This is a genomic window from Paraburkholderia largidicola (assembly GCF_013426895.1).
GTDB lineage: Bacteria > Pseudomonadota > Gammaproteobacteria > Burkholderiales > Burkholderiaceae > Paraburkholderia > Paraburkholderia largidicola.
The window spans coordinates 3446089-3503759 of the sequence record NZ_AP023174.1; the positions used below are offsets into that span (position 1 = coordinate 3446089).

At 63.3% G+C, this 57671-nt stretch carries 47 protein-coding genes and 1 pseudogene (2 of these 48 only partly in view); 23 read left to right on the plus strand and 25 right to left on the minus strand.

All coding sequences use genetic code 11. The annotated features are described in order from the left end of the window. A protein-coding gene (locus tag PPGU16_RS15385; RefSeq protein WP_180720803.1) for an MFS transporter crosses the window boundary here: on the minus strand, positions 1-814 show its 5' portion. It extends 419 nt beyond the left edge of the window; 814 of the gene's 1233 nt are visible here — the first part of the coding sequence; its start codon is at positions 812-814; the stop codon falls past the left edge of the window. Between the two features lie 332 nt (positions 815-1146). Here PPGU16_RS15385 and PPGU16_RS15390 point away from each other — a divergent pair, with 332 nt between their 5' ends. Continuing rightward, positions 1147-1833 carry an orotate phosphoribosyltransferase gene (locus PPGU16_RS15390; RefSeq protein WP_180720805.1) on the plus strand — a complete coding sequence of 229 codons (687 nt, stop codon included), beginning with the start codon at positions 1147-1149 and terminating at the stop codon, positions 1831-1833. A gap of 97 nt (positions 1834-1930) precedes the next feature. On the opposite strand, the gene PPGU16_RS15395 is transcribed toward PPGU16_RS15390, so the two are convergent. Continuing rightward, on the minus strand, positions 1931-2638 hold the full coding sequence (locus PPGU16_RS15395) for a response regulator (RefSeq protein ID WP_180720807.1): 708 nt from the start codon (positions 2636-2638) through the stop codon (positions 1931-1933). Positions 2639-2959: 321 nt separating this feature from the next. Here PPGU16_RS15395 and PPGU16_RS15400 point away from each other — a divergent pair, with 321 nt between their 5' ends. The 6 genes from PPGU16_RS15400 to PPGU16_RS15425 all read left to right on the plus strand — a co-directional run bounded on the left by PPGU16_RS15400 (position 2960) and on the right by PPGU16_RS15425 (position 9648). Further along, positions 2960-3520 (plus strand): YbhB/YbcL family Raf kinase inhibitor-like protein, encoded by a 561-nt coding sequence (locus PPGU16_RS15400; protein ID WP_243460597.1) that lies wholly within the window; start codon positions 2960-2962, stop codon positions 3518-3520. A 136-nt stretch (positions 3521-3656) separates the two neighbouring features. Next, on the plus strand, positions 3657-4232 hold the full coding sequence (locus PPGU16_RS15405) for a flavodoxin family protein (RefSeq protein ID WP_180720809.1): 576 nt from the start codon (positions 3657-3659) through the stop codon (positions 4230-4232). 168 nt (positions 4233-4400) lie between these two features. Then, complete coding sequence (gene argC, locus PPGU16_RS15410) at positions 4401-5348, plus strand: N-acetyl-gamma-glutamyl-phosphate reductase (RefSeq protein ID WP_180720811.1); 948 nt, start codon at positions 4401-4403, stop codon at positions 5346-5348. Positions 5349-5836: 488 nt separating this feature from the next. Next, positions 5837-7246 carry a DUF2957 domain-containing protein gene (locus PPGU16_RS15415; protein ID WP_180720813.1) on the plus strand — a complete coding sequence of 470 codons (1410 nt, stop codon included), beginning with the start codon at positions 5837-5839 and terminating at the stop codon, positions 7244-7246. A 137-nt stretch (positions 7247-7383) separates the two neighbouring features. Next, a complete protein-coding gene (locus tag PPGU16_RS15420) occupies positions 7384-8631 on the plus strand; it encodes a DUF2957 domain-containing protein (RefSeq protein ID WP_180720816.1) in 1248 nt (415 codons plus the stop codon). A gap of 156 nt (positions 8632-8787) precedes the next feature. After that, positions 8788-9648: an OmpW/AlkL family protein gene (locus PPGU16_RS15425; RefSeq protein ID WP_434064401.1), complete on the plus strand. Its 861-nt coding sequence runs from the start codon at positions 8788-8790 to the stop codon at positions 9646-9648. Between the two features lie 210 nt (positions 9649-9858). Here the strand turns inward: PPGU16_RS15425 and PPGU16_RS15430 are convergent, their stop codons facing one another. Next, positions 9859-10788: a LysR family transcriptional regulator gene (locus PPGU16_RS15430; RefSeq protein WP_180720819.1), complete on the minus strand. Its 930-nt coding sequence runs from the start codon at positions 10786-10788 to the stop codon at positions 9859-9861. A gap of 94 nt (positions 10789-10882) precedes the next feature. On the opposite strand from PPGU16_RS15430, the gene PPGU16_RS15435 reads away from it, so the two are divergent. Then, complete coding sequence (locus PPGU16_RS15435) at positions 10883-12172, plus strand: MFS transporter (RefSeq protein WP_180720821.1); 1290 nt, start codon at positions 10883-10885, stop codon at positions 12170-12172. Between the two features lie 52 nt (positions 12173-12224). On the opposite strand, the gene PPGU16_RS15440 is transcribed toward PPGU16_RS15435, so the two are convergent. Continuing rightward, entirely contained in the window at positions 12225-12872 is a 648-nt protein-coding gene (locus tag PPGU16_RS15440) for a LysE family translocator (protein ID WP_180720823.1), read from the minus strand. Positions 12873-12998: 126 nt separating this feature from the next. Then, the gene (locus PPGU16_RS15445) at positions 12999-13868 is read right to left on the minus strand and encodes an NAD(P)-dependent oxidoreductase (protein ID WP_180720825.1); all 870 of its coding nucleotides are present in this window, start codon (positions 13866-13868) and stop codon (positions 12999-13001) included. 101 nt (positions 13869-13969) lie between these two features. On the opposite strand from PPGU16_RS15445, the gene PPGU16_RS15450 reads away from it, so the two are divergent. Further along, positions 13970-14725 carry a Mut7-C RNAse domain-containing protein gene (locus PPGU16_RS15450; protein WP_180720827.1) on the plus strand — a complete coding sequence of 252 codons (756 nt, stop codon included), beginning with the start codon at positions 13970-13972 and terminating at the stop codon, positions 14723-14725. Positions 14726-14793: 68 nt separating this feature from the next. Beyond that, positions 14794-15078: a hypothetical protein gene (locus PPGU16_RS15455; RefSeq protein WP_180720829.1), complete on the plus strand. Its 285-nt coding sequence runs from the start codon at positions 14794-14796 to the stop codon at positions 15076-15078. A 136-nt stretch (positions 15079-15214) separates the two neighbouring features. Here PPGU16_RS15455 and PPGU16_RS15460 read toward each other — a convergent pair whose 3' ends face one another. After that, positions 15215-15424 (minus strand): hypothetical protein, encoded by a 210-nt coding sequence (locus PPGU16_RS15460; RefSeq protein WP_009769951.1) that lies wholly within the window; start codon positions 15422-15424, stop codon positions 15215-15217. A 305-nt stretch (positions 15425-15729) separates the two neighbouring features. On the opposite strand from PPGU16_RS15460, the gene PPGU16_RS15465 reads away from it, so the two are divergent. Next, complete coding sequence (locus PPGU16_RS15465; RefSeq protein ID WP_180720831.1) at positions 15730-16683, plus strand: DMT family transporter; 954 nt, start codon at positions 15730-15732, stop codon at positions 16681-16683. Between the two features lie 42 nt (positions 16684-16725). Here PPGU16_RS15465 and PPGU16_RS15470 read toward each other — a convergent pair whose 3' ends face one another. Both PPGU16_RS15470 and PPGU16_RS15475 read right to left on the minus strand, forming a co-directional pair. Continuing rightward, complete coding sequence (locus tag PPGU16_RS15470) at positions 16726-16992, minus strand: hypothetical protein (RefSeq protein ID WP_180720833.1); 267 nt, start codon at positions 16990-16992, stop codon at positions 16726-16728. 463 nt (positions 16993-17455) lie between these two features. Beyond that, positions 17456-18805 (minus strand): YbfB/YjiJ family MFS transporter, encoded by a 1350-nt coding sequence (locus tag PPGU16_RS15475; RefSeq protein WP_434064402.1) that lies wholly within the window; start codon positions 18803-18805, stop codon positions 17456-17458. A gap of 158 nt (positions 18806-18963) precedes the next feature. Between PPGU16_RS15475 and PPGU16_RS15480 the strand changes: the two genes are divergently transcribed. Both PPGU16_RS15480 and PPGU16_RS15485 read left to right on the plus strand, forming a co-directional pair. Next, a complete protein-coding gene (locus PPGU16_RS15480) occupies positions 18964-20550 on the plus strand; it encodes a sensor domain-containing diguanylate cyclase (protein ID WP_180720835.1) in 1587 nt (528 codons plus the stop codon). A 259-nt stretch (positions 20551-20809) separates the two neighbouring features. Then, positions 20810-21760, plus strand: a complete 951-nt coding sequence (locus tag PPGU16_RS15485; protein WP_180720837.1) for a GGDEF domain-containing protein — start codon at positions 20810-20812, stop codon at positions 21758-21760. 6 nt (positions 21761-21766) lie between these two features. Here PPGU16_RS15485 and PPGU16_RS15490 read toward each other — a convergent pair whose 3' ends face one another. From PPGU16_RS15490 to PPGU16_RS15515, 5 genes and pseudogenes are all read right to left on the minus strand, one after another. Beyond that, on the minus strand, positions 21767-23530 hold the full coding sequence (locus PPGU16_RS15490) for a methyltransferase domain-containing protein (RefSeq protein WP_180720839.1): 1764 nt from the start codon (positions 23528-23530) through the stop codon (positions 21767-21769). 7 nt (positions 23531-23537) lie between these two features. Beyond that, positions 23538-25430, minus strand: a complete 1893-nt coding sequence (locus tag PPGU16_RS15495; RefSeq protein WP_180722642.1) for a two-partner secretion domain-containing protein — start codon at positions 25428-25430, stop codon at positions 23538-23540. 561 nt (positions 25431-25991) lie between these two features. Then, positions 25992-30512, minus strand: coding sequence for a beta strand repeat-containing protein (locus PPGU16_RS15505; RefSeq protein ID WP_180719567.1), 4521 nt, complete (start codon positions 30510-30512; stop codon positions 25992-25994). Between the two features lie 33 nt (positions 30513-30545). After that, positions 30546-30692, minus strand: a pseudogene (locus PPGU16_RS43395) (ESPR-type extended signal peptide-containing protein); the annotation flags it as partial. A gap of 186 nt (positions 30693-30878) precedes the next feature. Then, complete coding sequence (locus PPGU16_RS15515) at positions 30879-31928, minus strand: LacI family DNA-binding transcriptional regulator (RefSeq protein ID WP_180720841.1); 1050 nt, start codon at positions 31926-31928, stop codon at positions 30879-30881. Positions 31929-32056: 128 nt separating this feature from the next. On the opposite strand from PPGU16_RS15515, the gene PPGU16_RS15520 reads away from it, so the two are divergent. Together PPGU16_RS15520 and PPGU16_RS15525 are read left to right on the plus strand one after the other, a co-directional pair. Continuing rightward, positions 32057-33247, plus strand: coding sequence for a phytanoyl-CoA dioxygenase family protein (locus PPGU16_RS15520; protein WP_180720843.1), 1191 nt, complete (start codon positions 32057-32059; stop codon positions 33245-33247). Positions 33248-33277: 30 nt separating this feature from the next. Then, positions 33278-34432 carry a Gfo/Idh/MocA family protein gene (locus tag PPGU16_RS15525; protein WP_180720845.1) on the plus strand — a complete coding sequence of 385 codons (1155 nt, stop codon included), beginning with the start codon at positions 33278-33280 and terminating at the stop codon, positions 34430-34432. A gap of 589 nt (positions 34433-35021) precedes the next feature. On the opposite strand, the gene PPGU16_RS15530 is transcribed toward PPGU16_RS15525, so the two are convergent. Next, positions 35022-35288: a hypothetical protein gene (locus tag PPGU16_RS15530; protein WP_180722643.1), complete on the minus strand. Its 267-nt coding sequence runs from the start codon at positions 35286-35288 to the stop codon at positions 35022-35024. A gap of 667 nt (positions 35289-35955) precedes the next feature. Here PPGU16_RS15530 and PPGU16_RS15535 point away from each other — a divergent pair. Next, entirely contained in the window at positions 35956-36768 is an 813-nt protein-coding gene (locus PPGU16_RS15535) for a class I SAM-dependent methyltransferase (protein ID WP_180720847.1), read from the plus strand. A gap of 135 nt (positions 36769-36903) precedes the next feature. Here the strand turns inward: PPGU16_RS15535 and glmS are convergent, their stop codons facing one another. From glmS to PPGU16_RS15560, 5 genes are all read right to left on the minus strand, one after another. Then, positions 36904-38721 (minus strand): glutamine--fructose-6-phosphate transaminase (isomerizing), encoded by a 1818-nt coding sequence (glmS, locus tag PPGU16_RS15540; protein ID WP_180720849.1) that lies wholly within the window; start codon positions 38719-38721, stop codon positions 36904-36906. Positions 38722-38779: 58 nt separating this feature from the next. Beyond that, positions 38780-40141, minus strand: coding sequence for a bifunctional UDP-N-acetylglucosamine diphosphorylase/glucosamine-1-phosphate N-acetyltransferase GlmU (gene glmU / locus PPGU16_RS15545; protein ID WP_180720851.1), 1362 nt, complete (start codon positions 40139-40141; stop codon positions 38780-38782). A gap of 130 nt (positions 40142-40271) precedes the next feature. Beyond that, a complete protein-coding gene (gene ttcA, locus PPGU16_RS15550) occupies positions 40272-41276 on the minus strand; it encodes a tRNA 2-thiocytidine(32) synthetase TtcA (protein ID WP_180720853.1) in 1005 nt (334 codons plus the stop codon). A gap of 3 nt (positions 41277-41279) precedes the next feature. Then, positions 41280-41675: a dihydroneopterin aldolase gene (locus PPGU16_RS15555; RefSeq protein ID WP_180720855.1), complete on the minus strand. Its 396-nt coding sequence runs from the start codon at positions 41673-41675 to the stop codon at positions 41280-41282. Positions 41676-41793: 118 nt separating this feature from the next. Next, a complete protein-coding gene (locus PPGU16_RS15560) occupies positions 41794-42624 on the minus strand; it encodes an SDR family oxidoreductase (RefSeq protein WP_180720857.1) in 831 nt (276 codons plus the stop codon). 13 nt (positions 42625-42637) lie between these two features. Between PPGU16_RS15560 and PPGU16_RS15565 the strand changes: the two genes are divergently transcribed. Together PPGU16_RS15565 and PPGU16_RS15570 are read left to right on the plus strand one after the other, a co-directional pair. Continuing rightward, positions 42638-43831, plus strand: coding sequence for a class I SAM-dependent methyltransferase (locus tag PPGU16_RS15565; RefSeq protein WP_180720859.1), 1194 nt, complete (start codon positions 42638-42640; stop codon positions 43829-43831). A gap of 24 nt (positions 43832-43855) precedes the next feature. Further along, on the plus strand, positions 43856-44050 hold the full coding sequence (locus PPGU16_RS15570) for a DUF2905 domain-containing protein (protein WP_180720861.1): 195 nt from the start codon (positions 43856-43858) through the stop codon (positions 44048-44050). 12 nt (positions 44051-44062) lie between these two features. On the opposite strand, the gene PPGU16_RS15575 is transcribed toward PPGU16_RS15570, so the two are convergent. The 5 genes from PPGU16_RS15575 to PPGU16_RS15595 all read right to left on the minus strand — a co-directional run bounded on the left by PPGU16_RS15575 (position 44063) and on the right by PPGU16_RS15595 (position 52425). Continuing rightward, entirely contained in the window at positions 44063-47407 is a 3345-nt protein-coding gene (locus PPGU16_RS15575; protein ID WP_180720863.1) for a DEAD/DEAH box helicase, read from the minus strand. 70 nt (positions 47408-47477) lie between these two features. After that, positions 47478-48725, minus strand: a complete 1248-nt coding sequence (locus tag PPGU16_RS15580; protein ID WP_180720865.1) for a multifunctional CCA addition/repair protein — start codon at positions 48723-48725, stop codon at positions 47478-47480. Beyond that, the gene (locus PPGU16_RS15585; RefSeq protein ID WP_180720867.1) at positions 48722-49369 is read right to left on the minus strand and encodes a glutathione S-transferase family protein; all 648 of its coding nucleotides are present in this window, start codon (positions 49367-49369) and stop codon (positions 48722-48724) included. Before PPGU16_RS15585 ends, PPGU16_RS15580 begins: the two co-directional genes overlap by 4 nt. A 34-nt stretch (positions 49370-49403) precedes the next feature. Further along, positions 49404-50360: a complex I NDUFA9 subunit family protein gene (locus PPGU16_RS15590; RefSeq protein WP_180720870.1), complete on the minus strand. Its 957-nt coding sequence runs from the start codon at positions 50358-50360 to the stop codon at positions 49404-49406. A gap of 91 nt (positions 50361-50451) precedes the next feature. After that, entirely contained in the window at positions 50452-52425 is a 1974-nt protein-coding gene (locus PPGU16_RS15595; protein ID WP_180720872.1) for a lytic transglycosylase domain-containing protein, read from the minus strand. Positions 52426-52456: 31 nt separating this feature from the next. On the opposite strand from PPGU16_RS15595, the gene PPGU16_RS15600 reads away from it, so the two are divergent. Then, positions 52457-53047, plus strand: a complete 591-nt coding sequence (locus tag PPGU16_RS15600; RefSeq protein WP_180722644.1) for a 5-formyltetrahydrofolate cyclo-ligase — start codon at positions 52457-52459, stop codon at positions 53045-53047. 788 nt (positions 53048-53835) lie between these two features. On the opposite strand, the gene PPGU16_RS15605 is transcribed toward PPGU16_RS15600, so the two are convergent. Further along, complete coding sequence (locus PPGU16_RS15605) at positions 53836-54348, minus strand: winged helix DNA-binding protein (RefSeq protein WP_180720874.1); 513 nt, start codon at positions 54346-54348, stop codon at positions 53836-53838. A 191-nt stretch (positions 54349-54539) separates the two neighbouring features. On the opposite strand from PPGU16_RS15605, the gene pxpB reads away from it, so the two are divergent. The 4 genes from pxpB to PPGU16_RS15625 form a co-directional block, all read left to right on the plus strand. After that, a complete protein-coding gene (pxpB, locus tag PPGU16_RS15610) occupies positions 54540-55193 on the plus strand; it encodes a 5-oxoprolinase subunit PxpB (RefSeq protein ID WP_180720876.1) in 654 nt (217 codons plus the stop codon). Continuing rightward, positions 55190-56242 carry a 5-oxoprolinase subunit C family protein gene (locus PPGU16_RS15615; RefSeq protein WP_180720878.1) on the plus strand — a complete coding sequence of 351 codons (1053 nt, stop codon included), beginning with the start codon at positions 55190-55192 and terminating at the stop codon, positions 56240-56242. Before pxpB ends, PPGU16_RS15615 begins: the two co-directional genes overlap by 4 nt. Positions 56243-56259: 17 nt before the next feature. Beyond that, positions 56260-57012: a 5-oxoprolinase subunit PxpA gene (gene pxpA, locus PPGU16_RS15620; protein WP_180720880.1), complete on the plus strand. Its 753-nt coding sequence runs from the start codon at positions 56260-56262 to the stop codon at positions 57010-57012. A 295-nt stretch (positions 57013-57307) separates the two neighbouring features. Continuing rightward, a protein-coding gene (locus PPGU16_RS15625; protein WP_180720882.1) for a DUF969 domain-containing protein crosses the window boundary here: on the plus strand, positions 57308-57671 show its 5' end (the start). 410 nt of this gene lie beyond the right edge of the window; the window shows 364 of its 774 coding nt (coding positions 1-364); the start codon lies at positions 57308-57310; its stop codon lies off the right edge, out of view.

Genomic DNA, 57671 nt, shown 5'->3' on the forward strand with positions numbered 1-57671 from the left:
GCACCGTGACCGCTGTCCACAGGCCGGAGCGCGTCAGCGAGTAGCCGAAAGTTTTCGACAGATAAGTGGGCAGCCAGATCATCAGGCCGTAATAGCCGAAGTTTTGCACCGAGCACAGAATCGCGACGCCCACGCTTGCGCGGGTCGTGCGGGCGTCGGCGACGAGCAGTTTCATCGGCGCCTTGCGCATGCCGCGCGCGACGCGTTCGGTGAACATCGCCGGTTCCTCGACGCGCCGGCGCACGAAAAAAGACACGACGGCGGGCAGCAGTCCGAGCGCGAACATCCCGCGCCAGCCGATTATGGGCAGCAGTAAAGGCGTCAGCAGCGCCGCCGCCAGCACGCCCAGTTGCCAGCCAAGCCCGACGTACGACGACACGCGCGCCCGCTGTGCCGCCGGCCAGGCCTCCGCGACGAGCGTCATGCCGATGCCGAACTCGCCGCCCAGCCCAATGCCCGCGATCGTCCGGTAGGCGAGCAGATCGCCGTAGCCTTGCGCGAGTGCGCACAGGCCAGTAAAGACGGCGAAGATCAGAATCGTCCACGTGAGCATCCGCACGCGTCCGAAGTAGTCGCTCAACACGCCGAAAATCACGCCGCCCGCGACCGCGCCGACTAGCGTCCATGTCACCAGCGACCCGGCTTGCGTCGATGAAAGGTGCAGGTCGGCAGCGATGACGGGCAGCATGAAGCCGAGAATCAGCAGATCGAAGCCGTCCATCGCGTAGCCGAGCACCGACGCGATCAGCGCGCGCGCCGCATAGCCGGGACGGGCGTCCTGCGCGGCTTGGGTCGAAGAAGGGGCGATGTTCATGGGGGCAACCTTGCAGCAGACGTGAGCAGAAGGCCCTCTGAAGGGCCGTCTGTGAAAATTTGCCGTGAGTGTAAAGGCGCCAGATTGGTGTCACAACCTGGCCAGAAGACATAGGCGAAACGCACATCCGGCCGCCGCGCCTACCCGCTTTCGCCGCCTCGCGCCCTGGGAACAGTCCGAATCGGGTAAAATATTCGGCTACGCGCGCAGCAAACCGGCCTGTTTCTCAACTCGTCCGGCATGTTTCGCCCACCAGGCGCGAAACGTTACGCCTGCTGCGCCACAGGGCCCCGCGCCCGCCCTCCAAGCTCACCACACCGAAGGATTCGCCCATGACAGGCTTCGATCGCCAGACGATCTCCGACACGACCGCCAAAATGCTGCTGGAAGTCCAGGCAGTGCATTTCAACGCGGAAAAACCGTACATCTTCACTTCCGGCTGGGCGAGCCCGGTATATATCGACTGCCGCAAGCTGATTTCGTATCCGCGCGTGCGCCGCGGCCTGATGGAAATGGCAGAAGCGACGATTCTGCGCGACGTCGGCTACGAGCAGATCGACGCCGTCGCCGGCGGGGAAACGGCGGGCATTCCGTTTGCCGCCTGGCTGTCGGACCGCCTGATGGTGCCGATGCAATATGTGCGCAAGAAGCCGAAGGGTTTCGGCCGCAATGCGCAGATCGAAGGTCTGTTGACGGAAGGTCAGCGCGTGCTGCTGGTTGAAGATCTGACCACCGACAGCCGCAGCAAGATCAACTTCATCAACGCGCTGCGCACGGCGGGCGCGCAGGTGAACCACTGCTTCGTGCTGTTCCACTACAACATCTTCAAGGAAAGCGTGTCGGTGCTGAAGGATATCGACGTCGATCTGCACGCGCTCGCCACGTGGTGGGACGTGCTGCGCGTCGCGAAGCAACAGGGCTACTTCGAAACGAAGACGCTCGACGAAGTCGAGAAATTCCTGCACGCGCCTGCCGAGTGGTCGGCGGCTCACGGTGGCGCGACGTCGGCACCGCAATAAGCGAGCAGCCTGCTTCAGCGTTCCATACGAAAACGCCGCCTGTCGTGAGACAGACGGCGTTTTTTGTTTGATCCGCTTTCCAGTTTCCGAGGCGCGCCTAAGAACTTCCCTGCGACGTGCTGCCCGTATCCGCCTCACCCGGCGCGTACGACGACAGATTCATCAAGCCATTACTCTGCGCGTACTGAAATAGTTCGGAATCCCTTTCGAGTCCGAGCTTGCGCATCGCTGTATTCTTTTGCGTGCTGATCGTCTTAATGCTGCGGTTCAGCTGCTCGGAAATTTCCTTGATCGTCATGCCCGACACGAAGAGCCGTACGACCTCCAGTTCGCGCTTCGACAGAATCACTTCGTCGCTCTTGCCACCCGCGTTCATGCGCAATGTATCGAGCGAGGCCTTCACCGACGGGCTCATGTATTCGATATGCCGGCTGACGTGCTGCACCGCAAGACCGATATGACTCAGGTCGTCTGATTTGTTGACGACCGAAATCACGCCGAGCTCGTTCAGGCGCTTCAACAGCGCAGCGTTTTCGAGCATCGTCAGGACGACTATAGGCAGGTCGGGAAAATTCCGACGCAGATAGCCGATCAATGGCAAGCCGTCGCCGTATTGCCCACCTGGCATTGCGAGATCCGTGACCAGCACATCGCACGGCGTCGTCTGCAATATCTTCACCAGCTCGGTGGACTGCTTTGCGCGCGCGACCACGCGAATGCCCTGAAACTTGAGCAACGCCTGTTCGGCACCAAAGAGAATTACTGGATGGTCATCGGCGACCACGACCCTGATGGGATCTTGCATGGCCCTTCCTTCAACTGACAATCCACGCTCCGAAACTTCAGTCATGCAACCGTTCTTAGTTCTAAATTTCTAGGACTTGTCTGCTTGCGTACAACCGCGGACGATTGCAGCGACTATAGCCGATTTCGCGCCGTACTGGCCCCTCATCGAGCACAAATGGCTTCATAAGATGTAATGTTAGACTCGATTTGTCCCTTGGGCATAAAAAAGGACAACAATCCCTCGTAAGGACATTTCTTTACGAGCCTGACAGGAGATTCGGCACATGCGCTTGCGTTGCCCGGTCGTTCCGCCCCTTCGTCTCGTTCGTTCCTGCCGTTTCTGTATCTCGCACGATCGCGCGTTGCTTCGCTCATCGTTTTTTCATTCGCATTTCATGCGAGCGCGGCCTCTGCCGACACCGCGTTCACCGTCACGAGCACCAACCTTCGCACGGGCGGCACGGTCGACAATGCGCAGGTGTTCAACCGCGACGAGTGCAAAGGCCTTAACCGCTCGCCGCAACTGAACTGGCACAACCCGCCCGACGGCACGCGCAGCTTCGCCGTCACCATGTTCGACCCCGATTCGCCCGGACGCGGCTGGTGGCATTGGGCCGTCGTCGGCATTCCTGCCAACGTCGACCGCTTGCCGGAAAACGCGAGTGCGTCCGGCTTTCTTAAGACGCTCGGCGCCGTCGAGGCGCGCAACGACTTCGACATCGACGGCTATGGCGGCCCCTGCCCGCCGCCCGGCAAACCGCATCGCTATGTGATCACCGTGTACGCGCTGAACACGTCGAACCTGAGGCTCGCGCAAGGCCGGCCGTCGTTGATGTTCGACCACGAGATCAGCACGGCAACGCTCGGCTACGCACGCATGACGGTCACGTACGGCCGCTAGTCTTTCGCGACAGCGATCCGCGCGACGCCGCGGCTATCTCGCCGCGTCTGAAACAACCCGGTCGTGGTGACAGAATGAATCACGCTCAGGTTCGCGCTTTGAGAGCGCATGATTATTCGCAACAAGGGAGCCGGATATGTCAAAAATCATCATCGTGTATCACAGCGGCTACGGCCATACGAAGAAGCTCGCGGAAGCCGTGCTGGCGGGCACGCTCGACGGCGGCGCCGATGCGAGAATGATCGCGGTCGGTGAACTGGACGACGCGGCCTGGGCCGAACTGGACGCGGCCGACGCCATCATCTTCGGCGCGCCGACCTACATGGGCGGCCCGTCCGCCGACTTCAAGAAGTTCGCCGACGCCAGCTCGAAGCCGTGGTTCGCGCAAAAGTGGAAGGACAAGATGGCGGCAGGCTTCACCAACTCCGGGTCGATGAACGGCGACAAGTTCTCGACGATCCAGTACTTCATCACCCTCGCGATGCAGCACGGCATGATCTGGGCAGGCATGGGCATGATGCCCGCCAACACGAAGGCGGCAACGCGCAACGACCTGAATTTCATCGGCGGTTTCGCGGGCCTCCTGTCGCAGTCGCCTGCCGACGCCACACCCGACGAAGCGCCCCCGCCCGGCGACCTCGACACGGCAAAAGTGTTCGGCGCGCGCATCGCCGCCGTGACGGCGCGCTGGAAGGCGGGACAGCCGGCGTGAACGCGCCTGGAGTGCGCGGGAACGTGGCTTGTCACGTTGCTGTCACTGTTGCGGCGCAACGTGTTTTTCGGCCAATTTCGCGCACGCGCCGCCTCACGGTCTTAAAATAACGTTCCGGCGCAAGCAGCGCCGCGTTTTCCGCCGTTTTTATCAGCCAGCGAGATCGAGATGAGCACGAAAGTTTTTGTCGACGGACAGGAAGGCACGACCGGCCTGAAGATTTTCGAATACCTGTCGCAGCGCGCAGACGTTGAAATCCTCCGCATCGAAGAAGCGAAGCGTAAGGATATCGACGAGCGCCGTCGTCTCATCAACGCTTCGGATGTCACCTTCCTGTGTCTGCCGGATGTGGCGTCGCGCGAATCGGCGTCGCTCGTCGAGAACGACCGCACGGTGCTGATCGACGCGAGCACCGCGTTTCGCACCAGCGCCGACTGGGCGTACGGCCTGCCCGAACTGGCCCGCGCGCAGCGCGAGCGCCTGCGCACGGCAAAACGCATCGCCGTGCCGGGCTGCCATGCATCGGCGTTCGTGCTGGCCATGCGTCCGCTCGTCGATGCGGGCGTCGTGTCGGCGGATTTTGCTGCGCACAGCTACTCGATCACCGGCTACAGCGGCGGCGGCAAAAAAATGATCGCGGACTACGAAGCGGGCGGCAACGCGAAGCTCGACAGCCCGCGTCCGTACGCGCTCGGCCTCGCCCACAAGCATCTGCCGGAAATGGCCGCGCACACGGGCCTGAAGAACGCGCCGATCTTCACGCCGATCGTCGGCAACTTCTACAAGGGCCTCGCCGTGACGACGTACTTCACGCCGGGCCAGTTGTCCAAGCCGACCACGCCGCAAGACGTGCAGGCGCTGTTCGCCGAGTACTACAGCGGCGAGCAGTTCGTGCGCGTCGCGCCGTTCAATGCCGACGACAACCTCGACAGCGGCTTCTTCGACGTCCAGGCGAACAACGACACGAATCGCGTCGACCTGTTCGTGTTCGGCAACGAAGAGCGCTTCGTCACGGTCGCGCGGCTCGACAACCTCGGCAAGGGGGCGTCGGGCGCGGCGATCCAGTGCATGAATCTCGCCATCGGCACGGACGAGGCGACGGGTCTCAAACGCTGACATTTCACTAGCGGACGGCGTCGCCGTCCTGCGTGTCACCAAGCCGGCATTCAAACGCCGGCTTTTTCTTTTTATGCTTGCCAATCCACGATTTAAAACGCCTCATTCAAACGCGAATTAACGCCTTTCGATTTTCTCACTATCTCCAGCAGTCCTCATAGCAGGTATTTACTGCTTCTCTTTTTATTCCATCGGGCATCTATTACCGCATAGGGATATTCCGGATTTTTTTACGAACGAACGTTCGAAGATGATAGATGCATTTTGCCGAACCGCCCGCGCATCAAGGCCCAGCGGCGACACGGAAAAATTCGTCCGATCCGGAAAAATGCTGTTTTGTTTAAAAAGGCGCGCTTCGAAGCGCCATGCGACTCTTCGCGAAAAATGCGCTGTTTGAATCGGGTTTTTTAGACGGTTCGTTCAATTGACAGCCCTAAATCGCGCAGCGAAATTAGCTCGCAAATTAGATAAGTCAGGGAGACAACAGCATGTACGCCAATTCAAAATGGCTGGCATGTGCCATTGCCAGCGTGCCGTTTTTGATCGCCTGCGGAGGTGGAAAAGCAGACGATCCCGGCCCGATCAACGCGAACCAGTGCTCAGGGTCGAGCTGCGGCGTGCAAGGGCCGCCTGGGTCGACGGCTACCGCGGGCACGCTTTGCCCCGCCGACGCCGCGATCGGCCAGAGCACCTATCTGGGCGGCGCAGGCAGCGGCGAAGTGGTGTCGTTGAATATCGACGCCGTGAAGATGACGTACACGCTGAAGTTTCTCGAGTCACCGATTCCGGTATCGGCGGGTCAGGTCGACAATACGCGGGCAGGCACGACCGTCACGGGCGCCGTCATGCATCCGCCGGCGGGGATGCTGCCGAACGCCGAGCAGACGCGCTGCGCGTTCATGCTGACGCCCGCGTCGGGCACCGCGCCTTCCACGGGCGCAACGTACACGACGCCCTTTTCGACCACCAATCCGCCCATCGTCTTCGTCGGCAAGGGCGTGGCAGGCGGCGGTATTCCGGGCGCCGACGTCGCGTACGCAGGCAAGACGATTCTCACCTTCCAGAACGTCGGCGCCGTCACGGCAAGACATTTCGACTTCTATCCGTTCCTCGGCTTTGCAAGCACGACGACGGACCTCTCGAAGCTCGCTGGCAACTATAACGGGCTGCTCTATCACATCGTTCCGTCGGGCAATTACGCGGCAGCGGCCGCCCAGACATCCGAAACCTTCGATGCAAACGGCGCCTGCTCGTCCGCGACGAACGCCCCGCCCGCGAATGGCAACGCGAGCCCGACGCGCTGTCTGTCGATGGGTGACACGCCGACGCTCAACACAAACGGCTATTTCGACAGCACCAACGCGCCGCGCATCGAAAGCCAGCTGGTGCTGCCGCTGCTCGGCGCACGGGGCACCTCGTCGGCCCACATGATCCTCGGTCAGCTGAACGGGGTGACTGTCCCGGTCGTCGTCAGAACGGGGCACGTATTCACGGGCACGGGCGCGCTTCCGCTCGATGCCCAGGTCGACGACGAATCCGGCATCGCTGTGCTGGAAAGCGCGACGTCGCTTGCATCGGGCGGCTTCGACGGTGGCTATGTCGGCGCGGACTCGAACTTCAAGTACACCGCGTCGCTGATCCAGGGCGGCCTCGGCACCTTCATCAATCCGACCACGCAGGCGGCCGAAAGCGGCTTCGGTCTGGGATACGGCGCTGGCAATCCGGGCCTCGTGAGCGTGATCGACAAGCAGGGCAGCACGGGCTACGCAATCGCGGGCGGCGGCCTTTACGCGATCTTCATCAACGGCACCGAAAACGGTGGCATCACGCCCAGTTCGGCCAATTCCGACACCGCCAGCGCGCCGTACTTCAGCGTCGGCGCGCAGATCAGCAAGTGAGTCTCACCCGAATCAACCGGGCTCAAGGGCCGCGCATGGCAGGAGGCAACACGAGCAGAAAGCAGCATCGGTAGATCAACAAGACCTAGAGGCGGCTGGACTGGGAGCTGGCCGCCCATAACAAGACTGGAGGCACGATGAACTGGAAGATCTTTTCGGTGCTGGCTTTTGCAGCGCCATTGCTCGGCGCATGCGGCGGCTCGGGCAGCGAAGGCGCGCCGCCGGTGGAAGCGCGCCTGTGCCCCGCGTCGCTCGACTACGGCACGACCTTCACGGGCGGCGGCGGCGACGGCGAACTCGTCAAGCTGCAGCTCGATACAACGAAGATGACCTGGCAGGTCGCCTACATCGAATCACCGATTCCCGCGACGACGGGCACGGTCGCACCGACCCGCAAAGGTCAGACGGCATCGGGCACGCTAACCCAGGAAACGCTGCTTCCCACCAATAAGCTCAACCAGTGCGCGTTCCGTCTGAACGGCGCGAGTCTCGACCCGAACCGTCCGGCGCGCATTTTCGTCGGCGAGGGCGTGGCGGGCGGCACGATTCCGGGCGCCGAAATTTCGTTTGGCGGCATTCTCGGGCAAGGCGCGGTACCCGATACGAAATTCCCGTACTACCCGTTCATCGGCTTTTCCACGATCGAGACGAATCTGGCGAATGTCGCCGGGACGTACAACCAGCTCGGCTATCACCAGATTCCGTCGCAGAACTTCGCGCCGACTGTCGTCGATACGAAGATCACGATCAACGCCGACGGCACCTGGACCGAGTGCGACAACGCTGGCGTCAACGCCGGCAAGTGCCAGCAGCCGGGCACGAACTGGGCGCAATCGTCGAATGGCAGCGGCGCATTCGAAACCGACAACTTCCAGGGCCAGGGCAAGCCGACGCTCGCGACGTCGCCCGTCGGCAAGGGCTTCATGATCGTCGGCAAGCTGCGCAACCAGAACGTGCCGATCCTCGTCCGCACGGGCGTCGCGAATTCGACGCTGACGCCGAACCCGCAAAACGGCATCAGCGGCCCCGTCGCCGACGACGAATCGGGCATCTCGATTCTCGCGCCGCAGTCGACCATCGCCGTCAACTCGCAGAACGGCGAGTACATCGGCGTCGACAGCGAGTTCAACTACCGCACCAACGCGCTCGTCGGCACGCAGGCGACGCTGCTCGATCCGTTCAATCCGTCCCAGGCGTCGCTGACCAAGGCGCTGAATCTCGACTTCACGCAGGCCGTGCCCGGCGTCGTGACGTCGACCTACGCGAGCGCGGCCGCAGGCAGCGCGCCGACCGGCAAGTTCATTTTCACGGGCGGCGTGTTCGGCTTCCTGGACTTGTCGAACGCGTCGTCGCCGTACTTCACGATCGGCGCCTTCGTCCAGTAACGGACGCGAGGTCCACCGCATAGAACGCAACGAGGCGACCGCCACCCCGGCCGCTTCCCAGCCTTCGCGCTGGGAAACGGGCAAGCGGGAAGCGCAGCAGACGGCACCGATAACGCCGTCGCGTGCGAGGCAGGCCGCCCGCTCAGGAGGAACAGAATGAGAAAGCTCTTGGACGCGGCAATGCCCAACGCATTTGCCGCTGTATGCGTGGCTGCCCTGGCCACGCTATCGATGCCAGATGCCTATGCGCAGAAGGCCGGCGACAACCTCGTCTCGCTAGGCTGGTTTCACGTGATGCCGCAGGACTCGAGCACGCCGCTCACGACGCACGTCGCGCCCGTGCCGATCAACACGCCACTGCGTCTGCCGAACTCGTTCACATCGCCGGGCACGAGCCTGTCGACGAACAGTGCCGATACGCTCGGCCTCGTGTTTTCGCACTTCGTAACGGACCATTTCGCGGTGACGTCGGTGGCGGGCGTGCCGCCGAAGTTCAAGCTCTACGGCCACGGCACGATCCAGCCGCCCGGCCCGGCGGGTGCGCTGGGCAAGCAGGACATCGGCGACCCGGCCGTCAATCCGATCGTCAAGAGCGTGCGTCAATGGAGCCCGGCGCTAATTTTTCAGTATTACTTTGGCGAGTCGACGTCGAAGTTCCGGCCGTTTGTCGGCATCGGCGTGTCGTACAACTGGTTCAGCGACATCCAGCTGAATGAGAATTTCGTCACACAGACCCAGAACAACCTCGGCGCGGTTCTGGCTGCGGGCGCGGGCAAGACGGGAAAGACTACCGTGGAGGCGAAGGCGTCGTCGTCCTGGCAGCCGGTCTTCAATGTGGGCGCGATGTACAACATCACCGACCGCTGGGGCGTCACGGCGTCGGTGACCTACATTCCGCTGAAGACGACGTCGTCGACGATCATCAAGGCAGCGGACGGCACGGAACTGGCAGTGTCGAAGGCCGAACTGAAGGCTGATCCGATCATCACGTACCTCGCGGTGTCGTACAAGTTCTGAGTGCGCGGGGATCGGCGAAATCCGGGCAAAAAAAAGCCCGCCATGTTGGCGGGCTGAATCCATATCAGAGGAGACATGGAGGAGACAAGACAGACTATAGCAAATCACTTGGTGCGTTGCAACATGATGCGTTAGAGGGCCGGTTCTACGTGATCAAAGGGTGACAAAACGTCGCACCCATTCTTTTCAGGTACGATTTTGTGCTCTGCATCATACGACCGGACCGGCCGACGCCACACAGGCCGCATCCGTGTCCAGCTTTTCGACCAGCGCGTCGCGCATCAATGCGACCGGCCGCACCAGGCGTCCGGGCAGCGCGCCATGCACGAGCCACACATTCAGGCCGTTCCGGAAGTCCTGCACGCCGATGACCTGCAGCGCCCCGCGATGCGGACTGCGCGCCAGCACTTCCGGCGTTGCGAGGCCCACGCCCAGCCCCCGTGTCACCAGCGACAGTTGCAGTTCCGAGCCAAATGCCTCGACGGCGACGTTGAACGGCAATCCCGCCGCCGCCATTGCGCGGCTTAGCGCCGAGCGCATCCCACAGCCGTCCTGATTCAACACCCACGGGTAGCCCGACAAGGTCGCGAGCGTCGCCGGCTCGTCGGCAATGCCAAACGAGCGCGGCGCGACGACCACGGTCGGCTTGTAGGCCAGCAGCGTCGATGTCAGGCCTTCCGGCAACGGCACGCTTTCCGGCAGCAGCACGACGGCGGCATCCACTTTCGCCTGTTCGACGATCTGCAGCAAACCCGGCGACCACCCCGCCGTCACGCGCAGCGTCAGTTTCGGGTAGGCGCTGCGCAAACGGTCGATGGGCTGCTCCAGCGCAAGCTCGGAAAGAAACGGCGGCACGCCGATCCTGAGCTCGCCCGTCGGTTCGCTGTCGGGCGACGCGACGGACATCAGATCGTCGACCGCGCGCAGTACCGTGCGCGCAAGGCCATACACCTCGTTGCCCGCCGCTGTCGGCTTCAGCGGCTTGCTCTGCCGGTCGAGCAGTTCGATGCCGAGCATCGTTTCGAGGTTCTGCACGCGGCGTGTGAGCCCCGGCTGCGTCAGGAACAGCTTTTCGGACGCTCGCACCATCGATCCGCTTTCGACCACCGCCACAAAAGCCTGCAAGTCACGCGTGTTCAAAACAACCTCGCATAAACATTATCGAGATAATTCAATTGTCGCATAACGTCGGCATGCCTAGGATACGCCGGATCGAATCTCGGGGAGCCGAACCATGAACCAGCCTGCCGACACCTGTCCGCGCAGCGTCGCCGCTACGGCACCGCCACAGCCGCATTCCGCCGCGCCGTCGGTCGCAACGTTGAGCACGCCATTGACGCTTTTTTTCGCCGCAGCCGTCGGCCTGATCGTCGTCAATCTGACGGCGGCGCAGCCGTTGACGGGACCGGTCAGCCGCGCGCTGGATCTGCCGCCCGAACTGGCCGGCCTGATCGCGATGCTCCCGCAACTCGGCTACGCGGCAGGTTTGCTGCTGCTGGTGCCTCTGTGCGATCTGCTCGAAAACCGCCGGCTCATTGTCCGCACACTTGCCTGCTGTGCCGCGTTTCTCGCGCTTTCGTCGCTCGCGCGCTCGGGCTGGATGTTTCTCGCGTCCGTGTTCATGGCGGGCGCGACGTCGAGCGTGATCCAGATGCTGGTGCCGATGGCGGCGTCGATGGCGCCCGAAAGCCGGCGCGGGCGCGCCGTCGGCAATGTGATGAGTGGACTGATGCTCGGCATTCTGCTGTCGCGTCCGCTTGCGAGCGTGATCGCCGGAACATTCGGCTGGCGGGCGTTCTACGGCATCGAAGCGTTTGCCGACGTGTTGCTGGCCGTCGTGCTCTACCTTCAGCTACCGAACCACACGCCGCACGCCATCGCGCGCTACCCGGAATTGCTGCGTTCGCTATGGACGCTGCTGCGCACCGAACCGGTGTTGCAACGGCGCGCGACGCTGGCCGCCCTCTCACTCGGCGCGTTCAGCGCGTTCTGGACCACCATCGCGCTGCGGCTCGCGCAGCCGCCGTTCTCGCTCGGCATGCATGGCATCGCCGGGTTCGCGCTGGCGGGCGCGACGGGCGCGATCGTCACGCCGCTCGCCGGTCACCTCGGCGATCGCGGCGCGGGCCGCGCAACGCAGATCGTCGCGCATCTGGTGATGATCGCGGCCGTCCTCGTTCTGGGCATCGCCGGTGCTGGCTGGGGCGGACTCTCGCCAGCGGCGCATCCTGTGGCAGCGCTCGCGCTGCTGGTTGTCGGGGCGGCGGCACTTGACGCCGGCGTCATCGCCGATCAGACGCTCGGACGACGCGCGATCAATCTCATCAACCCCGCCGCGCGCGGTCGGTTGAATGCGCTTTTCGTGGGAATTTTCTTTGTCGGCGGGGCAATCGGCGCCGCGCTATCGGGCGTTGCGTGGGCGAGAGCCGGGTGGAGCGGCGTCTGCGTAGTCGCGCTGGGATTCGCGGTTGCCGTGTTTCTGTTCGGTTTCGTCGATCGCGCCGCGCAAGCCGGCCGTCGTTGACGAAGAAGCGCCCGCCGCGCCATGAGACGCGGCGAGCGCTGAAAGGCAAGCGTCAGTGGCGCACCAGCGCCATCATCGCGCCAAAGCCGACGAACACGCCGCCCGTCAACCGGTTGAACGCCTTCGCGACGCTGCTGCTCTTCAGCTTCGCGCCGATCCGCGTGCCGCAGCCTGCGTAGACGGCGTACCAGCTGACTTCCATCACCGCCGTCGTGGCGACGAGCACCGCGAACTGCGGAAGCGTCGGGCGCGAGGCGTCGATGAATTGCGGCAACAGCGCGGCCGAAAACAGAATCGCCTTCGGGTTGCTGCTGCCGACCAGAAAGCCGATGCGCATCAGCGCGCCGCGCGACGGTGCGCGCTTGCCGCCCATGCCATCGGTGGAAGCGTCGGTTTTTGCCGCTGCGGCTTCGCTCACAGGCGCGCGCCATGCCTTCACGCCGAGCCAGATCAGATAGGCCGCGCCGAACAGACGCAGCGTGTCGAACGTCGCGGGCCATGCTTTCAGAAGCACGCCGAGTCCGGCGACGGAAACAGCCAGCATCAAGATGAGCGAGGTCAGGCAGCCGGCCATCGTGGCCGTCGTTTGACGCATGCCGTAACGGGCGCCGTGCGTCATCATCAACAGCATGTTCGGGCCGGGAATCGCGCAGACAACGAAGATCGTGGCCAGGTAGAGCCACCAGGTATGCAGACTCATGATGCGTATTGCTCGATGAAATGAAAAACGGGCGGAACAGGCATTATGCCCGCCCCGCCCGCTCTCACGCAGTTCGGAACGCTCGCCTGCGCGAACGCGCGTGCGGTAAAACGAACGCCCGCGCCCTCAGCGCCCCGCGCGGCGCGACGCCACCTGGCCCAGCACGGCGAAATCCTTCTCGCCGTCGCCGTGCGCGACCGCTTCGATCAGACTGTCGCGCACCACGCTCGCCACCGGCAGCGGCGTCGACACCGACTCGGCAGCCGCCAGCGCGAGACGCACGTCCTTCAGGCCGAGACGCGCCTTGAACAACGCCGGCTCGTAGCGCTGTTCGGCGATCATCTTGCCGTAGCCCTGATACACGGGACCGGGGAACACGCTGTTCGTGATCACGTCGAGAAAATCCTGCATGGCGACGCCGTGACCGCCGAGCAAGGCCGACGCCTCGCCAAGCGACTCCACCGCCGATGCCAGCATGAAGTTCGCCGCCAGCTTCACGACGTTTGCCTGCTGCGGCAACGAGCCGATGCGCCACGTCTTCTGGCCGATCGAATCGAACACGGGTTGCACACGGTCGATCGCTTCGGCGGGCCCGGCGGCGACGATGGTCAGCTTCGCGGCCGCCGCGACATCCGGCCGGCCCATCACGGGCGCCGCGACGTAGTTCAGGCCGCGCCCGGCGTGCGCCGTCGCCAGCTCTTCTGCCAGCGCGACGGAGATCGTCGCCATGTTCACGTGAATCAGTCCGCGCGGCGCATGCTCGAGCAGCGATGCGCTGATGACGTCGCGAAGCGCGGCATCGTCGGCGAGCATCGAGAAGACGGCGTCGCCGGTGAAAGCCTCAGCGGGCGAACCGACGATCTGCGCGCCCAGCTCGGCGAGCGGCTGCGCCTTGTCCGGCGAGCGGTTCCAGACGCGTACGCTGTGTCCAGCTTTCAGCATGTTTGCGACCATCGCGGCACCCATTTCGCCGAGACCGATAAAACCGATGTCCATCAATCACTCCTGTTCAAGAACCCGAAGTAGAGCATAGCCGCGCGCGTCGTGCAGGTAATTGCCCATCGGCGCTGCGTGCGGCGCGGTGCCATACTGACGTCATGGTTACGGCCACCTTCCGCTTCTATGAAGAATTGAACGACTTCCTGGCGCGGCCGCAGCGTCGGCAGTCGTTCAGTTGCGAGTGTGCGCGCGCCGCAACCGCGAAGCACATGATCGAGGCGCTCGGCGTGCCGCACACGGAAGTCGAACTGATCGTCGTGAACGGCGAATCGGTCGGCTTCGATCACCCGCTGCAGGGAGGCGACCGGGTTGCCGTCTACCCGAAATTCGAGGCGCTCGACATCCAGCCGATTCTTCGCGTGCGCGAGCGGCCGCTGCGCGTGGTGCGTTTCGTCGCCGACGCGCATCTCGGCGGACTGGCACAACTGCTGCGGCTCGCCGGCTTCGACACACTGTACGACAACCACTACGCCGATTCGCATATCGAGTCGATTGCATCCGACGAAGGCCGCATCGTCCTGACGCGCGACCGTGAACTGCTGAAACGCCGCACGATCACGCATGGCTGCTACGTCCGTACGCTGAAACCCGAGGCGCAACTGCGTGAGATTTTCGACCGGCTGGATCTGGCGCGCAGCGCGCGGCCGTTTCGTCTGTGTCTCACGTGCAACGCGCCGCTGCGGCGCATTCCGAAAGACGAAGCAGTCGGACGCGCGCCAGAAGGCGTGCTCGAACGTCATGCGCAGTTCGTGACCTGCGACGTGTGCCGGCGTGTTTTCTGGGAAGGCACGCACTGGCGGCGCATGCGCGCACTGATGGACAGCGTGACGAACGCGGAAGCGCCGGCGAAATAGCCTGAGGCATTCACGCGCCGCGCGATGCGTACAATGCTGGATTGCTTACCTGTTAGAGGCCTTTCCGCATGGCAATGAAGAAATTCGACCTTGAGAAAAACAAGGCGCTGAAGCTCGGCAACGAGTTGAAACAGTCGCTCGCCGCCGACCGCTTCGGCAAGGCATCGTCGCAGCCGCAGCTCGACCGGCGCGAGCAGCGCAAGCTCGATCAGGCCAAAGGCCTCGTGCCGTTCGCGTGCAAGCTTCCGGAATCGCTTGTCGATCAGTTGAAGGAGCGCGCTGCAACCCATCCCGAAGGCATGAACGGACTGATCGCCGAGCTGCTGGTCAACGGACTCGCAGCGAGCGCTTGAGCGGCGCGGCGGGCGTCGCGCGCCCATTGCGCGGCTGCGCGGATCGAATGCGCGGCGAGCGCGTCGATAACGCGCCACAAATGCAAAAGGCCGAAGCATTGCTTCGGCCTTTCTTTTTGCTGCGCGAACGGGCTGCTTAGTTCTGCGTGCCCTTGTCGTTCGTGCCTGCAGCCGATGCCGCCGACGACACACCAGCGCGCTTGCCGTGCGTCTTCAGTTGCTTGTGAGCATGCTTCGGCTTCGCGGCGCTAGCTGCTGCCGGCGCTGCGTCGGATGCCTGTGCGAAAGCTTGAACGGACACCAGCGCGAGCGAGGCGGTGACGAGCGAGGCGATGATCTTCTTCATGTGTGTTATCCCCAAACCTGACGACTGTAAGTCAAATGTTGAATTGGAACCGCATGATGGCGAAGCTTGCTGGGCCGCACAGCGCCCGGCCGCTCCCCGCGGGGAGTATCACGCAGCGTTGGCGGTTTGTCATCTCATAAGCTTCGATATGTATTTTCCGGGAGACAGCTTCCTTACCGATTGCTTTCAACATCTCGACGCTTCGCCGACGGCCACACGGGTATCATGTCGGCTGCCATTCAATGACCGTCGTTTCGTCTGAACAGAAGGGACGCGAAACGATCTGTCCAGTCAGGAATTTCCGCTTGAAAACCGCCACCCGCCAACACCTGCGCGCGAATCTGCTGATGCTCGTCGCCGCGATGATCTGGGGCAGCGCGTTCGTCGCGCAACGCCTGAGTCTCGATTCGATCGGTCCGTTTCTCTTCACGGGGCTGCGCTTTCTGCTGGGCGCGTTCGTTGTCCTGATCGTGTGGTCGGTTGCGCGCCGGCGTCGCAAGCAGGCAGGTGCGGATGACGCGCCCGCTTCCCTGGTGCCCTCTCGCGCGTCTACGCTATGGCGCGACGGCGCATTGCTCGGCCTGCTCGTCGCCGTGTCGATCTCCTGCCAGCAGATCGGCCTGCAATACACGAAGGTGGCCAACGCGGGCTTCATCAGTTCGCTGTATGTCGTGATCGTGCCGCTGATCGGCGTCGCGTTGCGTCATCAGACGGGCATCGGCATATGGCTCGGCGCGCTGCTGGCCGCAATCGGCATGTATTTTCTGAGCGTCGATGAACATTTTTCCATCCTGTACGGCGACTGGCTGCAACTTGCCGGATCGTTTGTCATTTCGGCGCAGGTCGTGCTCGTGAGCCGCTTTGCACGCCGTCACGAGCCGCTGGCGCTCGCGCTGGTGCAGTTCGTCGTGTGCGGCGTGATAAGCCTCGTGGTGGGACTCGTTGTCGATCCGCTGCGCATCGAGGACATCGTGCGCGCCGCGCCGACCATTCTTTATGGCGGGGCACTTTCGGTGGGGGTTGCTTACACGATCCAGGTCGTCGCGCAAAAGGATGCGGCTCCCGCGCACGCGGCCGTGATTTTCAGCATGGAAGGTGTGTTTGCCGCGCTCGCCGGCTGGCTCGTACTGGGCGAAACGCTGGCGACGCGCGCGTTGCTCGGCTGCGCGCTGATGCTGGCGGGATTGATCGTGTGTCAGGTGATGCCGATGTGGACCGCGCGCCGCGAAGTCTCGTCGGATTCGGCGGAACCGGCCTGAGGCACCGTCGGCGCGCGCGTGGGCCGGCCGGCGGCGGAGATCCTACGCGGCCGCCTGCGCCGCCACCTGGCGCCAGCTTTCGACGGAACGACGCCGCTTCGATGTCGGCGGGAAAACGCACCAGCATCCGTCGTCGTGACGAAAGAAGAACAGGGAGCGCACGCCATCCGGCGCGGACGTTTCGACACGCACGTAGCGCGTGTGATCCCATTTGGTGCGGCCGAACTGCGTGACATGCACCGGCGCGGAAACCGGCCCCAGCCATTTCTCGACGAGAAACCGCAGCGACTGCTCGGTGGCGCTTCTCATGACGTTCTCCACGTCGTCTTGCCGCGGGTGCTCTCGCGTGCCGTGTCCGGCTTCTCCTGCTCCTCTTCGGCCGCTTCTTCCGCAGCAAGCTCCATGGCCCGTTGCGTTGCCGCCGCGCGCAGCGCCCTGCAATCTGCCGCGTGCCGTATGTCTGAGAGCATCCGGACCAGTTGTCGCGCGTTCCTGCGTTTCATAAGCACCCCCGCACCGCACAAAAGACTTGAGAAAGCACTTTAACTTTAGGCGTTGATCTCGCGTCTCTCTAGTTGTTTTGACGAAATAGCAACAGTCAAATTCGAATTGGATGACTGAGTATTTCATCGGTTTTCATCCTGCTCCCGGCTGCGCGTTCGATCTGTGCGCTGGCGACCGCAACGCAGCAACTGTGTGGACCACATGGCGCCTGGATTGGCACTGAATATGCGGTCGCGCGTTGTGCAATGCTTTCGTCGAAACGCTCAGTTCACCGAATGGGTGTTTGCGACAAGCTTGTCTGCAATGCAGCAAGTACCGCGCCAGCAGCAAGCAGACATGCCGAATAGATGAGTCCACGCTCCAGACCGACGCCGTCGGAGACCCACCCGATCACAGTCGGCCCGACGATCTGCCCGAATGCGAACACGATCGTGAACGCGCTGATGCCGCGGCCCCAGTGCGCGGCGGGCAGATTGTGGCGGACGAAGGCCGTCGTCGACGCGACGGCCGACAGGAACGTCGCGCCGAACAACACACCCGACGCAAACGCGACGACAGGATGCGCGACGATCGCAGGCATCAGCGTCGCCAGCGCGAGCAGCGCATTCAGCAGCGCGAGCGCCTGCCCGCCACGCATGCGATCGAGCAGCTTCGACCAGATCCGCGCCGACACGATCGTCGCCACGCCGAGCAGCAGATAGAACCCCGTCACGACGCCTTCGCTCATGCCGCCGTTGCGCAGCAGCGCGATGATGAACGTCATGTAGCCGATATAACCGACCCCGAACAGCCCATAACCGGCGAGCGCGAACGCATAGCGCAGCATCGGCGCAGCCTGCTGCTCGGCCGCTGCGGCGTCGGACGTGCCCGTGCGTATCACGTGCTGCCGGTCGATGCGTCGCGCGGCGCGCCCCGCGATCAACGACAACGCGACGCACGCCACAGCGAGCGCGAACCACGCCAACTGCCAGTCATGCGCGCGATGCACCAGCGCGAAGGAAGCGAGCGAAGCGGGAACCAGCAGCGCCGACGCGACGATCCCCCATCCGGTGCCGCCGTAGTACAGGCCGAGCACGAGGCCCGCATCGCGCGGACGCGATGTGGCGAGGCGCGCCGCCAGCACGCCGCCGCTCACGAAAATGAATGCGCTCGCGATGCCTGTCGCGACGCGCTGAACGAGCAGCGCGCCGGTATCGGACAGCACGCCCGTGAGGGCCATCAGCAAGGCCGTCGCAACGCATCCGCCGACAAACAGCGCCCCCGCCGACCAGCGGCGCGACAAACGTGGAAACGCAAGCGCGCCGATCAGATAGCCGAGCGCGTTCGCGGTGTTCATCGCGCCGGCTTGCGCGAAGCTCCAGCCGAGATCGCTTTTCATCGGCGGCAACAGCAATGCATAGGAAAAGCGCGCAAGCCCGAGCGCAATCGCGCTGCCCATCGACAGGCTCACGGCCAGCCAGAGCGTCGGCCCGCGCGCTGGAAACTCAGTGGCATCGGCCGCATCGGCGTGTTCGCCCGCCGGGGGCGTCGCGCGTGATGCGTGTCGCGGGTTGCTTGCCGTGACGCCGCTCAGGACATAGGTCCAGGCGATCACGCGTTGGGCGAAACCAGTCGTCATGTCGTTGTTTGTATCGATCGATTGGGCTATCACTGTACATCGCGAACGTTCGTTCAGCGTGCACGTTGCATCGCCTGCGGCGGGACCGCGCGCGAGGCTTGCCGCGCGCTTCGCAACCCTGCTAGCGTAACGGCACAATCACGACGGAGACGACGCTCGTGTTCAATCCGCTTCTCGTCCTGCGCCAATGGTTTCGCCATCTCGCGCGCAAGCGCGGCGCGGCTGTGTCGCAAGCGGTCGGCAACCGCCCGTTCCTGACGGGCATCGCGGGCACGCTGATCGCCACCGCGATGGCGGGTCTGACGCTCGCCACGCTGTACTCGGGACGCACCGACGCGCTGAATCACGCGCGCGAAACCTCGGCCAATCTGGTTTCGCTGATTTCGAGCGATCTCGCGCGCAACGTCGAGATCTACGATCTGTCGCTGCAGGAAATCGTCCATCGGTCGCAGGAGCCGACCGTCTGGCATCTGCCCGACGACCTGCGCCGCACCGTACTGTTCGATCGTGCGACGCTTGCGGCTTACCTCGGCGGCGCCTACGTAGTCGACGAGCACGGCGTGCTGAAGGCCACGCAGGAAGGCCCCGTCAACAAGAATGTCCGGTTCGACGACCGCGACTACTTCGTCGTCCATCAACGCAACCCCAGCGCGGGTCTGTTCGTCTCGCATCCGTTCCGCTCGCGGCTGCGCGAGCGCGAGCTTTCGTTTGCGCTGTCACGGCGCATCGACGCGCGCGACGGCTCGTTTGCAGGCGTCGCGCTGCTCGCCGTGCGCATCGCCTATCTGCAGCGGCTGCTCGACAAGGTCAACACGGGCCGTGACGGCACCGCGTTCATCCTGCTCGAAGACGGCACGGTGCTCGCGCGCAAGCCTTATGCCGAAGCCATCATCGGCGTCGATGTGGACCGGTATCCGCAATATCAGGTCGTGCACTCGGGAACGGCGGGATCGTTCATCGACGACTCTCCCATCGATCATGTGCGGCGCATCTATTCGTACGCGCATGTGCCCGACACGCCGCTCGTCGTGATCGTCGCACCCGCTCTCGACGACGTGCTCGCCCCGTGGCGCAAGCGCAGCGCGGTCGCGGGCGCGCTGACGTTCACGCTGGGCGCCGTCGTCGTGCTGGTCTGCTGGATGCTCGCGTTTGCCTTGCGCGACAAGGTGCGCGCGCAGACGCGCCTCGCCGAGCTCGCCGCGACCGATCCCCTCACCCGGCTCAGCAACCGCCGCACGCTCGATCGTCACCTCGACGAGGAGTGGCGCCGCGCGCGGCGCAACGGCGCGGTGCTGTCGGTGCTGTTCATCGACATCGATCATTTCAAGCGCTTCAACGACACCTACGGGCACGCCGCCGGCGACGAAGTGCTGACGGCCGTGGCCGACTGCATTGCATCAGTGGCGCGGCGCTCGATCGACGTAGTTGCGCGCTACGGCGGCGAAGAGTTCGCGGTCGTGCTACCGGATCTCGGAGCGAGCGCTGCGGCGAACTCGGCCGAAAAAGTCCGTCGCGGCGTCGAGGCGTTGCGCATCAGGCAATTGCCGGCCGTGACGGTGAGCGTCGGTTGCGCGACGGGCCGGCCTGCCGACGGCCGCAACGCGCAGGAACTGCTGGCCGCCGCCGATGCGCAGCTCTACACGGCGAAGGCGGCCGGCCGCAACCAGGTGCAAGGGGTGGACTGGACGCAAGCGCCGCCGGACGGCCTGAGCGATCACACGGATCCTGAGAAGCGCCACGCGTGAGCGTCACCACGCCGCGAAACCTGCGCGACCCGCAGAATTGCGGGCAAAACTGCTCACTGTTCACACGATGGCCGCACCGCCCGCCGACGTAGACTAAATCCTGTCTCCACGTTCTCCGTGATTCTTTACGCAGTCGGAATCATTGGAACGCTTCGCGCCACGGCTTCGTCCGTGGCGCTTTTCTTGAACGACACGGCGAACCTGGGACCGGGGCCGCGCTTCGACGACGCGGCCGGCTCGGAGACCTATCTGCACCGATATGAAATCGATTCAGGATCTGCGTACCGACGACATCGCATGTGAAGCGTTGCTCGGCGCCCTCGACGGCAAAAACACACTGGTCGCGATCTACGATACGAGCGACCGGCTCGTGTTCGCGAGCAGCGCATTCAAGCACGCGTTCCGGCTCAACCGCGAGCGCGGCGAAATCACATACGCCGATCTCGTGATGCGCGGCATCCTCGGCCAATGCGGCCCGCGTATCGAGGGCGATAACGCCGCAGCCGTCATCGGCGACGCCATCGCCGTGCGCCGCGAACGGGCCGGACAGCGCAGCTTCGCGACGGAACTGATCGACGGGCGCTGGTTCTGGATGACGGAATCGCTGCTGGAGAACGACTGGATCGTGCTGATCGGCACCGACATCTCCGCGTTGCGTTCCAGCGAGCAGGCGTGGATCGGCGCGCACGAACGCGCCGTGCAGGAAGCGCGCACCGACGTGCTGACGGGCCTTTCGAACCGGCGTCATTCGATGTCGGCACTAGAACTCGCGATCACGGCCGCCGTGGGCACGGAAACGCCGCTCACGGTCGCGCTCGTCGACCTCGATCATTTCAAGCAGATCAACGACTCGCACGGCCACGCTGCCGGCGACGCGGTGCTGCGCGACTTCGGCGAAGTCTGCCGGCATGCGACGCGGCAAACGGATATCGCGGGCCGTATCGGTGGAGAGGAATTTCTGGTGGTGTTTCCGTCGACGTCCGTCGAGCACGGCGTGTCGGCGGTGGAACGGATGCGGCGCCAGGTGATGAGCCGCCGTGTGCAGGTCGCTGGCGACTGTGCGATCCGCTATTCGTTTTCGGCAGGTGTATGCAAGGTCGAAACGAGCGACGATCTGAACACGACGCTCGCGCGCGCCGACAGCGCGCTCTACTCGGCTAAACGGGAAGGGCGCAACCGCACTGTCGCGTGGTCGGCGCCCTTGCAATAGGCTACTTCAGGCGGCTACCGCGAGTTGCTTCTCGTTGCTCAATACAAGAAGATGGCCACGGATACGTGCAACCACTTCGGGCCAATCGCCGCCGAAGCGTCGGCGGAAGAGCCGGGCCGTCGGATACCATGGACTGTCTTCACGCCTGTAATGCCAGCGCCAGTCGCCGTAGCTGGGCAGCAGCACCCATGTCGGCTTGCCCATCGCGCCGGCAACATGCGACACGGAAGTATCGACGGTCAGTACGAGATCCAGTTCGGCAATCGCGCTTGCCGTCTCCTCCATGCTCGCGATGCAAGCCCCGAGATCGTGGAAGTTGGACAGCCGCTGCCCGTACTGCGCTGCCTCGTCGGCACCCGCACCCTTTTGCAAGCTGAAAAACTCGACGCCTTTCAGCTTGAACAATTCATCGAGCACCGACAGCGACGGCAGCGAGCGCGCGCGGTCATTTTCGTGCGTCGGCGCGCCTTTGAAGACCACCCCCACTTTCAACACGTCGCGCGGCGCCGACAGCAATACTGCCGGCGCCTTGACTGGTGACGCACGGAGAAAAGGCACGGCCGGCGGCAGCGCTTCGAGTTCCAGCGGCACATATGCGGGAATCGTGTGCGGGAATACCCAGTAATCGTGCGCGGGCAGTTGCGCGGCGTTCTTCACATCGATCACAGCATCGGCTTCGCGCGATTCCTCGAACAGCTTCACGAGCGGCGACTGGCACACCACCGTCACATATGCTGCGCCACATCGTTCGCGTAGCAACCGCGCGAAGCGCAGAAAGAAGATTTCGTCGCCGAGGCCAAACTCGCTCCAGATAACGATCGATTTGCCCGTCAGAGATTCACCTTTCCACTCGGGAAACGTCGCCGGAGGCTGAACCGTCGTGCGGCGCTGCCAGCCGAAGATCGACATCGTCGCTTCTCGCAACTGAAAACCTTCCTGGAGATTGCCCCGCGAAATCTCGTGCAACGCGCGATAAAGACGCGGCAGATGTTCGCCCGGGAGCCGGTCGACACACTGCGCCCACAGGCTATCGATTTCTTCTTCGCGCTCCCAACGCAGCCATTCCATCGCCGTGCGATGGTAGACATGGAAGGCATACGGATACGTACGAACCGCACGCTGCCCCATCTCGATGCTGGCGTCAGCGCTGCCCGCGTGCATCAGTGCGTCGAGCGTCGCGCCGACAGTCGGCACCGCGCGCTTGCGCAGCACGATCTCGATTGCGCACTCTGCCAGACCGTGTGCCGTCTGATCCACCGCATTGCGCGAATCATCATAGTGATCGCGCACCAGACTCACCCGTTCGACCGAGGCGACATACGACAAGGTTTGCACCAGATCGAGCACGTTGACCGACTGAGGCAACTGCTTGCGCGGCTTGCTGATCGTGAAGCTCGCCTGGTGCCGACCGTTGAAGCGGCTCGGCCACGCGCCCTTCTCGTACAGATCTTCGTCGGGCACCGTGACGACCGCATGGCCGCCCGGCTTCAGCAACTCCAGCCACCTGGCCAGTGCCTTGCCCGGATTGGTGACGTCTGCGAGGAGATGACTGGCGTGCACGAAATCGAACGACGCTTCCTGGGTGCCCGCCATCTGCGTCACATCGCCTTCGCGCCACGATTTGACGTTGCGCACACGCGGAAAGAGATGCGCATGCGCGCTCAGCGGATCATTGCCTGCGCAGATGTCCAGACCTTCGCCGGCAAAGTAGCACTGAACGAAGGCCGGATCGTGCGAACGACGCAGCGCCGATTTGCTCGTCTCGTTCATGGCCGTCTCACGCCGCCGCCGACGCCGCCGCGCCCGCCTGTTCTTGCCACAGCGCTTGCATGCGCTCACCCAGAATCTCCGGACGACCCTTGAAGATCAGCTTCTCGATAGCTTGCGGACCGGCCAGCTTCGCAGCGAGCGCGTGACGCTCTTCCGGATTCTCGATCAGGCGCAGCGCGGAGGCCTTGTACTCTTCGTTGGTCTTCGCGACCATCCACTCGGGGAAACCGAGACGGCGGAACATGCCTTCGTCGATGTGCTCGTGCACTTCGCGCCCGGTCTTGCACACGCCCACGAGGCCAGCCCACACCGTATCGACGATACCGTTGGTATTGCCGAACGGGAACGGATTCAGGAACAGGTCGCAGCCCGCGATCACCTTCATGTAGCTGCCGTAGTTCTGGTGCTTGTGAACAACCGCCTTGTCGCCCATCAGACGACGCACGAGGTTGCGCACTTGCGGGAAGATCAACCCGTTCGCCTGTCCCATCAGGAAGTGGAACTCGACAGGCACCTTAGATTCGTTGGCGATCTGCGCACAGGTATTCAGGAAGCCCGGGTTCTGCTTGATCGTCGTACCAGCGACCGCGATCTTCACGACGCCATTCGACGGTTGCTTCTCCGGCAGTTGCAGTTCGAGCAGCGCAGCGGGTGCGCGATACGGCATGCCGTCAGAGGGCAGCTTAAGCAGCTTTTCGCTGAAGCACGCTTCGTCGCCAACATAGTCCTCTTCGACCACCACGTAGTCCATTGCGTGACCGTGCGTCGTCGCCGGGTGGCCGAGCGCCATCATCTGCAGTGGCGCAACGCGCAGGCATGCCAGCACCATCGTGATCGGGAACATACCGACGCTCGGCATGTACATCATTTGCGCGTTGCGCGCTTCGCTCGTATCACGCACGTGCCGCGCGGTTTCCCACAAATTCGCGCCTTCGAGCGGAATGAACTCGTGAAAGACTTCCTTGCCCACATCGTCGACGCGACCGTTGTAACCCATCCCGATCAGATGGAACTTGTCGCGCATCGCGACCATCGTCTGCGAATGGGTGCGGTAGATCGAGTGGTTCTTCGAGAACCATTCGAGTACGACGAGAAGGACGGGTTTTTCGCCCTGCGCGGGCTGCACCGCGGGACGTTGCACGTCGTGAATGCCAAGGCTCGCCAGCTTGCGGCGGATCAGTGCGTTGATCGGCTTCTTGATGTCGTGCTTGCCCGGCAGGTCGGCGTAGCTGCAGTGCATGTACATGTCGTGCATCACGCCCATCGGCAGCGCGTCGATTTCCTCGATCTCGGCGAGCCGCTCCGGCAGCCAGCGCAGCAGCATTTCGCGCTTCTGGTGCGCGGACGGCGTGCCAAGGAAGCGCGACGACATGATCGTCGTCGCCATGCTCGCCAGCAGCGAGCCCACGTTGACCACCGCGCCCTTGCCGAACAGCACGCCGTTGGCGTTCTGGATCAGCACCTGGCCGTTGGCCAGCAGCGTGCCCTGGATGTTCGACGGCACGCCCGTCACCACGCGGTTCAGCGCTTGCGCCTGTGCGTTGGGCTGGTTGAACTGCACCGTGTTGCCCTGGCCGACGTTGAACGTATCCCAGTTGATGATCGCGCGCTGGCTGCCCTGGTTGATGTTCATCGTGTTCGCGTTCTGCGAGATCGCCGCCTGACCCGCGACCACCTGGCCGTTGGTCGGCAGTGCCTGCGCGTGAGCGAGCGACGGATCGAGCGTCAGCAGCGCGAGTGCCGCCGTTGCCGTCAGCGACGACACGACGCCGAGTTCACCGCGCGGGCTTTCGCCTGCGCTTTCACCCGGCGCCTTGCCCTGGCTGATGACGTTTTCTGCAACGGCAACCAGCATACCCAGACGTTTGCTGAATACCCGACGGAACCGATTCTTGTTCATGGATGGAGACTCTCTAGAGGTAAAAGATAAAAATCGTGACAACTGCGTCGCAGCGTTTCGATTTCCGGGCAAAGCAAAGCCATAGGCTCCGCACGATGCGGTGTCCTGATGGCCTCTCCCGGCCTGGATAAAAATGGGGAATCGATGAAGCGCCATGACTGGCAGTGCGGTTCAAGACGCCTCGATCAGAGCGATCTTTGGCAGAGACCTCGGCAGTACCGTATTTGGCTACCGAGGCTTTTTTGAGAATCCGAACCGCGCGTACGAATCCTTGTTGCGCATCCTAGAAGTCACTCCCCTCTGGATACATCGGCCTATTCCTAAATCGTTGCGATAAGACAAAATCAGATGCTGGGAATTGGAAAGCAGGCGAGACGACGCGGCGACTGCGTGAGCGGCTAAGGTGTATTGATATGGCGCTTGGCCAAGGGGAAACGCATCATTGAGTGAGCGCAACATAGCAGTCGATAGGAATACTCCTAGATTTATCGACGACTTTTCGGCGATTGGAGAGATCGCTGCTGCCGGCCGCTCGCGAGGCCGGCAGCGTAGGTGGCGCGATTAGCTCGTCAGATCGATACCATCGGATGCGCGCGACGGCTCGGCATGCATTGGATCGATCCCTCGTTGCAGCCAGCCGTGCGCTTTCACGACATACGGCTTCCCGTTCGACACACCGCTCTCCGTATAGAAGAACTCGTGCGTCTGCATGTTCACCGACAGATCGGCCTTCGTTTGTGACGTCGTATCTTCAAAATCGAAGTGTTTGATGCCGTCGGCGGCATCGCGCAAGGTCAGATGACGATTCAGAGCGCCGTTCCCCGTGAGCAATCGTGCATCCGCCACGTGGGTTGTCATGTCGATCGTGACGTGATCGAGCGATGCTTTGGCCCAGTACGACGATTCGCCGGCCTCGAGCGTCAACGGCTGCGCTTTCGCCAGATACCAGTGCTCCTCCGTGTGCGTAATGAAATAGGCTGCTGCGCCGCCGATGCCCATTGTGCCCACCACGCCCGCCGCCACCGCTGCGCCGCTGCTGGAACCGCCTCCCGATGCGCTGCCCTGAGTCTGGCTCGATGCTCCGTTCGTTCCACCGGCAGGAATGTCGCCCGATGTGCCGTTCGCGTCGTTGTTGATCGCGCCGTTGTCTGTGTTGGTATTGGCTCCGTTATTCCAGCCATTGTCGGAATGGCTGCCCGACTCGTTGCTGGAGTTGTTGTCGGTGCTGCCGCCGTCGTCGGGTGTTCCGTTCGATCCGCCGTCATCCGCGTTGCTCGCGCCGTTGCTGATGTTGATGATGAGCTTGCCGTTGTCGGTGATATCGATCGCGCCGCTCTGGTCGTAGCCGTATGCATGCGTCGAGTTGCCATCGATCACCAGCGTGCCGTTTCCGGAGACATCGATCGTGCCGTTCATGTCGACACCCGTCGCGTTCACCGAATCGCCACGGATCTCGCCGTTCGCGTTGTCGCCAATGTTGATGTTGCCGTTCAGATCTATGCCGTCGCCTTCGGACGATTGACCCGTCAGGTTCGACACGCCGCTGTCGGCGACTTCGATCGTGCCGTTTTGTGCGATGCCTGCGCCGTTTGTCGACAAGCCCCAGATATTGCTGGTGCCGTTGTCCGCGACATGAATCGTTCCCGTCTGGTCGACGCCTTCGCCATTGACGGACGTGCCCGTGATATTCGACACGCCGTTGTCCGCGACTTCGATCGTGCCGTTCTGGTCGACGCCCACTGCATTCGACGATACGCCCCAGATATTGCTGGCACCGTTGTCCGCGACATGAATCGATCCCGTCTGATCGACGCCGTCACCCTTGACGGACGTGCCCGTGATATTCGACACGCCGTTGTCCACAACTTCGATCGTGCCGTTCTGGTCGACGCCCGCTGCATCCGACGATACGCCCCAGATATTGCTGGCACCGTTGTCCGCGACATGAATCGCGCCTGTCTGATCGACGCCGATGCCCTCGTCCGAGCGTCCGCTGATATTCGACACGCCTGCGCCCGACACCGCGAGCGACCCGTTCTGCTCGACGCCCGCCGCATTCGCAGAGATGCCGCTGATGTCGCTCGTGCCTGTATCCGCAACGACAATCGCGCCGTGCAGATCGACGCCTTCTGCATCGATCGATCGGCCTGTAACGCTGGACGCACCAGTCTCCGATATCACGATTGCGCCGCCCAACGCGACGCCGTCACCGGCATTGGACATGCCCTCGATCCGGCTCGTCCCGTTGCCAGCAACGGCAATCGAACCATTGCCGCGTTGTACGACACCTTCGGCATTCGTCGATGTCCCTGCAATGCTGGATGCCCCGTCCCCGGAAATCGCGACCGCACCATTCTGCGCGACGCCCGCGGCATTGATCGACGCGCCTTCGATCCAACTCGTCGCCTGCTCACCGATATTCAGCGTGCCATTCAGATCGACGCCATCACGACCAGTCGAATTACCCGTCACATTCAACGAGCCTTGGCCGGCAAGGTCGATCACACCGTTCTGCGACACGCCCGCGCCGGCTGTAGACACCCCCGACACAGCGGCCGCGCCGTTTTCCTCGACGAGCAGTGCGCCGTTCTGCTCGACACCGCTGCCAGTCGTCGATACGCCGTTCACCACGAGCTGACCCGTTCCGCTGACGCTCGCCGCGAGGTTGTTCGCCATCGTCACGCCCGCGCCCGTTTGCGCACTGCCGCTGACGAATGCCGATGCGTTGCCGGAAACATCGAATGCGTCTTTCAGCAGTACGCCCGAATTGCCGCCCGACTTACCGTCGACGTGAAGCGTTCCGTTATCGCCGACATCCGTGGTCGAAAGCGCGACGCCGTAGCCGTTACCGCCCGATACGCCGCGCACGTTGGCCGTCCCATTGCCGCTGACATTCAGATGATTGCCCGACTGATTGCCGACCGATACGCCCGTTCCCGAACCTGACGTGCCATTCAGATCGAAGCTGCCGTTGCCCGTCACGTCGATACTGCCGAAGCCGACGAAACCCGTCGTCGAACCCGATGCGTTTCCGGTGATGCTCAATGCGCCATCGTCTGCCACCGACAGGCTGCCGTTGCTCTGAATGGCGTTCGCGTTAGTCGAACTGCCACTGATGTCGAGCTTTCCCTGCTGGTCGACGGCGGTGTGGCCCGTAAGCGAAATGCCGTTGCCATTCACCGATGTCCCGGCGACATCCGCCGAGCCGTCACCGGCAACATGAATGCTCGCGGTCGACGATTGACTCACGCCTATGCCGTTGAATGAAGTGCCGCTGATCGTGAGCACCGCGGCGTCGCGCACGGCTAAATTGCCGTTCAGGCTGACGCCATCGGCGTTGCGCGACGAGCCGGAGATGTTCAGCGTGCCATTGCCGTTCGCTTCGAGCGCGCCCGTCAGATAGACGCCTGCCCCAGTCGACGCAGCGCCCGCGATCGTGCCGCTGCCGATGTTCAGCGCATGGCCATCGAGTTCGACGGCGCGCCTTCCCGCGGCCTGACCGGGGCCGCCTGTCGTGTTGCCGCTGATCGTGAGGTCGCCGCCATTCAGATCGAATGTACTCGCGGCCGTCTGGTTGACGGATCCGTTTGCCGCGCCCATCGCGGCCGTCAGGTTCAGATTCAGTTTGTCGGACGTCGACGTGATGTTGCCGTTCAGTGCGATGCTGCCGTCGGCCGCGAGCGTCAGGTTCGCCACGCCGCCTGCCGTCTTCGTGATATCCGCACCGGCCTGCTGCACGATGTTGCCCGTCGCCGTGCCCGCGCTTGCCGTCGTGATCGTCACGTCCGTGCCCGCGTTCAGCGCGTTGCTGATCGTCGTGTTCTTTACCGTCGCGCTCGTGTTTGAGCCGCCGCTGAACGTGCCGTCGAATACGTTGCCGCTGTAGTTCGCATCCGCGCCCGTCGCGATGGTGATATTGGTCGGATCGATCAGCCATTCGCCAGACTTGCCATTCGGCGCTGCTGCGCTCACCGTGCCTTCGACATTCAGGCTATGGCCCGAGGTTTCGACGAAGCCGCCGTTACCCTGGCTCGAACCTGCCTTGATCGACGCGCCCGCATCCACCTGCGTGAAGTTCGCGAACTGCACGCCGTCCTGCAGCATCGATTGCGCCTGCGTGCCGTCCAGCTTGTGCAGGCTGTCACCACCGATGATCACCTTGCCGCCTTGCGTCGCACCGCTTGCATCGATGCTCGCGTTACCGAATACACCGACGCGGTCGCCCGACAGCACCACCGTGCCGCCCGCGCCCGTCGCGTTCGATGCATCGATCCTGCCCGTCACCGCCACATCGCCCGTGTTGCCTGCATCGGCCACCACCGTGCCCGCGCGCGTCACGCCATCCAGATTCACCACCGTGTTCAGCAGCGTGTTGCTGCCGCGTGCCGTCAGCAGCACCGCACCGTTCTGTGCGTTGATTGTGCCGCTGTTTTCTGCCAGCGCGTTCGCCGTCGCGTTCGTCAGCGTCAGCTGGATGCCCTGGCCGTTAGCCAGCGCCACCGTCGCACTGTCGCCTGCTGCGAGCACCACCTGGCCGCCCGGCGCCGTCGTGATCGAGCCTGTGTTACGCGCCTGATCGCCCATCAGCGTCACATAGCCCTGCGCCTGGATCGTACCGTCGTTGACCACGCCTGCGTTCGTGCCCGACGACTTCAGTTCCAGCGGGCCGCCCGCCATGAACTGGTTCGTATCGATCGGTTTGGTCGTCGCCAGCAGCGAGCCCACGTTGACCACCGCCCCCTTGCCGAACAGCACGCCGTTGGCGTTCTGGATCAGCACCTGGCCGTTGGCCAGCAGCGTGCCCTGAATGTTCGACGGCACACCCGTCACCACGCGATTCAGCGCCTGCGCCTGCGCGTTGGGCTGGTTGAATTGCACCGTATTGCCCTGGCCGACGTTGAACGTATCCCAGTTGATGACCGCGCGCTGGCTGCCCTGGTTGATGTTCATCGTGTTCGCATTCTGCGAGATCGCGGCTTGGCCCGCGACCACCTGGCCGTTGGTCGGCAGCGCCTGTGCGTGTGCGAGCGACGGATCCAGTGCCAGCAGCGCGAGCGCCGCCGTTGCCGTCAGCGAGGACACAATGCGGGCACCTCGTCCTCTCTTGCTCGACGAACTCTTGCGCTGGCTGGATCTGTTTTCTGCGACCGCGATCAACATGCCCAGTCGTTTGCTGAACTTGAGGCGGAATCGTTTTTTGTTCATGTAGGCGGACTGACGGAGAGGTAAACGATAAGATCGCTTCGTTTCAGAGCGATCCATTTATATGGATACCTAATCAAAATGATCAGGCAAGCCAACCCGTAATCCTAGAACGCGAGGACCACACCCGTTGTAGTCACGTTCCGAATGCTCGTCGTATTTGTCTGAAATTCGGCGCGTGATTCGCGTCGCTTCACCGAAAAGCGAATAGACGAGTGAAACTTCCGCCGAACGGCGATGAAGCTTCTATCGACACCCGCCAAATCGTTCATCGACTTCACGCGGAATATTCTCCGGCGTGACGACGACCACCGACGACGACGCACTCACCGCCGACGCCGGCAACAGCTTGTGAAAGCTCATCACATGCTGGCACGCGCACCGCATGTCCTGCCGCAGATCGTGATACAGAACTGCGGTGATTTCGCGCCCATGCAGCAGCTGCACGTTTTCGCGGTCCAGATCGTGCCCGATGAAGCACTTCGGATGCTGATTCACCGCCTTCAGCGCGCGCAGAATGGCGGCATTGCCGCCACCCATCGAATAAACCGCGGTGATTTTCTGTCCCGCTCCCACAGCCTGGCGCACCCGCTCTTCCGTTTCCGCATCGAGCCCCTGCCCGCCGCTCGCGTCGATCAGGTCAAGATGCGCGTAGCGCTCGCGCAGCGTGGCACGAAAACTGGCCTCGCGTTGCTCTTCGCCGCGAAAGCGTTCATTGCTCATCGTCACGAGCACGTTGCCCGCGTGCTTGCCGAGCGAATGTCCGATCAGATACGCCGCCGTCGCGCCGCCGACACGATTGTCCAGTCCCGCATACGCAATGCGTTCCGACGCCGGGATGTCGGTGAACATCGTCACGACGGGAATCTCGCGCTGTTTCAAATCGGCGATAGCCTGCGCAATCTCGGGCACGTCCCGCGCTTTCAGGAAAACACCGTGACTGCCGCGTCGCGCAATGGCGCGCAGCGCATCGACGACCTGCGCCGTCGTCATCGTTTCCTGCATCAGAAAGCGCGGCCGGAAGATCGCAGGATGCAGGCCCGGCACGATGTCTTCCAGGGCATCGCGGATTTCGTCTGCAAAACGGCGCGGCGCCTCGACCACCACGTCGATGACGAGCTTGCGGCCGCTCGTCGCCATCGTCAGCTGCTGCTTCTCCAGTTCCCGGATCGCTTGCTCGACGCGCCGCCGCGTGTGCTCGCGAACGTGCGCGCGGCCGTTCAGCACGCGGTCGACGGTCGCCGTGCCGAGTCCCGCCTGCAAAGCGATTTCCTTGATCAGAAAGGGATGACTCATGGCTCACCGAACGAACGCGCCGCCCGTTCTTGATGTGTTTTTGATGTTTCGATGGTAACGCAGCGACGGAGATTGCGGATAAGCTGGTTCGCAGCATCGGACAAACCGGTTGCATCGGAGGAGACGAGATGAACCCCCAGCATCTGCCTTCAGGCGGACAAACATGGTTTCGCGAAGCCGACTGTTCCGTCGACGACTTCGCGTCGCTGATCGAAACCTCACGTGAAATGCGACCACGGCCGCGTCTTGCCGCCGACGTCGCCCACGCCATCCCCGTCTACGACGGCGATGCGCTGCGGCCCATCGTGGCCGACGCGCATCGCCGTCCCGAACTGCTCGCCGAATGGGCCAGCGTTCTACTCGACGGCGCCGGCGTATTCGTGCTGCACCGCGCGTACGACGACACGACCGCCATCGACGACGCGACCGCAATCTTCGAATCGATCATTCGTAGCGAGCGCAAGGCGGGCGGCGGTGCCGATCACTTCGCGAAGGCGGGCGCGAACGACCGCATCTGGAACGCGCAGGAAAAGCTGTGCCTCGCGGCACCGGAGGTGTTCGTCCGCTACTTCGCGAATCCCGTTCTGGTGGCGGCCGCCGAAGCGTGGCTCGGGCCCGCGTATCAGATGACGTCACAGGTGAACGTCGTGCGGCCGGGCGGCGAAGCGCAACAGGCGCACCGCGATTTCCATTTGGGCTTTCTCACCGTCGACGAAGCGCAGCGTTTTCCCGCGCATGTGCACACGATGTCGGCGCTGCTGACGCTGCAAGGCGCCGTCGCACACACCGACATGCCCGTCGAGAGCGGCCCGACCAAGCTGCTGCCGTTCTCGCAGCGTTACCCGCAGGGCTATGTCGCGTGGCGACGCGCGGACTTCCGCGCGTATTTCGAATCGCACTACGCGCAGTTGCCGCTGCGAAAAGGCGACGCGCTGTTCTTCAATCCCGCGCTGTTTCACGCTGCCGGCTCGAACCGCACGCAAGACGTGCAACGGATGGCGAACCTGCTGCAGGTGTCGTCGGCGTATGGGCGCGCCATGGAATCGCTCGATCGCACGAGAATGTGCAACGCCGTGTTTCCCGTGTTGCGGGACATGCGCGCGCAGCAGCGTCTCGACGCGGCGCAAACGGCGGCTGTCATCGCGTCGTGCGCGGAAGGCTACGCGTTCCCGACGAATCTCGATCGCAATCCGCCTGTGGGCGGACTCGCGCCAGCCAGTCAGCAGCAGATCCTCGCGACCGCGCTCGACGAAAGCTGGTCCGACGAGCAATTCGCCGACGCGCTGCGCAACCTCGAGTTCCGCAACGCGACGCATTAGCCCCGCACATTCGATAACGACGGAGACGACATGGTGACAGGCACGATTGGCCGGCGCATCCGGCTGGGATTGATCGGCGGCGGGCCGGGCTCGATCATCGGCGAGACGCATCGCATTGCGGCGCGCCTGGACGGCCAGTACGACATCGTTGCAGCCGCGCTGTCGTCGAATCCCGACCGCGCGCGGCAGGCGGCGCTCGACCTCGGCATCGGCGCGGACCGCGCGTACGCGTCGTGGCAACAGATGCTCGAAGCGGAAGCGGCGCGCCCCGACCGCATCGACGCCGTCGCTGTGATGACGCCCAACGACTCGCATCACCCGATCTGTATGCTGGCGCTGGAGCGCGGCTTCCATGTGATCTGCGACAAGCCGCTGGCCAACGATCTCGCGCAGGCACGCGAGATCGCCGCGCGCGTGGAGGCGACGCACGCGGAGTTCTGCGTGACCTATTGCTACACCGGCTTTCCGATGGTGCGTCAGGCGCGCGACATGATCCGCGCGGGCGAACTCGGCGAGATTCGCCAGGTGCATCTGCAGTATGTGCAGAGTTATCTGGCCGGCCACGATCTGCCGGCCGGCTGGCGCACGGAAGCGGGACGCGCGGGCAGTTCGCTCGTGCTGATGGATATCGGCACGCATGCGTTTCATCTGGGTGCTTACGTGACGGGGCTAGACGTAACGCGGTTGTGCGCGGACGTCGGGTCCGCAATTCCCGGCCGCACCGTCGACGACTACGTTTCCGCGTTGCTGCGCTACGAGAACGGCGCGCGCGGTTCGCTGTGGGTCACGAATGCGGCAGCGGGCTCGGAGCACGGATTGAGCTTCCGCATTCACGGCGACAAGGGCGGGCTGGAGTGGCATCAGGAAGAGCCAAACCGGCTGATCCATCGGCGGCAGGACGCGTTCGAAGAAATCATCACGCGCCGGCTGGGGCCTGCGACGAGCGAAGGCGCACAGCGTTCGACGCGTATCGCGATCGGTCATCCCGAAGGTTATCTGGAAGCGTTCGCGAATCTTTATACGGAGTTCGCGCAACGCGTTGCGACACGAATAGCGGGAACACCTGGCGACGACCAGCCGACGCTCTTTCCCGGCGTCGGCGACGGCGTGAAGGGACTGGCATTCGTTGCCGCATCGGTGAAAAGCATGGCGACGGGTGGCTGGCAGGAGGTCGAGCGCGTGTGAGACGCGCTCACTGCACGAAAAAAAAGCCCTGTTCCGCGGGGAACAGGGCTCGGTGGATGAGTCATATCGAACAGGCGCGTGGATGCTTGCCGACTGCTGCTCATCACGAGAAGCTGTTATTAGTAAAAGCTCTTTTTGCTTCGATTGGCCCCGCGCCTACTCCTTGCTGCTAACCCCAACTGCATTTGATGAACCGGTCTTTCGACTGCCTGTTGTTCGTGCTGCCTGTGTTGCTTGCGTTGCTTGTGTTGCCACTGCGACTGCAACTTCAAACCGCCAATTCAAACTGCTGATTCCATTGCTGCGAGTACTTCGGTTGTTACATCGACTTCCGTTGCTGCGCCTACTGCTACTTCGGTGACTGCCACTGCCGGTGCTTCCGTTACTTCTGCTACGACTGCTGGCAACCTGCGGTCTTGCGCAACGCGGAGGGGAACCGCGTCGATGGGCTGTTGAATCGTCGCGCCATGGAAAGAAGTATAGGAGCCGGCACGCGCATTCAATCGATGGAAGCGAGGGCGAATCGTGGCCCAGTTCGGCCGTTTGTCCGCACGCACGCACGCCAGCCGGCGTGCGCGCCACGTCACGCTCAGTTCGCGAAGCGGCTGCTCATCGCGTGCGATCGATAGTGGCTGCCAAACAGCACATCCGGATCGGCGCGGTCTTCGACGGGCGTTTCGCTCAGCTCGCGGAATGTCGCGACAAGGCTTTGCCACGACGCAGACCAGCGTGTCTCTCTCAAACGGCTGCCAGTGCTGTCGGTGATGCGCAGGACGCCGGTGTCAGGGAAAAAGGTCAGCGTGACCGCGATTCCATCGATGACACAGGTCGCAGTACACGGTTTTGTTGCCAGCACGATCGCCTCCGGGGTGTTTTGGTGAGGTCCGCTTCGATTAGCGGGCGCGCCCAATAACAGCAAGGTGTATGCCCGTATGCCGCGCGCCAACTGTGTCGCTTGCTACGTGCGCCCTGGCGGCGATTCGGGCTCGCGTGATCGCGCGCCGCGAACGAACTCGGGCACAGAAGTGTTGGCTCGGACCCTACACATGACCCGCTTGCTGGTTGCGAATTCCGACAGCGCGTTTTTGCTGCTGGATGCTGTTCGCCGGAGAGGCAGATTCATCGTCCTGCCACGGATGCAGGCGGCACGCGCGGTTTGTTTACCGTCTTTGAAGTTATCAATATGTATACGTAGTAGCAGTTAACAAGGGCATCCACTTTCTGTGGACAAGCGCCAAATCCGCTTTGCGCTCAACGGATTGCGAAACGTATACCTTTGCGCATAAGCTTGGGACGATTGACCGGAAGTTTGAATAACTTGTCCCATGTTCGGGCACACATCGTGTTTACCCAGAATCTGCCCACAGCAATCGCCTCCGTGATATCCCCATGTTGTCCATAGCTTCGTGTGGACATCTGGATGTCTAAAGGCCAGCTGGATGTTCTCGCGACGATTGGTCGTTGACCTCTGACGCGAGGGTCCTATAACGGAAAGTGACTTGAAGCACCAAGGGGGAACGGCCATGAATGAAGACCAGTTCAGTGCTTTCGAACATCGGGGATGGGAGCGCGTCGCGCAGCCCTATCACACGTTCTTCGGCAATCTGACCATCCAGTCGCACTGTGCGCTGCTCGATGCGCTGGCCGTGCGCCGTGGCGTGCGTTTGCTCGATGTCGCCTCGGGCCCCGGCTATCTCGCTGCTGCGGCGGCGCAGCGCGGCGCGGATGTCGTCGGGGTGGACTTCGCGGATTCGATGGTCGATCAGGCGAGGCGCATCTATCCCGCGCTGACGTTTCGCATCGGCAGCGCGGAAGACCTGCCGTTTGACGATGACGAATTCGATGCCGTCGGCATCAGCTTCGGCATGCTGCACTTCTCGCATCCCGAGAAGGCGATCGAGGAAGCGTTCCGCGTGCTTCGGCCGGGCGGCAAGGTCGGCTTCACGGTATGGGCTGCGCCGGACAAGGCCGTCGGTTTCTCGATCGTACTGAAGGCGATCGAGGCGCATGGACGGATGGACGTCCAGTTGCCGCCCGGGCCGGCGTTTTTCCGATTCAGCGACTGGGCAGAGTGCGAGCGCGTGTTGCTCGCGGCGGGCTTTCGCGAACCGCGCATCGAGGAAGTCGACCAGACCCTGCATGCCCGCTCGCCGGATGCGCTGTTCGAGATGCTGTTGCGCGGCGGCGTACGGGTTTCGGCGATTCTGAATGCGCAGACGCCGGATGCGCTGGCTGCCATCAGCAAGACCGTGCGCGAAGGCGCGGCGCGCTATGCCAGCGAGGATGATGTGCGGATACCGATGCCGTGCGTGCTGGCCTGTGCGACGAAGCCTTGAAGGCTACGCGAAGGAAACATCAGGGGGAGCAGAAAGGAGATTTGACTGGTTCTGGATACGTCCGCGAACGCGGCGCCGTATCCAGAACGCAGGTGAGACGGTTACGACAACGACATCAACACAAGGCGAACCACCTCACTCCACCGTCACCGATTTCGCGAGATTACGCGGCTTGTCGACGTCCGTGCCGCGCGAGCACGCCGTGTGATACGCCAGCAACTGCAGCGGCACGACGTGCAGGATCGGCGACAGCAGGCCGTAATGCTCCGGCATGCGAATCACGTGGATGCCTTCGTCGTTGACGATCTTCGTATCGGCATCCGCGAACACGTACAGCTGGCCGCCGCGCGCGCGCACTTCCTGAATGTTCGACTTGAGCTTTTCGAGCAGCGCATCGTTCGGCGCGACCGTCACCACCGGCATCGCTTCCGTCACGAGCGCGAGCGGCCCATGCTTCAGCTCACCCGCCGGATAAGCCTCGGCGTGGATGTACGAGATTTCCTTGAGCTTGAGCGCGCCTTCCAGCGCGATCGGATAGTGCAGGCCGCGACCGAGGAACAGCGCGTTTTCCTTGCGCGAGAACTCTTCCGACCACGCGATGATCTGCGGCTCCAGCGCCAGCACGCTATTGAGCGCGGCAGGCAGGTGACGCAGCTGGCGGATGTAGTCCGCTTCCTGCGCTGCGCTGACATGGCCGCGCATCTTGCCGAGGGTCATGGCGAGCACGAACAGCGCGACCAGCTGCGTCGTGAAGGCCTTCGTCGACGCGACGCCGATTTCGCGGCCCGCATGCGTGAGGAACGACAACTCCGTCAGGCGCACCATCGCGCTCGTACCGACATTGCATACCGACAGCGTGTGCTTGTGTCCCAGCGACTGCGCGTGCTTCAACGCCGCGAGCGTGTCGGCCGTTTCACCCGATTGCGAAATCACGACGACGAGCGCCTTCGGATTCGGCACCGAATCGCGATAACGATATTCGCTCGCGATCTCGACCTGGGTCGGAATCTTCGCGACGGATTCGAGCCAGTACTTCGCCGTCAGGCCCGAGTAGTAGCTCGTGCCGCAAGCGAGAATCAGCAGGCTGTCGATCTCCGAAAACGCTTTCTGCGCGTGTTCGCCGAACAGCGCCGCATCGAATGCATCGGTTTGCGGGATCGTGTCGGTGATCGCGCGCGGCTGCTCGAAGATTTCCTTCTGCATGAAATGGCGATACGGTCCGAGTTCGACCGCGCCGCCGTAGGCTGCTACCTGGCGCACTTCGCGATCGGCCGGATTGCCGTCGCGATCGAATACACGCACTTTTTCGAGCGTCAGTTCGCAGACGTCGCCTTCTTCGAGGAAGATGAAGCGGTCCGTGCTGCCCGCCAGCGCGAGCGCGTCGGACGCGAGGAAGTTCTCGCCTTCGCCGAGGCCGACCACGAGCGGGGAACCTTGACGCGCGCCCACCACCGTATGCGGCTGCTTCTTGTGCAGCACGGCGATCGCGTAGGCGCCATGCAGTTGCGCCGTCGCTTCGCGCACGGCCGCGAACAGATCGCCGCGATACAGGCTATGGACCAGATGCGCGATCACTTCCGTATCGGTCTGCGAGACGAACTCGTAGCCTTTGCCGCGCAGCATCTCGCGCAGCGACTCGTAGTTCTCGATGATGCCGTTGTGCACCAGCGCCAGTTCGTTGCGCGAGAAGATCGGGTGCGCATTGTCGGTCACGGGCGCGCCATGCGTGGCCCAGCGCGTGTGGGCGATGCCCGTTGCGCCCTCGAGATGCGTCTCGCGCACCTGATCGTCGAGATCGGCGACGCGCGCCACGCTGCGCGCGCGCTTCGGCTCGCCGTTCGCCAGCACGGCGACGCCACACGAGTCATAGCCGCGATATTCGAGGCGGCGCAATCCTTCGATCAAAACGGAAACGATATTTCGCTGCGCTACTGCGCCGACGATGCCGCACATAGTGAATGGTCCTTTGCAGTGTTAGGGGCCGAAAGCGCACCTCGTGCGCGCGTTTGCCTCAGCTTTTCTTTTTCGTCGGGCGCACGTAGCCCGTCTTGCCTATCTGGGTCTTTTCGTTGAGCACCAGCAGACCTTCTTCGACATCCTTCCAGACCGTCGTGCCCGCCGCGATCGTCACGCCGCGACCGATGCGCACGGGCGCCACCAGTTGCGTATCCGAGCCGACGAACACATCGTCTTCGATGACCGTGCGAAATTTGTTCGCGCCGTCGTAGTTGCAGGTGATCGTGCCCGCGCCGATGTTCACGCGCGCGCCGACGTCCGAATCGCCGATATACGACAGGTGATTCGCCTTCGATCCATGACCGAGCACCGCGTTCTTCACTTCGACGAAGTTGCCGACGTGCGTTTCGTCCGCTAGCGTCGCGCCGGGACGCAGCCGCGCGTACGGGCCGAGCACGGCCTGCGCGCCGACCTGCGCGCCTTCGATATGCGTGTACGCGTCAATGCGCGTGCCCGCGCCAACCGACGCATTGCGGATCACGCAGTTCGGCCCGATCGATACGTTATCGGCCAGCGTCACCTTGCCTTCGAACACGCAGTTCACGTCGATCGACACATCGCGGCCGCATTCGAGCGTGCCGCGCACGTCGATGCGCGCCGGGTCGGCGATCGTCACGCCTGCGACGAGCAGTTCGTCCGCGACGTTGCGCTGATGAATGCGTTCGAGCTCCGCGAGTTGCTGCTTGCTGTTGACGCCGAGCGTTTCCCATTCTTCGTCGGGCTGCGCGGTGACGGCTTCGATGCCCGCTTCAATGGCGAGTTCGACCACGTCGGTGAGATAGAACTCACCTTGCGCATTGTCGTTCTTCAGCGACGACAGCCAGCCGTCGAGGCGCTTCGTCGGCATCACGACGATGCCCGTGTTGATCTCGGCGATCTTCTGCTGTTCCGGCGTTGCGTCTTTCTGCTCGACGATGCGCTCCACCTTGCCCTGCGCATCACGCACGATACGGCCGTAGCCGGTAGGATCGTCGAGCGTGACGGTCAGCACGCCGTAGCCGTCGTGGCCCGCTGCGTCGGTCAGACGCTTGAGCGTGCTCGTCTTCGTGAGCGGCACGTCGCCATACAGCACGAGCGTCGGCGCGGACGCATCGAGCAGCGGCAAGGCCTGCTGTACCGCGTGTCCTGTGCCGAGCTGCTGCTCCTGCAAGGCGAACTGCACATCGGGCGCCGCAACGGCTTCGCGCACCTGTTCCGCGCCATGACCGATCACGACGACGAGGCGCGTCGGGTTCAGTGTGCGAGCGGTGTCGATGACGTGAGCAAGAAGCGGCCGACCGGCCAGGGGATGAAGCACCTTTGGCAATGCAGAGCGCATGCGCTTGCCGGTGCCTGCCGCCAGAATCACGATGTTCATGACGTGGGCGTATTCGACGAGTTTGGAGTGGGCGATTCTAGCACGCTGCGTGTGACTGCAACGTGGCCTTCCAGATCGACATCACCCCGCAAATACCTGTTTTAAAAGGCTTTGCGGGATGAGGAAAGTGTTAAACATCGTCGAATTGCACGAAGGAAATCGTTTGCGATGCCTGCTGCATCCCTTCTGATGCGGAATCGGTCGAACACGGCTCTTCGTCGAAAGCGATATCGCCTTGTGCATCGGCTTCGCCTGTGGCTCGCAACGAGGTGAACGGAAACAGCTTGTGATCCATCAGATGCGACGGCACGATATTCGACAACGCATTGAACATGTTGTCGACGCGACCCGGGAAACGCTTGTCCCATTCGCGGATCAGCGCCTTCATCTCCGCACGTTTCAAATTGGGCTGGCTGCCGCACAGGTTGCACGGAATGATCGGGAATTGACGCAGTTCCGCGTATTTCTCGAGATCGGTTTCCTTCACATACGCGAGCGGCCGGATCACGACGTTCTTGCCATCGTCCGATTGCAGCTTGGGCGGCATGCCTTTCAGCTTGCCGCCGTAGAACAGGTTCAGCAGCAAAGTTTGCAGGATATCGTCGCGATGATGGCCGAGCGCGATCTTGGTCGCGCCGAGTTCGCCCGCCACGCGGTAGAGAATGCCGCGCCGCAGACGCGAGCACAGCGAGCACGTCGTCTTGCCTTCGGGCACGAGCCGCTTGACGATGCTATACGTGTCCTGGTTCTCGATATGAAACGGAATGTCGAGCTTGCTCAGGTACTCGGGCAGCACGTGTTCCGGAAAGCCCGGCTGCTTCTGGTCGAGATTCACGGCGACGATGTCGAAGTTGATCGGCGCGCGCTCGCGCAGCCGCATCAGGATCTCCAGCATCGCGTAGCTGTCCTTGCCGCCCGACAGGCACACCATCACCTTGTCGCCGTCCTCGATCATGTTGAAGTCGCCGATCGCCTGGCCGACCTGGCGCGCGAGGCGCTTGAACAGCTTGTTGTTCTCGTACGCCTCTTTCTGCTCGCGGCGCGTGAGCGCGCGCTTGGGTTCGGCTGCTTCGACTTGAGCTTCGGCAATGGGCGCGGCCGCGTCGACGCCCGTCAGCGTTTCGGGAGCGTTCATCGCTCAGACCTCTTTGATATGGAAGACTTCGACGCCTACTGCATCGCAGTCGGGATAGACATCGGGCTTTTCCGTCGACAGACGCACGGCGCGCACTTGCGGATGCGCAAGCAGCGCTTTCGCAAGGTCGTCGCACAGCGTTTCCTGCAGATGGATATGCCCCTGGCTCACGCGTTTCGCGATCGTCGAGCGCATGAAGTCGTAATCGACGACTTCGCGCAGCTTGTCTTCGACGGGCGTGGACAGCGCGAGCGGCACGAACAGTTCGACGTTGATCACCACGCGCTGCTCGCCGCGCTTTTCGAAGTCATGCACGCCGATGTTGATGTGCACCTCGTAATCGCGCAGAAAGAGCCGGCGGCAATCAGCGAGCCGGGGATGAAGCAAAGCGGCAGACATGTTCGTTCCAGTACAAAAAGGGTGCGTGCGAACGCGCACGCAGTTGCAAATTGGGCGCGCTGTGCGGCGCGCCGGTGGGCGCAACGTCTAACGGCCGTAACGTTCGATCAACTGTCGGTCAGCGGTCGGCGCCCGTCAAAAACATCACATCGCGCGGCAGCGGCACGAGATGCTGGCCGCCGTCGACAACCAGCGTCGTGCCCGTGACGCCACGCGCATCCGCCAGATACAGCGCCGCCGCGACGAGATCTTCGACGCGCGACGCATGGCCGAGCGGTGTCACCTTGTGCGCGGCCGCGAAGCTTTCCGCCGTCTGATCGCCGGATTGCAGCGTGAGGCCGGGCGCAAGACCGACGACGCGCACCTTCGGCGCCAGCGCCTGCGCCAGCGCGACGGTCGCCGTGCCGAGCGCGGCCTTCGACAGCGTGTACGACAGGTAATCCGGATTCATGTTGTAGAGCTTCTGGTCGAGCACGTTGATGACGGCCGCGCGCAGCGACTCGTCGTGACGCGCCGCCTCGGGCGTGACCTCATACAACATCCGCGCGAGCACGAGCGGCGCGCCGACGTTGATCGACGTCAGATGCAGCAGCTTGGCGTAACCGACGTCGAGCGCGGTGTCCTCGTCGAACAGCGACGCGTTGTTCACGATGCACGACGGACGCCCGAGCGCCGCCGTGCAATCCGGCACGAGCCGCTCCACTTCCGCCTCGACGGACAGATCCGCCTTCAGCGCGACGGCGCGCCGCCCGAGTTCGGCGATTTCCGCGACCACTTCGTCGGCTTTCGCTTTCGACGAGCCGTAATGCACGGCCACGTCCCAGCCCGCTGCGGCGAAGCCCAGCGCGAGTCCACGGCCGATCCGGTGCCCGGCGCCCGTGACGAGCACGGTGCGGGCAGGACGGCCGGGACGGCCGCTGGCGGCGAAAGTATCGTTCGAGGCGGTCATTTACAATACGGGGATGAATCCGATAGCTCACCAACCCGATAGTTTACCTGCTCCCGGCCCGACCGCGCTCGCGCAGTCGGAAGCGCTGGTTTCGCAGATTCGCGCGGAGATCGACGCAAACGGCGGCTGGATGCCGTTCGATCGCTACATGGAGCGCGCGCTCTACGCGCCGGGACTGGGCTATTACAGCGGCGGTTCCGTCAAATTCGGCCGCCGCACGGAGGATGGCAGCGACTTCGTGACGGCGCCGGAACTGTCGCCGCTGTTCGCGCAGACGCTGGCGCGGCCAGTCGCGCAGGCTTTGGAGATGAGCGGCACGCGTCACGTGATGGAGTTCGGGGCGGGCACGGGCAAGCTGGCGTCCGGCCTGCTCAACGCTCTGGCTGAACTCGGCGCGCAGTTCGACACGTATTCGATCGTCGATCTGTCTGGAGAATTGCGCGAGCGTCAGCGGGAAACAATCGAAGCGCAAGCGCCCGGGCTGGCCGCGCGCGTGCGCTGGCTCGACGCGCTGCCGGAGCAGTTCGAAGGCGTCGTGGTCGGCAACGAAGTGCTCGACGCGATGCCCGTGCGACTGTTCGCGCGCATCGGCGATACGTGGGCCGAGCGCGGCGTCACGATGAAAGACGGCGCGCTGCAGTTCGAGGACCGCCCCGTCCAGTCGACGCACGACGCCGCTTTTCTGCGCGATCTGGACATCGAAGGCGATCACGACTACGTGACGGAAACGCACGATGCCGCCCTCGCCTTCACGCGAACCATCTGCACGATGCTCACGCGCGGCGCGGTGTTGCTGATCGACTACGGCTTTCCGCGTCACGAGTTCTATCATGCGCAGCGCGCGCAGGGCACGCTGATGTGCCACTACCGGCACCGCGCGCATGGCGATCCGTTTCTCTACCCCGGCTTGCAGGACATTACCGCGCACGTCGAATTCACCGGTATCGCCGAAGCCGGCGTCGATGCGGGCGCGGACCTGCTCGGCTTTACATCGCAGGCGCGCTTTCTGATGAATGCGGGCGTGACGGAAGCACTGAGCGCGATCGATCCATCCGATATTCCCAACTTCCTGCCCGCCGCCAACGCGGTGCAGAAGTTGCTGTCGGAAGCGGAGATGGGCGAACTGTTCAAGGTGATCGCATTTTCGCGCGGTATCGAGGGCACGCTCGACGCGTTCGCGCGCGGCGACCGCTCCCACACGCTCTAAGCGCTCCGAGCCGAGGCACACACGATGATCCGCTGGCTGCTGACTACTTTCATCGCGGTGGCCGTGCTGTCGGCGTGCTGGCCGTGGCTACGCAAGATCGGCATCGGCAGGATGCCGGGTGATGTCACGCTGCGGCTGTTCGGGAAGGAGTATCCGTTTCCGTTCATGTCGACGCTGGTGCTGTCGATGCTGCTGTCAATCATTGCGCGGCTGCTTTAGACCCGGCTGCCGTCACCTTTCCTGTTTGGCGGTTGTCCTTTTTGTGCGTGGCTTCGTTGAAGGAGCAGTCGTTGCCGCTGCGGGAATGGGTTCGAACAGCGCCGCAAGATCATCTTCGGAGAACTTGACGGCGCCCGCACCATCCTCAGAAAGAATAGCGTCTGCCAGCGCCGCCTTCCGCCCCTGCATCGCGACGATTTTCTCTTCCACGCTGCCTGCCGTGATCAGCTTGTAGACGAACACGGGCCGATCCTGTCCGAGACGATGTGCGCGATCAGTGGCCTGGTTCTCGGCGGCGGGGTTCCACCACGGGTCGTAGTGAATCACCGTATCGGCAGCCGTCAGGTTCAGGCCGACGCCGCCCGCCTTCAGGCTGATCAGGAACAGCGGAACTTCACCCTTTGTGAAGCGCTTGACGGGCGTGACCCGGTTGGTGGTCTCGCCCGTCAGCATCACGTACGGAATCTGCGCCTCGTCGAGTGCAGCAGCGATCAGGTCCAGCATGCCTGTGAACTGGGAGAACAGCAGGATACGGCGGCCTTCCTCTATCAGTTCGGGCAACATATCCAGCAGGAGTTCCAGTTTGGCCGACTCCCGGATGCGCGCGCTCTGAGCGTTCTTGACAAGCCGCGGATCGCAGCACACCTGGCGCAGCTTGAGCAGCGCCTCGAGTACGACGATATGACTGCGTGCAAGCCCCTTCTCGGCGACGGCTGCCCGGACTTTTTCCTGCATCGCCGAGCGGACGGTTTCATAGAGGTCGCGCTGCGCGCCCTCGAGCTCGATCGTGCGAACGATGGTCGTTTTCGGCGGCAGCTCGGTCGCCACTTCGTCCTTGCGCCGACGCAGCATGAACGGGCGGATGCGTCGCGCGAGCAGCTCGCGCCGCGTCGTGTCGCCGCCCTTTTCGATCGGCGTGCGCCAGCGCCGCGTAAAGTCCTGTCGCGTGCCGAGAAAGCCGGGCAGCAGGAAATCGAATTGCGCCCACAGCTCACCGAGGTGATTCTCGAGCGGCGTGCCCGTCAGGCACAGCCGATGCGTCGCCTGTAGTTCGCGAATCGTGGCGGCGGCCTTGGTGGCGGCGTTCTTCACGTACTGCGCTTCGTCCAGGATCAGCAGGTGGTAGCTGTGTTGAGCGAGCACCGCCTGGTCGCGCCACAGCAGCGCATACGTGGTGAGGATCAGGTCGTAGCGGCCGATTTCATCGAAACGCTCATGACGCTGCGGCCCGTGCAAGTCGAGCACGCGCAGGTCCGGCGTGAACCGCCGCGCTTCCTCGGTCCAGTTATGCATCAGCGTGGTGGGCACGACGATCAGCGCGGGACGGTCGAGTCTGCCCGCTTCCTTTTCAGCGAGGATGTGGGCCAGCGTCTGGACGGTTTTGCCCAGGCCCATGTCGTCGGCAAGCACGCCTGCGAGGTTTTGTTCACGCAGAAACTGCATCCAGCTGAGACCTTGCCGCTGGTAAGTGCGCAGTTCCGCGCGCAGCCCACGCGGCACGGGCGTTTCGCCCACGCCGGGTCCGGCGACCAGACGCTGGGCGAGCTGCCGGACCGAATCGTCGCCGTGAAACTGCCAGCGCCCGCTCTTGTCCAGTGCGTCGAACCGCGCCGCGTCCCATTTCGAGATGCGCACCTTTCCCTCGCCAAAGAAATCAAAGAGGTCGATCAGTACGCGCACCACGGGCTTCAGGCGCTCAGCGGGTAGATGCAGGCGCTCGTTGCGGTCGGTCACGAGCTGTACGTATTCATCGTCGCCGATCTCATCGAGCCGGCCCAGCAGCCATCTTCGATCGCGCCGGAACAGGTCCGTCAGCAAAGGTTCGAGCCGCACGGTCCGACCGTTGACGGAGACACCCATTTCGACGTCGAACCAGCCGTCGCCGGTCTCGCGGAGATCTCCTTCGATGGTGTCGATCTCGATGACATTGAAGCGAAAGGTATCGCTCATCGTCACCTGCCAGCCCTTCTCGCGCAGTGTCGGCAGATCGCGTGTGACAAAGGCGAGCCAATCGCCGGCGTTCTCCGGCGCCAGCATGTGTTCAGGAAACGGGCGCGGGCCATACGCGTGCCGGGTCGAAAACTTCTTGAGGCCGACCTTGCCCAGTTCCTTTATGCGCCTCTCTTCGGCGTCGTGCTGACGCGTGATCTGGACGGCATCACCCTTTGAATCGCGTACGAGCGTGGTGTCGCTATAGGCGTCGACGCTTTCGCCCGCGTAGTCGAACTTGACGGTCGCGAAATCCACCGCATTGGACGACGAGGCGCTTCCATATGTCGGCCGCGTATCGAACGACAGCACGGGAACTGGCGTCGCGTCGATGACGCGTAGGGCGGCCCGATCATGCGCAGGTGGCAGTGGCAAATCTGGCGCTACCTCACGCAACACCTTGCCGACGAGGACGGCCTCTTCGGGCGTGACGGGCGGCATCGACAGATACTCGCTGAGCTGGTCGGCCGGCCACGGCACATCAACGATTCCAGCTTCCCCCGTTTGCGCATCGACATACCAGCAGGGCTGCGTGGTCGTCATGAGCATCGTCGCGGGCGGCTCGGTCTGAAGTACGGGGCGCACGCTCGTATCCGCCTGCGTGCGCCATTCGATCTGGCCGCGACGCGATGCGCCGGAACGCAGCGCGCGAGTCTCTCCAGACTGAACGATACGGGTGGTCAGCGAAACAAATGCCCGGCCGGTCGCGAGGACCTTTTCCATGGTCTCGGCGCCCGCGGCGCCATCGAGCTTGTAGGTTCCCACGTAGCCGCGCGAAGGGCCCAACCACAACCGGCGCAAGATCGCCAGGTCGTCCGAGGTCACGAACTTCGGCGGTTGAACCAGCGCCTTCTCCACGTTATACCAGGGATCGTCGAGTTTCTGGATCAAGCCGTCCACATTCGTGCGGGTCTTGTAGAGACTGACGGCCGGATATCCCATGAACGATTCCGAAATCACGTAGGCGAGCACCTGCGTCGATCTCGGGGACTTTCCGCCGGTGCCCGCTGCGGACGGTGCGTGTTTCACCCGGAAGCCCTCGACCCACTTGAGCACTTCCGGGCGCACGCCGCTGGCCGGCAGCTTCTGGTGGTGCGGAAGGGCGGCGATCAACAAGGCCGCGACGTGCTTGCAATTGAATCCGACGGGGCACGAACATTGGCCCTCTATCCAGTCCGATGCGCTGCGCTCGAAGAATTGCACTCGCACGTCATAGGGCTTTGAACGACTACCCTGCACCAGACCGGCCAGGATTTTGCTGCTCACCCAGCGCACCTCAGAGACGGCATTCAGATAGTCGCGCGCCTTGGCTCTCGTGTGCGAACTTAGCCACAGGTTAACTTGATTGCGATCGTAGGAGACGGACATCAGACAGGGGCGGTCGTGAACCGGTGAATTTCGTGAGTAGGTTGCATGTGTCCCGGGTGACCGCGTGCGATCAGTCCGGCGCCGTTTCGCTCAGCGCCTGCGCGACCGCCCGAACACGCTCGCGATGCACGGCATCCTTGATCTTCGCCGGATCGCTTTCGTAGGCTTTCGCGACCGCGCCGGCATCGACGGCACGCGCAGCGACCAAAGCCACGCGCAGACGCTCCGCCTGCGGATAGGCTTTCGCTTCGAAGCCAAGACGGCCGCGCGCATCGGCCTCGCAGGCCTGCAACGCTTCGGCAAAACGCGCCGGCTTGCGTAGCGCGTCGCTGCGCTCGAACAGCCGCACGATGCCCGCCGCCTTCGTCTCCATCACGCGATGAATATTGCCGTGCTCGCGCGCCACCAGCAGCGCGAGATCGCGGCATTCGTTCGGCACACGCAGACGTTCGCACAGTGGCTTCAGCAGATCGACACTGCGCCCTTCGTGGCCGATATGACGCGGCAATACGTCTTCGGGCGTGGTCGCCTTGCCGAGATCGTGCGTCAGCGCGGCGAACCGCACCGCGAGCGCATAGTTCTGCGCGGCGGCATGATCGACGACCATCATCACGTGCACGCCCGTATCCACTTCCGGGTGATAGTCGGCGCGCTGCGGCACGCCGTAGAGCGCATCGATCTCCGGCAGAATCCGCCCGAGCGCCCCGCATTCGCGCAGCACGTCGAACATCCGCGACGGTTTCTTCTCCATCAGTCCGCGCGACAGTTCCTGCCACACACGCTCGGGTACGAGCGCATCCACTTCGCCCGCTTCGACCATCTTGCGCATCAGCGCCAATGTGTCGGGCGCGACAGCGAAATCCGTGAAGCGCGCAGAGAAACGCGCGACGCGCAGAATGCGCACCGGGTCTTCGAGAAACGCATCGCTGACATGCCGGAACACGCGGTGCTGCAGATCGTCCTCCCCGTTGAACGGATCGATCACGGGACCGATCAGCTCGCCGTCCGGCGTGACTTCGCGCGCCATTGCATTGACCGTGAGATCGCGCCGCGCGAGGTCTTCTTCGAGCGTCACATCGGGCGCATAGAAAAACTGGAAACCGTGATAACCCGCCGACGTTTTGCGTTCGGTCCGCGCAAGCGCGTATTCCTCATGCGTGTCGGGATGCAGAAAAACCGGAAAGTCCTTGCCGACGGGGCGAAAGCCCTTGGCGACCATCTGCTCTGGCGTGGCGCCGACCACGACGTAATCGCGGTCTTGCACGGGCATCCCGAGCAGCTCATCGCGGATCGCACCGCCTACTGCGTAGATATTCATGCGCAGGTGTCTTGATAGGGGATGCGATGTGTCTCTTGCAGCGCCTCGTCGATCCACGCCTTGACCGCGGGCTGTGCCGTCACGCGGCGCGAATAGGCAAGCGCCGCTTCCGATAGTTTCGGTTGCCAGGTATTGAAGCGCATTACGACGGGCGCATACATCGCATCGGCAATCGTGAACTCGCCGAACAGGAACGGGCCGCCGTATGCGTCCAGGCACTCGCGCCATATCGTGTCGATGCGCTCGATGTCGGCCAGGGCTTCCGGTGTCGCGCCCTTGCCCGGGAACGACGCGCGAATGTTCATCCACATGTTGTTGCGCAGCGCGCCGAAACCGGAGTGCATCTCGGCGCTGACGCTGCGCGCACGGCCCCGCGCCACGGCGTCGCGCGGCCACATTGCATGTTGCGGATAGCGTTCGGCGAGCGTCTCGCAGATCGCGAGCGAATCCCAGACGGTGACGCCGTCGTCGGCAATCAGACACGGCACTTTACCGGACGGCGAATGCTCGAGAATCGAGGCTTTGGTCTGCGGCTCGTTCAGCAAAACCATCACCTCTTCAAATGCAATGCCGAAATGCTTGAGCACTAGCCACGGCCGCATCGACCACGACGAATAGTTCTTGTCACCGATAACGAGTTTCATGCTTCGCCAGAAAGTGGAATGAACGATAAAAAGTTTAGCGGCCTGCGCTCGCGCGAAACGCGTTGAAGCGCGAGCGGAACGACGAACCCGTCAGATACACGGGCGCGATCGTTTCGATGCTGGCCGGTTCGATATCGAGCTCGGGCGCGAGCGGCGCGCTCAGCACGGCGTCGATTTTCATCGAATCGAGATTGTCGCGCGAAATCACGGGTTCGCCGGGCGCCAGCTCGAACGACAGCGCCTGCAAACGCGCCAGCGAATCCGGCAAGCGGATGATGCGCGCATGCTTGCCAATCACGTCGCCGCAATACTCGACGAGCGCCTCGAGCGTGTACACCGACGGCCCGCCAAGCTCGTACGTGCGGCCCGTCGATGCATCGAGATCCAGCACGTTGACGATCGCCTTGGCGACATCGCCGACAAAGATCGGCTGAAAGCGGGCGTTGGGTTTCGCGAGCGGAATCACCGGGAACATGCGCTGCAGGAACGCGAACTTGTTGAGGAATGCGTCTTCGGGACCGAACACGACGGACGGACGAAAGATGGTCGAAGCCAGCATCGACGATGCATGCACCGCGCGCTCACCGTCGCCCTTCGAGCGCAGATACATGCTCGGACCGCGCGGGTCGGCGCCGATCGCGCTCATGTGAATCAGCCGGTGGACGCCCTTGCCTTCGCACGCGGAGACGATCTTCGTCGGCAGTTCGACATGGGCTTTGGCGAACTCGGGCCCATACGGGTCGCCGCGATGACCGTGCAATACGCCCACGAGATTGACGACGGCATCCGCGCCCTCGACGAAACGCGCAAGCTGGATCGGATCGAACACATCCGTTTCGATCACGTCGATGGGAAGCAGCGTGAGATGCCGCGCGTTATAGCGGCGGCGGGTGGCAATGCGTACCGTCTTGCCGAGTTCGACGAGCGCGTTGACGAGATGACTGCCAATGAACCCGGAACCGCCGACGACTGCGATGGTTTGATGTCGCATTTTTCGACTCCCTGATGGAAGCCGCGGCAACGGCTGAGGTTCGAACGCCGCCGCGAGCGTGACGTGTCACGCGGCGGCGGCAGGCGCATCGTTACTGCAACGGCTGGATATAACCCAGACGCGCCTTCAGCGATTGCGGACGGCCTTCGAACAACGCTGCATAGTAGACCGTGTTGGACAGCACGTTCTTCACGTAGTCGCGCGTTTCCTGGAACGGAATGGCTTCCGCGAAAATCGCGCCTTCGACACCGCGCGGCAACGTTGAGCGCCAGTTGCGCGGACGGCCCGGACCTGCGTTGTAACCTGCCGTGGCGAGCACGGCGGACCCGTCGAACTCATTGTAGATCATCGACAGATAGTTCGTGCCGAGCAGGATGTTGGTGTTGATGTCGTTCATCTGCGCGCGCGAAATCGTGCCGAGACCGATCTTCTTCGCCACCAGTTGCGCGGTGCCCGGCATCAGCTGCATCAGGCCGCTCGCGCCGACTTCCGAGCGCGCGTTCATGATGAAGCGCGACTCCTGGCGGATCAGACCATATGCCCATTCGACGTCGAGCCCGTTCGACTGGGCGTCGCGCTCGACGATATCGCGGAACGGCGACAGGTAGCGCAGCGAGAAATCGTGCTCGGTCTTCGTGCGGTCGGCCGTGTTCACGGCGCGGTCATACAGTTCGATACGGCGCGCGTATTCGGCGGTGGCGATCAACTGGCGGTCCGTCATGCTGCGCAGCGGCCAGTTCCATTCGCGGTTGCCTTCCAGACGCAGATTCAGCTGATAGAACTTCTGAGCAAGCGCGAAGCCCGGTGTGTTCCCCGCCTGTTCGACTTCGGCGTCCGTGACCGTGGTCTTGGGCGGCACGACGATCTTCTGGCCGAGTTCTTCCGCGGCAAGCTGGCCGTAGAAATTGAACTGCTGCGAGATCGACTCGAACTCCTGGTTCGCCGTGACGACGTCGCCCGCCTGTTTCAAGGCACGCGCGTGCCAGTATGTCCACGCGGGCTGGCTGCGCAGCGCTGGCGGCATCTGTTCGACCGACCAGCGCACCATCGTCCAGTCGCCGTTGAGCAGCGCGAGGCGCGTGCGCCATTCGTATGCGGGATTCGACAGCGGCGCATTCGCCGACAGCCGGTACCAGTCGACGGCGCCCGGCATCTGCTTGGCGGCCGCCTGATAGGCGATGGTGCCCCAGCCGATGGCGCGCTCGGGCGACGTCAGCGACGGTGCGACGGAACCGAAGGTCGCGGCGGCCATGGCGGGATCGTTGCGGGCCATGCGCGTGATGGCGAGCAGCGCGAGCTGATGCGATTGCGGATCGGCGCCGACGCCGCGCGCGAGCAGAAGCGGCGGCGTGGTCGCGGCCTGGTCGAACAGCGTCGGATCAGGACGGGCGTTGCCCAGTGCGTCGACGAGCTTGGCGCCCGTGCCGGTCTGGTTCTGTTCGTACGCGAGGCGGATTTGCTGCCAGACGTCGTCGGTGGTGAACTGCTGGTTGATCGCCAGCGACGTGATCAGATCGACACAGCCGTCGCCATAATTGCGCGGATCGACGAGCAGTGCGCGCGCCGCATCGACGACGTTCTCACCTTTCGCCGCACGCGATTCGAGCGCGTAACACTTGACCTGCGTGTCGTCGTTCAGCACGAAGCGCGCGTATTGCTGGTCGAAGTTTTTCCAGTCGTGACGCGCGCCGAGCACGACGAGGTAGTCGTTGCGCATGCGGTCAGCGATGGCCTGGCCGTCGTAGCGTTGCAGGAACGACAGCACGGGCGCGTCGGGCGCGTCGATGCGCGGATGCCCAGAGCCGTCGAACAGCTGCGGCTTCAACTGGAAATATTCCAGATATGACGGCGCCGGATAGTCCGGAATCATTGCTGCGAGCTGCGCGGCGCGGCCTGCGTCGTTATTGCGCGCTGCCTCGCGCAATTGCACGAAAGTCTGGTCGTCGTTGGTGAGTTGGGAAAGCGGGATCGGCTTGACGGCGGAGGCCGTGCTGCACGCGACGAGTGCCGCCGCGGCGAGCGCCAGACTGGCCGCGCGATATACTCGGAAGAGGCGTTTGGACATCGTTATTTCTAGAGCGTTTCTGGAGCGCGAATTGAACTCAAGCATAGCATGCAACCCCGGCGCGAAATCGAAAAAGGAACTGCGCGCAACGCTGCTGGAAGCACGTCTGCATGCGGCTCTCGATGCGGCGGGCAATGATGCGCTGAGGCGTCGGGTGCTGGATGTGTTATCGGTTTATTCGCCCGCAAGTGTAGGGTTGTACTGGCCTTTGTCAGGGGAGTTCGATATTCGATCTGTCATTGCCACGTGGCTCGATGGCGATAGTGCGCGGCGCGCGAGCCTTCCGGTGATTACTGGCCGGGATCGGCCGCTGGAGTTTCATGTCTGGTCGGCTGATATGCCCATGCGGGTCGGCGCGCATCGCATTCATGAGCCGACTTCCGGTGACGTGATTACGCCTGATTTGCTGTTTGTGCCGTGTGTTGGGTTTGATGCCGATCGGTATCGGCTTGGATATGGCGGTGGGTACTACGATCGGACGCTCGCCGCGTTTCGCGAGGCGGGGAAAGTGCCTGTGACCGTCGGTGTCGCGTATGAGGTGTGCCGGGCTGGCACGCTGCAGCGTGAGGCGCACGATATTCCGCTCGATGTTGTGGTTACTGAGGTTGCTTCCTATAGGTAAAGGTAGGGGTGGCTTGTAGGTTGTTGGTTTGCGTTTTCGCTGGCATCCGCGATTTGCCTTTTCGCTGGCATCCGCTAGATGTTATTGGTCTGCTAGCGTTGCCCCTGTGCGGGGCGGCACCTACTTTTCTTTGCCGCCGCAAAGAAAAGTAGGCAAAAGAAAGCGGCTCATACCGCCAGCCCGTGTTCCTATCCACGGGCCCCCAACGTCCCCACACGTCACACGGTAACGCATTGTTCGTTGCCCGTTGCCAACGCTTCGAACAATCGCATCACCCGCGTCAGGCACCCGTACAACGGCAGACGGCAGCGAATGGTAGGTGCCTCCCAGGTGGCAAACTGTGTGTAGGTTGTCGCGGCGTATAGCCTGGCGCTCTTACAGGGTGGGGCGCGTGCGCTATCGGTCCGGAGTGAGGCGTGTGGAGCACTTGGGCCGACACACAGTTTGCCACCTGGGCGGCGGTGGACTGTGTGGCGCGGCATGCTGTAACGCGGGAGGGTGAAGCGGGTGAGGCGCATCGAAAGAGCGCTGGCAACGAACGTGGGTCACGTGGTTGCCGTGTGACGTGTAAGAACCTTTGGGGGCCCTCAGGCAAATACTAGAACTGGCGGTGTGAGCCGCTTTCTTTTGCCTACTTTTCTTTGCGGCGGCAAAGAAAAGTAGGTGCCGCCCCGCACAGGGGCGACGCTTGAAGCATGCTAACAAATCGCGGATGCCAGCGAAAAACACAAGCAGACCACCCAGCGTCGCAGACAACCAACCCCAAACCCAACCCCAAACCCAAACCCTTACAGAGATGCCGCCGCCCGCGCAGCGGTGTCATAAAGCCCGGAAGCATTCCGCATCAGTTGCGCCGCCTCCCCAATCTGCTCATTAGTGAGCCCACTCTCCTTGAGCGTCGCGATCAGACAACTCTCCCTTACCTCACGGTACTTCAGACACAGATCACGCCCCGCCTGCGTAGCAGAAAAAAACACTTCCTTGCCGGTCTTTTCGCTTTTTACATACCCTCTAGCTACGAGCTTCTTGAGCGCATAAGTCGCGACATGCGTGTCCTCGATATTCAACACGAAACAGATATCGGCAATCTTCTTGCGACGCTCGCGGTGGCTCACATGATGCAGCAGCGACACTTCGATCGCCGTCATGTCCTTGTCGCCGGCGGCCGCCATGCACCGGACCATCCAACGGTTGAACGCGTTGCTCGCCATGATCAGTCCGTACTCGAGTTCGGATAACTCCGCACTAAATTCAGACACAAGATGTTCCGATGAGACGATTTTGGTCGGATGACGCGCCATGGTGATTTTTCTAAGCGAAGCGTGGTGGTTGACCGAAGTGTACGACGTCCCTCCTCCACCGGCGAGCCTGGGGACATCGCTTATTGATAAATTGTCGATATTTTATTGAGAATGTAGGCTAGCCCTGTCGTGAGAAATTGGCAGACTTCGTCAGACGAATCTGCTGCTTCTCTACTTGAACCTGGACATTGATGACTGAACCCCGCATCTTTTCGTTTGGTGATAGCGCACTGGTCTGCGAAGCGCCGCCGCCTGCCACGCTGGATTGCCAGCGGCGCGTGTGGTCGGCCGCGCAGGCCGCGCGCGACTGGCCGCACGTGTTCGAAGTGGTGCCCGGCATGAACAACCTGACCGTGATCTTCGATCCCCTCGAAGCCGATCCCGACGATCTGACGGCCCGGCTCAAGGCCGCGTGGGAGCGGCCAGGCAGCGCGCAGGACCTGGGCCGCGAAGTGGAAATCCCCGTGCAGTACGGTGGTGAGTTCGGACCGGACCTGAAGACGGTCGCCGATCACACAGGACTCTCGGTGAAAGAAGTCGTCGAGCGGCACGCAGGCGGCGAGTACATCGTGTTCTTTCTCGGCTTCCAGCCCGGCTTCGCCTACATGGGCGGGCTCGCGGACGTGCTGCACACGCCGCGCCGCGCCGAGCCGCGTCTCGAAGTGCCGGCCGGCTCGGTGGGCATCGGTGGCGCGCAGACGGGCATCTATCCGGCCACTTCGCCAGGCGGCTGGCAACTGATCGGCCGCACGGCGCTGAAGCTCTTCGACCCGTCGCGCTCGACGCCCACGCTTCTGCAACCGGGCGATCGCGTCCGCTTCACCATCGCGGGGTTGCACGCATGATCGACGTGATACGCGCGGGTCTGTTGACCACCATTCAGGATCTCGGCCGGCACGGCTTCCGGCATCTCGGCGTCGCGATGGGCGGCGCACTCGACCGGCTGTCGCTCGAAGTCGGTAATCGTCTCGTCGGCAACCGGCCCGATGCCGCCGGGCTCGAAATCACCTTCGGTCCGACCGTGTTGCGCTTTTTGCGCCCGACGCGCGTCGCGATCACGGGCACCGAGTTCGGCGCGACCCTCGACGGCAAACCGGTCTATTCGTGGTGGAGCCTGCCCGTGCAGGCCGGCCAGGAACTGACGCTGAACGCGGCGAAGCGCGGCATGCGCGGCTACGTGTGCATCGCGGGCGGCGTCGACGTGCTGCCGATGCTCGGCTCGCGCAGCACCGATCTGCAAGCAGGCTTCGGCGGCCTGGGCGGCCGTGCGCTGCGCGACGGCGACCGTCTGCCCGTCGGCGCGCCGCGCGCGGGTGCGGGCTCCGGCTTTTCGCCCGACGCGCCCGAGTTCGGCGTGAAGGCGCCCGCCTGGTGCAAGTTCGTGCTCGTCGACGAGCCGGTGCGGCGCGGCCGTCACCCGTCGGGCGTCGCGTGGGCGCCGCCCATCCGCGTGCTGCCCGGCCCCGAGTACGACAGCTTCACCGCCGACGCACACAACGCCTTCTGGAATGACGAGTGGCTCGTCACGCCGAACAGCAACCGCATGGGCTTCCGGCTGGCGGGAACCGAACTGAAGCGCACGCACAAAAGCGATCTGCTGTCGCACGCGGTGATGCCCGGCACGATCCAGGTGCCGCCGAACGGCCAGCCGATCATCCTGATGAGCGACGCCCAGACCACGGGCGGCTATCCGAAGATCGGCGCGGTGATTCACGCGGATTTATGGAAGCTCGCGCAGATCCGTCTGAACGGCGCGGTCCGTTTCATTCCGACCACGCCTTACGAGGCGCGCCAGGCGCTGATCGAAGAACGCAAGTACCTGCGGCAGATCGATGCCGCAATCGGCATGCATGAAGAACGCTGCGCGCGGCTCGCCGCGTCCGCAGCCGTGTGAGACCTACGAGGAACATCATGGAAATCGACTTGAACGCCGATCTCGGCGAAGGATGCGGCTCCGACGAGGCGCTGCTCGACCTCGTCAGCTCGGCGAACATCGCCTGCGGCTGGCATGCAGGCGGACCCAACGCGATGCGCGAATGCGTGCGCTGGGCGGTGGAAAAAGGCGTGTCGATCGGCGCGCATCCGAGTTTCAACGACCCGGAAAACTTCGGCCGCAAGGAAATGGACTTGCCCGCGGGCGAGATCTACGCGGGCGTGCTGTATCAGCTCGGCGCGCTGTCGGCGATCGCGCAGGCCGAGGGCGGCCGCATCGCGCACGTGAAGCCGCACGGCGCGCTCTACAACCAGGCCGCGCGCGACCCGAAGATCGCCGATGCCATCGTCTCCGCCGTGCATGACTTCGATCCGTCCGTGGCCGTGTTCGCGCTCGCCAACAGCGGGCTCGTGACGGCTGCGCGCAACGCCGGCCTTGTCGCCATCGAAGAAGTGTTCGCCGATCGCGGCTATCGCGCGGACGGCTCGCTCGTGCCGCGCAAGGAGCCCGGCGCGCTGCTCGAAGACGAAGACGAAGTGCTCGAACGCACGTTGAAGATGGTGCGCGAGCAGCGCGTGCAGGCCGTGAGCGGCGAATGGGTGCCGCTGAACGCGCAGACCATCTGCCTGCACGGCGACGGCCCGCATGCGCTCGCGTTCGCGCAACGCATCCGCAAGGCGCTCGAAGCGGCGGGCATCGGCGTGCACGCGGCCGGCGCGGCGCGCGTCTGAGCCGGGCACGCATCCCGTTAAACGCAATCTCGCAGCACCCCATGCCCCGCTTTTCGCGGGGCATTTTCCAGAAAGCAACATCCTCTGTTGCCAATGGAATTTTGAAGCATCAGAAGTTCGGCAGTACCCGTGGAAGTACCCGCAGCAACGACAGGCAGCAGGCAGTGCACCCGAAGCGGCCATTGAAGCGCCGCAGGGCGCCGAGGAAAGCCGGACCCAAAAAACAAGGCCCGGCGTCATTAAAGTTCGCCGCCACGAGCGGTGTCCCAATGCAGGACCACCTCTGGAGATCTAGATGCAGTCAACCGTCAACCTATGGCCGCTCATTGGAGTCGCGGTCATCATCGTCGGGTTTGTGTTGCGCTTCAACCCGATGCTGATCGTGGCCGCCGCCGCAGTCATCACCGCGATTGCCGCGCACTTTCCGCCGGACCGGATCCTGGCCGCGATCGGCAGCGGCTTCATCAAGACGCGCAATATTCCCCTCATCATCCTGTTGCCGCTCGCGGTGATCGGCCTGCTCGAACGGCACGGACTGCGCGAGCGCGCCCAGACCTGGATCGCCAGCATCAAGGCTGCGACGGCCGGGCGTCTGCTGATCGTCTATCTGCTCGTGCGCGAACTGACGGCGGCCGTCGGCCTGACGGGTCTCGGCGGGC

Excerpts from the sequence above, each read along its gene's own strand:
- pxpA (WP_180720880.1), top strand. The coding sequence starts at position 56,260 with ATGGAAATCGACTTGAACGCCGATCTCGGCGAAGGATGCGGCTCCGAC.
- PPGU16_RS15435 (WP_180720821.1), top strand. The coding sequence starts at position 10,883 with ATGAACCAGCCTGCCGACACCTGTCCGCGCAGCGTCGCCGCTACGGCA.
- PPGU16_RS15525 (WP_180720845.1), top strand. The coding sequence starts at position 33,278 with ATGGTGACAGGCACGATTGGCCGGCGCATCCGGCTGGGATTGATCGGC.
- PPGU16_RS15395 (WP_180720807.1), bottom strand. The coding sequence starts at position 2,638 with ATGCAAGATCCCATCAGGGTCGTGGTCGCCGATGACCATCCAGTAATT.
- PPGU16_RS15555 (WP_180720855.1), bottom strand. The coding sequence starts at position 41,675 with ATGTCTGCCGCTTTGCTTCATCCCCGGCTCGCTGATTGCCGCCGGCTC.
- PPGU16_RS15405 (WP_180720809.1), top strand. The coding sequence starts at position 3,657 with ATGTCAAAAATCATCATCGTGTATCACAGCGGCTACGGCCATACGAAG.
- PPGU16_RS15615 (WP_180720878.1), top strand. The coding sequence starts at position 55,190 with ATGATCGACGTGATACGCGCGGGTCTGTTGACCACCATTCAGGATCTC.
- ttcA (WP_180720853.1), bottom strand. The coding sequence starts at position 41,276 with ATGAACGCTCCCGAAACGCTGACGGGCGTCGACGCGGCCGCGCCCATT.
- PPGU16_RS15415 (WP_180720813.1), top strand. The coding sequence starts at position 5,837 with ATGTACGCCAATTCAAAATGGCTGGCATGTGCCATTGCCAGCGTGCCG.
- PPGU16_RS15570 (WP_180720861.1), top strand. The coding sequence starts at position 43,856 with ATGATCCGCTGGCTGCTGACTACTTTCATCGCGGTGGCCGTGCTGTCG.
- PPGU16_RS15590 (WP_180720870.1), bottom strand. The coding sequence starts at position 50,360 with ATGCGACATCAAACCATCGCAGTCGTCGGCGGTTCCGGGTTCATTGGC.
- PPGU16_RS15560 (WP_180720857.1), bottom strand. The coding sequence starts at position 42,624 with ATGACCGCCTCGAACGATACTTTCGCCGCCAGCGGCCGTCCCGGCCGT.
- PPGU16_RS15425 (WP_434064401.1), top strand. The coding sequence starts at position 8,788 with ATGAGAAAGCTCTTGGACGCGGCAATGCCCAACGCATTTGCCGCTGTA.
- PPGU16_RS15460 (WP_009769951.1), bottom strand. The coding sequence starts at position 15,424 with ATGAAGAAGATCATCGCCTCGCTCGTCACCGCCTCGCTCGCGCTGGTG.
- PPGU16_RS15470 (WP_180720833.1), bottom strand. The coding sequence starts at position 16,992 with ATGAGAAGCGCCACCGAGCAGTCGCTGCGGTTTCTCGTCGAGAAATGG.
- PPGU16_RS15390 (WP_180720805.1), top strand. The coding sequence starts at position 1,147 with ATGACAGGCTTCGATCGCCAGACGATCTCCGACACGACCGCCAAAATG.
- argC (WP_180720811.1), top strand. The coding sequence starts at position 4,401 with ATGAGCACGAAAGTTTTTGTCGACGGACAGGAAGGCACGACCGGCCTG.
- PPGU16_RS15595 (WP_180720872.1), bottom strand. The coding sequence starts at position 52,425 with ATGTCCAAACGCCTCTTCCGAGTATATCGCGCGGCCAGTCTGGCGCTC.
- PPGU16_RS15475 (WP_434064402.1), bottom strand. The coding sequence starts at position 18,805 with ATGACGACTGGTTTCGCCCAACGCGTGATCGCCTGGACCTATGTCCTG.
- PPGU16_RS15520 (WP_180720843.1), top strand. The coding sequence starts at position 32,057 with ATGAACCCCCAGCATCTGCCTTCAGGCGGACAAACATGGTTTCGCGAA.
- pxpB (WP_180720876.1), top strand. The coding sequence starts at position 54,540 with ATGACTGAACCCCGCATCTTTTCGTTTGGTGATAGCGCACTGGTCTGC.
- PPGU16_RS15585 (WP_180720867.1), bottom strand. The coding sequence starts at position 49,369 with ATGAAACTCGTTATCGGTGACAAGAACTATTCGTCGTGGTCGATGCGG.
- PPGU16_RS15450 (WP_180720827.1), top strand. The coding sequence starts at position 13,970 with ATGGTTACGGCCACCTTCCGCTTCTATGAAGAATTGAACGACTTCCTG.
- PPGU16_RS15565 (WP_180720859.1), top strand. The coding sequence starts at position 42,638 with ATGAATCCGATAGCTCACCAACCCGATAGTTTACCTGCTCCCGGCCCG.
- PPGU16_RS15605 (WP_180720874.1), bottom strand. The coding sequence starts at position 54,348 with ATGGCGCGTCATCCGACCAAAATCGTCTCATCGGAACATCTTGTGTCT.
- PPGU16_RS15535 (WP_180720847.1), top strand. The coding sequence starts at position 35,956 with ATGAATGAAGACCAGTTCAGTGCTTTCGAACATCGGGGATGGGAGCGC.
- PPGU16_RS15420 (WP_180720816.1), top strand. The coding sequence starts at position 7,384 with ATGAACTGGAAGATCTTTTCGGTGCTGGCTTTTGCAGCGCCATTGCTC.
- PPGU16_RS15445 (WP_180720825.1), bottom strand. The coding sequence starts at position 13,868 with ATGGACATCGGTTTTATCGGTCTCGGCGAAATGGGTGCCGCGATGGTC.
- glmU (WP_180720851.1), bottom strand. The coding sequence starts at position 40,141 with ATGAACATCGTGATTCTGGCGGCAGGCACCGGCAAGCGCATGCGCTCT.
- PPGU16_RS15455 (WP_180720829.1), top strand. The coding sequence starts at position 14,794 with ATGGCAATGAAGAAATTCGACCTTGAGAAAAACAAGGCGCTGAAGCTC.
- PPGU16_RS15580 (WP_180720865.1), bottom strand. The coding sequence starts at position 48,725 with ATGAATATCTACGCAGTAGGCGGTGCGATCCGCGATGAGCTGCTCGGG.
- PPGU16_RS15490 (WP_180720839.1), bottom strand. The coding sequence starts at position 23,530 with ATGAACGAGACGAGCAAATCGGCGCTGCGTCGTTCGCACGATCCGGCC.
- PPGU16_RS15515 (WP_180720841.1), bottom strand. The coding sequence starts at position 31,928 with ATGAGTCATCCCTTTCTGATCAAGGAAATCGCTTTGCAGGCGGGACTC.
- PPGU16_RS15495 (WP_180722642.1), bottom strand. The coding sequence starts at position 25,430 with ATGAACAAGAATCGGTTCCGTCGGGTATTCAGCAAACGTCTGGGTATG.
- PPGU16_RS15485 (WP_180720837.1), top strand. The coding sequence starts at position 20,810 with ATGAAATCGATTCAGGATCTGCGTACCGACGACATCGCATGTGAAGCG.
- PPGU16_RS15440 (WP_180720823.1), bottom strand. The coding sequence starts at position 12,872 with ATGAGTCTGCATACCTGGTGGCTCTACCTGGCCACGATCTTCGTTGTC.
- PPGU16_RS15575 (WP_180720863.1), bottom strand. The coding sequence starts at position 47,407 with ATGTCCGTCTCCTACGATCGCAATCAAGTTAACCTGTGGCTAAGTTCG.
- glmS (WP_180720849.1), bottom strand. The coding sequence starts at position 38,721 with ATGTGCGGCATCGTCGGCGCAGTAGCGCAGCGAAATATCGTTTCCGTT.